This window comes from Paenibacillus sp. Lou8.1, assembly GCF_024213565.1.
In the GTDB taxonomy this organism is placed as follows: domain Bacteria; phylum Bacillota; class Bacilli; order Paenibacillales; family Paenibacillaceae; genus Paenibacillus; species Paenibacillus polymyxa_B.
In genome coordinates this window covers 173015-230685 of record NZ_JANAVN010000007.1, presented here as the reverse complement: position 1 = coordinate 230685, position 57671 = coordinate 173015, and the positions used below count along the sequence as shown (strand labels likewise).

59 protein-coding genes, 2 pseudogenes and 1 riboswitch (1 of these 62 cut by a window edge) are annotated in these 57671 nt (G+C 47.5%); of the genes and pseudogenes, 43 read left to right on the top strand and 18 right to left on the bottom strand.

Annotated features, from left to right (window positions below):
- Positions 1 to 161: 161 nt before the first annotated feature.
- On the top strand, positions 162 to 1799 hold the full coding sequence (locus tag NLX78_RS12350) for a DUF6138 family protein (RefSeq protein WP_254350544.1): 1638 nt from the start codon (positions 162 to 164) through the stop codon (positions 1797 to 1799).
- Here NLX78_RS12350 and NLX78_RS12345 read toward each other — a convergent pair.
- Together NLX78_RS12345 and NLX78_RS12340 are read right to left on the bottom strand one after the other, a co-directional pair.
- Positions 1789 to 2148, bottom strand: a complete 360-nt coding sequence (locus NLX78_RS12345; protein ID WP_254350543.1) for a DUF7716 domain-containing protein — start codon at positions 2146 to 2148, stop codon at positions 1789 to 1791. The genes NLX78_RS12350 and NLX78_RS12345 overlap by 11 nt on opposite strands.
- Entirely contained in the window at positions 2129 to 2788 is a 660-nt protein-coding gene (locus NLX78_RS12340; protein ID WP_254350542.1) for a hypothetical protein, read from the bottom strand. The genes NLX78_RS12345 and NLX78_RS12340 overlap by 20 nt, the downstream gene beginning before the upstream one ends.
- A 109-nt stretch (positions 2789 to 2897) precedes the next feature.
- Here NLX78_RS12340 and NLX78_RS26730 point away from each other — a divergent pair, with 109 nt between their 5' ends.
- Complete coding sequence (locus NLX78_RS26730) at positions 2898 to 2999, top strand: putative holin-like toxin (RefSeq protein WP_219728090.1); 102 nt, start codon at positions 2898 to 2900, stop codon at positions 2997 to 2999.
- 213 nt (positions 3000 to 3212) lie between these two features.
- Positions 3213 to 3752, top strand: a complete 540-nt coding sequence (locus tag NLX78_RS12335; RefSeq protein WP_254350541.1) for an SMI1/KNR4 family protein — start codon at positions 3213 to 3215, stop codon at positions 3750 to 3752.
- A 122-nt stretch (positions 3753 to 3874) separates the two neighbouring features.
- Here NLX78_RS12335 and NLX78_RS12325 read toward each other — a convergent pair whose 3' ends face one another.
- The 6 genes from NLX78_RS12325 to NLX78_RS12300 all read right to left on the bottom strand — a co-directional run bounded on the left by NLX78_RS12325 (position 3875) and on the right by NLX78_RS12300 (position 6729).
- Entirely contained in the window at positions 3875 to 4435 is a 561-nt protein-coding gene (locus tag NLX78_RS12325; RefSeq protein ID WP_254350585.1) for a hypothetical protein, read from the bottom strand.
- Entirely contained in the window at positions 4419 to 4664 is a 246-nt protein-coding gene (locus NLX78_RS12320; RefSeq protein ID WP_254350539.1) for a hypothetical protein, read from the bottom strand. Before NLX78_RS12320 ends, NLX78_RS12325 begins: the two co-directional genes overlap by 17 nt.
- A 73-nt stretch (positions 4665 to 4737) precedes the next feature.
- Positions 4738 to 5367: a hypothetical protein gene (locus NLX78_RS12315; protein ID WP_254350538.1), complete on the bottom strand. Its 630-nt coding sequence runs from the start codon at positions 5365 to 5367 to the stop codon at positions 4738 to 4740.
- Positions 5358 to 5501, bottom strand: a complete 144-nt coding sequence (locus NLX78_RS12310; protein ID WP_254350537.1) for a hypothetical protein — start codon at positions 5499 to 5501, stop codon at positions 5358 to 5360. The genes NLX78_RS12315 and NLX78_RS12310 overlap by 10 nt, the downstream gene beginning before the upstream one ends.
- Positions 5502 to 5607: 106 nt before the next feature.
- Entirely contained in the window at positions 5608 to 6252 is a 645-nt protein-coding gene (locus NLX78_RS12305) for an immunity 50 family protein (protein ID WP_254350536.1), read from the bottom strand.
- Between the two features lie 39 nt (positions 6253 to 6291).
- Positions 6292 to 6729 (bottom strand): hypothetical protein, encoded by a 438-nt coding sequence (locus NLX78_RS12300; RefSeq protein WP_235306547.1) that lies wholly within the window; start codon positions 6727 to 6729, stop codon positions 6292 to 6294.
- A 335-nt stretch (positions 6730 to 7064) separates the two neighbouring features.
- Between NLX78_RS12300 and NLX78_RS12295 the strand changes: the two genes are divergently transcribed.
- The 13 genes from NLX78_RS12295 to NLX78_RS12235 all read left to right on the top strand — a co-directional run bounded on the left by NLX78_RS12295 (position 7065) and on the right by NLX78_RS12235 (position 23250).
- Complete coding sequence (locus NLX78_RS12295; protein WP_254350535.1) at positions 7065 to 8714, top strand: DEAD/DEAH box helicase; 1650 nt, start codon at positions 7065 to 7067, stop codon at positions 8712 to 8714.
- 208 nt (positions 8715 to 8922) lie between these two features.
- Complete coding sequence (locus NLX78_RS12290; RefSeq protein ID WP_013312377.1) at positions 8923 to 9825, top strand: cation diffusion facilitator family transporter; 903 nt, start codon at positions 8923 to 8925, stop codon at positions 9823 to 9825.
- Between the two features lie 91 nt (positions 9826 to 9916).
- Positions 9917 to 10930 carry an LCP family protein gene (locus tag NLX78_RS12285; protein ID WP_254350534.1) on the top strand — a complete coding sequence of 338 codons (1014 nt, stop codon included), beginning with the start codon at positions 9917 to 9919 and terminating at the stop codon, positions 10928 to 10930.
- Positions 10931 to 11080: 150 nt separating this feature from the next.
- Positions 11081 to 12244 carry an AI-2E family transporter gene (locus NLX78_RS12280; RefSeq protein ID WP_061832023.1) on the top strand — a complete coding sequence of 388 codons (1164 nt, stop codon included), beginning with the start codon at positions 11081 to 11083 and terminating at the stop codon, positions 12242 to 12244.
- A gap of 104 nt (positions 12245 to 12348) precedes the next feature.
- A complete protein-coding gene (locus tag NLX78_RS12275) occupies positions 12349 to 13368 on the top strand; it encodes an LLM class flavin-dependent oxidoreductase (protein WP_254350533.1) in 1020 nt (339 codons plus the stop codon).
- Between the two features lie 234 nt (positions 13369 to 13602).
- A complete protein-coding gene (locus NLX78_RS12270; protein ID WP_061832022.1) occupies positions 13603 to 14496 on the top strand; it encodes an ABC transporter ATP-binding protein in 894 nt (297 codons plus the stop codon).
- 12 nt (positions 14497 to 14508) lie between these two features.
- Entirely contained in the window at positions 14509 to 15312 is an 804-nt protein-coding gene (locus tag NLX78_RS12265; protein WP_061832021.1) for a hypothetical protein, read from the top strand.
- A gap of 87 nt (positions 15313 to 15399) precedes the next feature.
- Positions 15400 to 15876: a glutathione peroxidase gene (locus NLX78_RS12260; protein ID WP_039271605.1), complete on the top strand. Its 477-nt coding sequence runs from the start codon at positions 15400 to 15402 to the stop codon at positions 15874 to 15876.
- A gap of 390 nt (positions 15877 to 16266) precedes the next feature.
- Complete coding sequence (locus tag NLX78_RS12255) at positions 16267 to 17628, top strand: FAD-dependent oxidoreductase (RefSeq protein ID WP_235306541.1); 1362 nt, start codon at positions 16267 to 16269, stop codon at positions 17626 to 17628.
- A 387-nt stretch (positions 17629 to 18015) separates the two neighbouring features.
- Complete coding sequence (locus NLX78_RS12250; protein ID WP_155765235.1) at positions 18016 to 18849, top strand: formate/nitrite transporter family protein; 834 nt, start codon at positions 18016 to 18018, stop codon at positions 18847 to 18849.
- 373 nt (positions 18850 to 19222) lie between these two features.
- Positions 19223 to 21355: a molybdopterin-containing oxidoreductase family protein gene (locus tag NLX78_RS12245; protein WP_254350532.1), complete on the top strand. Its 2133-nt coding sequence runs from the start codon at positions 19223 to 19225 to the stop codon at positions 21353 to 21355.
- Positions 21356 to 21401: 46 nt separating this feature from the next.
- Entirely contained in the window at positions 21402 to 22652 is a 1251-nt protein-coding gene (locus NLX78_RS12240) for an MFS transporter (RefSeq protein WP_254350531.1), read from the top strand.
- Positions 22653 to 22755: 103 nt separating this feature from the next.
- Positions 22756 to 23250: a GNAT family N-acetyltransferase gene (locus NLX78_RS12235; RefSeq protein WP_039271600.1), complete on the top strand. Its 495-nt coding sequence runs from the start codon at positions 22756 to 22758 to the stop codon at positions 23248 to 23250.
- Positions 23251 to 23348: 98 nt separating this feature from the next.
- On the opposite strand, the gene NLX78_RS12230 is transcribed toward NLX78_RS12235, so the two are convergent.
- A complete protein-coding gene (locus NLX78_RS12230) occupies positions 23349 to 23897 on the bottom strand; it encodes a GNAT family N-acetyltransferase (RefSeq protein ID WP_028540721.1) in 549 nt (182 codons plus the stop codon).
- An 84-nt stretch (positions 23898 to 23981) separates the two neighbouring features.
- Positions 23982 to 24707, bottom strand: a complete 726-nt coding sequence (locus NLX78_RS12225; RefSeq protein ID WP_254350530.1) for a copper amine oxidase — start codon at positions 24705 to 24707, stop codon at positions 23982 to 23984.
- A gap of 207 nt (positions 24708 to 24914) precedes the next feature.
- Here NLX78_RS12225 and NLX78_RS12220 point away from each other — a divergent pair, with 207 nt between their 5' ends.
- The gene (locus NLX78_RS12220; RefSeq protein ID WP_254350529.1) at positions 24915 to 26594 is read left to right on the top strand and encodes a glutamine--tRNA ligase/YqeY domain fusion protein; all 1680 of its coding nucleotides are present in this window, start codon (positions 24915 to 24917) and stop codon (positions 26592 to 26594) included.
- Between the two features lie 185 nt (positions 26595 to 26779).
- Here the strand turns inward: NLX78_RS12220 and NLX78_RS12215 are convergent.
- Positions 26780 to 28002, bottom strand: a pseudogene (locus NLX78_RS12215) (MFS transporter).
- A gap of 198 nt (positions 28003 to 28200) precedes the next feature.
- Between NLX78_RS12215 and mobA the strand changes: the two are divergent.
- Both mobA and NLX78_RS12205 read left to right on the top strand, forming a co-directional pair.
- The gene (gene mobA / locus NLX78_RS12210; RefSeq protein ID WP_254350528.1) at positions 28201 to 28881 is read left to right on the top strand and encodes a molybdenum cofactor guanylyltransferase; all 681 of its coding nucleotides are present in this window, start codon (positions 28201 to 28203) and stop codon (positions 28879 to 28881) included.
- An 85-nt stretch (positions 28882 to 28966) separates the two neighbouring features.
- On the top strand, positions 28967 to 29581 hold the full coding sequence (locus tag NLX78_RS12205; protein WP_039271593.1) for a LysE/ArgO family amino acid transporter: 615 nt from the start codon (positions 28967 to 28969) through the stop codon (positions 29579 to 29581).
- An 11-nt stretch (positions 29582 to 29592) separates the two neighbouring features.
- Here NLX78_RS12205 and NLX78_RS12200 read toward each other — a convergent pair whose 3' ends face one another.
- The 6 genes and pseudogenes from NLX78_RS12200 to NLX78_RS12175 all read right to left on the bottom strand — a co-directional run bounded on the left by NLX78_RS12200 (position 29593) and on the right by NLX78_RS12175 (position 32768).
- Complete coding sequence (locus tag NLX78_RS12200; protein WP_254350584.1) at positions 29593 to 30024, bottom strand: DUF3592 domain-containing protein; 432 nt, start codon at positions 30022 to 30024, stop codon at positions 29593 to 29595.
- 127 nt (positions 30025 to 30151) lie between these two features.
- Positions 30152 to 30337: pseudogene (locus tag NLX78_RS12195) on the bottom strand (VOC family protein); the annotation flags it as partial.
- Between the two features lie 148 nt (positions 30338 to 30485).
- The gene (locus tag NLX78_RS12190) at positions 30486 to 31418 is read right to left on the bottom strand and encodes a 1-phosphofructokinase family hexose kinase (RefSeq protein WP_254350527.1); all 933 of its coding nucleotides are present in this window, start codon (positions 31416 to 31418) and stop codon (positions 30486 to 30488) included.
- A 56-nt stretch (positions 31419 to 31474) separates the two neighbouring features.
- Positions 31475 to 31789 (bottom strand): DMT family transporter, encoded by a 315-nt coding sequence (locus tag NLX78_RS12185; RefSeq protein ID WP_013312355.1) that lies wholly within the window; start codon positions 31787 to 31789, stop codon positions 31475 to 31477.
- Positions 31789 to 32130, bottom strand: a complete 342-nt coding sequence (locus NLX78_RS12180; RefSeq protein ID WP_039271586.1) for a DMT family transporter — start codon at positions 32128 to 32130, stop codon at positions 31789 to 31791. Before NLX78_RS12180 ends, NLX78_RS12185 begins: the two co-directional genes overlap by 1 nt.
- Before the next feature lie 44 nt (positions 32131 to 32174).
- A complete protein-coding gene (locus NLX78_RS12175) occupies positions 32175 to 32768 on the bottom strand; it encodes a TetR/AcrR family transcriptional regulator (protein WP_348623754.1) in 594 nt (197 codons plus the stop codon).
- A 205-nt stretch (positions 32769 to 32973) separates the two neighbouring features.
- On the opposite strand from NLX78_RS12175, the gene cls reads away from it, so the two are divergent.
- Complete coding sequence (cls, locus tag NLX78_RS12170) at positions 32974 to 34485, top strand: cardiolipin synthase (RefSeq protein WP_039271582.1); 1512 nt, start codon at positions 32974 to 32976, stop codon at positions 34483 to 34485.
- A 34-nt stretch (positions 34486 to 34519) separates the two neighbouring features.
- Here cls and NLX78_RS12165 read toward each other — a convergent pair whose 3' ends face one another.
- Complete coding sequence (locus tag NLX78_RS12165) at positions 34520 to 36016, bottom strand: phospholipase D family protein (protein ID WP_254350526.1); 1497 nt, start codon at positions 36014 to 36016, stop codon at positions 34520 to 34522.
- A gap of 235 nt (positions 36017 to 36251) precedes the next feature.
- On the opposite strand from NLX78_RS12165, the gene NLX78_RS12160 reads away from it, so the two are divergent.
- From NLX78_RS12160 to atpB, 23 genes are all read left to right on the top strand, one after another.
- The gene (locus NLX78_RS12160; RefSeq protein ID WP_039271579.1) at positions 36252 to 36677 is read left to right on the top strand and encodes a DMT family transporter; all 426 of its coding nucleotides are present in this window, start codon (positions 36252 to 36254) and stop codon (positions 36675 to 36677) included.
- A gap of 59 nt (positions 36678 to 36736) precedes the next feature.
- Complete coding sequence (locus NLX78_RS12155; protein WP_165177763.1) at positions 36737 to 37441, top strand: Crp/Fnr family transcriptional regulator; 705 nt, start codon at positions 36737 to 36739, stop codon at positions 37439 to 37441.
- Between the two features lie 56 nt (positions 37442 to 37497).
- Entirely contained in the window at positions 37498 to 37989 is a 492-nt protein-coding gene (locus NLX78_RS12150; protein WP_254350525.1) for a DMT family transporter, read from the top strand.
- A gap of 350 nt (positions 37990 to 38339) precedes the next feature.
- Positions 38340 to 39440, top strand: coding sequence for a type 2 isopentenyl-diphosphate Delta-isomerase (gene fni / locus NLX78_RS12145; protein ID WP_254350524.1), 1101 nt, complete (start codon positions 38340 to 38342; stop codon positions 39438 to 39440).
- Positions 39437 to 39928 (top strand): GNAT family N-acetyltransferase, encoded by a 492-nt coding sequence (locus tag NLX78_RS12140; protein ID WP_039271574.1) that lies wholly within the window; start codon positions 39437 to 39439, stop codon positions 39926 to 39928. Before fni ends, NLX78_RS12140 begins: the two co-directional genes overlap by 4 nt.
- A 133-nt stretch (positions 39929 to 40061) precedes the next feature.
- The gene (ychF, locus tag NLX78_RS12135) at positions 40062 to 41162 is read left to right on the top strand and encodes a redox-regulated ATPase YchF (protein ID WP_254350523.1); all 1101 of its coding nucleotides are present in this window, start codon (positions 40062 to 40064) and stop codon (positions 41160 to 41162) included.
- Between the two features lie 273 nt (positions 41163 to 41435).
- Positions 41436 to 42503, top strand: a complete 1068-nt coding sequence (gene prfA / locus NLX78_RS12130; RefSeq protein ID WP_013312344.1) for a peptide chain release factor 1 — start codon at positions 41436 to 41438, stop codon at positions 42501 to 42503.
- Between the two features lie 3 nt (positions 42504 to 42506).
- Positions 42507 to 43406: a peptide chain release factor N(5)-glutamine methyltransferase gene (gene prmC, locus NLX78_RS12125; RefSeq protein ID WP_254350522.1), complete on the top strand. Its 900-nt coding sequence runs from the start codon at positions 42507 to 42509 to the stop codon at positions 43404 to 43406.
- A 75-nt stretch (positions 43407 to 43481) separates the two neighbouring features.
- Positions 43482 to 44675: an FtsW/RodA/SpoVE family cell cycle protein gene (locus NLX78_RS12120; RefSeq protein ID WP_254350521.1), complete on the top strand. Its 1194-nt coding sequence runs from the start codon at positions 43482 to 43484 to the stop codon at positions 44673 to 44675.
- A 255-nt stretch (positions 44676 to 44930) separates the two neighbouring features.
- Positions 44931 to 45623, top strand: a complete 693-nt coding sequence (gene spoIIR, locus NLX78_RS12115) for a stage II sporulation protein R (RefSeq protein WP_254326149.1) — start codon at positions 44931 to 44933, stop codon at positions 45621 to 45623.
- A gap of 155 nt (positions 45624 to 45778) precedes the next feature.
- On the top strand, positions 45779 to 47026 hold the full coding sequence (locus tag NLX78_RS12110) for an L-threonylcarbamoyladenylate synthase (RefSeq protein ID WP_254350520.1): 1248 nt from the start codon (positions 45779 to 45781) through the stop codon (positions 47024 to 47026).
- Positions 47027 to 47168: 142 nt separating this feature from the next.
- Entirely contained in the window at positions 47169 to 47729 is a 561-nt protein-coding gene (locus tag NLX78_RS12105) for a manganese efflux pump MntP (RefSeq protein WP_254350519.1), read from the top strand.
- A gap of 104 nt (positions 47730 to 47833) precedes the next feature.
- A complete protein-coding gene (locus NLX78_RS12100) occupies positions 47834 to 48418 on the top strand; it encodes a low molecular weight protein arginine phosphatase (protein WP_254350518.1) in 585 nt (194 codons plus the stop codon).
- A 78-nt stretch (positions 48419 to 48496) separates the two neighbouring features.
- Positions 48497 to 48578: riboswitch (ZMP/ZTP riboswitch) on the top strand.
- Positions 48579 to 48798: 220 nt separating this feature from the next.
- Positions 48799 to 49386 carry a TIGR01440 family protein gene (locus NLX78_RS12095; protein ID WP_069290546.1) on the top strand — a complete coding sequence of 196 codons (588 nt, stop codon included), beginning with the start codon at positions 48799 to 48801 and terminating at the stop codon, positions 49384 to 49386.
- A gap of 120 nt (positions 49387 to 49506) precedes the next feature.
- The gene (locus tag NLX78_RS12090) at positions 49507 to 50757 is read left to right on the top strand and encodes a serine hydroxymethyltransferase (RefSeq protein ID WP_013312336.1); all 1251 of its coding nucleotides are present in this window, start codon (positions 49507 to 49509) and stop codon (positions 50755 to 50757) included.
- Between the two features lie 176 nt (positions 50758 to 50933).
- A complete protein-coding gene (locus NLX78_RS12085; RefSeq protein ID WP_254350517.1) occupies positions 50934 to 51815 on the top strand; it encodes a carbohydrate ABC transporter permease in 882 nt (293 codons plus the stop codon).
- Positions 51815 to 52651: a carbohydrate ABC transporter permease gene (locus tag NLX78_RS12080; protein ID WP_254350516.1), complete on the top strand. Its 837-nt coding sequence runs from the start codon at positions 51815 to 51817 to the stop codon at positions 52649 to 52651. Before NLX78_RS12085 ends, NLX78_RS12080 begins: the two co-directional genes overlap by 1 nt.
- A gap of 14 nt (positions 52652 to 52665) precedes the next feature.
- The gene (locus NLX78_RS12075; protein ID WP_254350515.1) at positions 52666 to 53931 is read left to right on the top strand and encodes an ABC transporter substrate-binding protein; all 1266 of its coding nucleotides are present in this window, start codon (positions 52666 to 52668) and stop codon (positions 53929 to 53931) included.
- Positions 53932 to 54287: 356 nt separating this feature from the next.
- Positions 54288 to 54917: a uracil phosphoribosyltransferase gene (gene upp, locus NLX78_RS12070; protein WP_013312332.1), complete on the top strand. Its 630-nt coding sequence runs from the start codon at positions 54288 to 54290 to the stop codon at positions 54915 to 54917.
- Positions 54918 to 55027: 110 nt separating this feature from the next.
- On the top strand, positions 55028 to 56197 hold the full coding sequence (wecB, locus tag NLX78_RS12065) for a non-hydrolyzing UDP-N-acetylglucosamine 2-epimerase (protein ID WP_254350514.1): 1170 nt from the start codon (positions 55028 to 55030) through the stop codon (positions 56195 to 56197).
- A 171-nt stretch (positions 56198 to 56368) separates the two neighbouring features.
- Positions 56369 to 56623, top strand: a complete 255-nt coding sequence (locus tag NLX78_RS12060; RefSeq protein WP_254350513.1) for an AtpZ/AtpI family protein — start codon at positions 56369 to 56371, stop codon at positions 56621 to 56623.
- Positions 56616 to 56996 (top strand): ATP synthase subunit I, encoded by a 381-nt coding sequence (locus NLX78_RS12055; RefSeq protein WP_013312329.1) that lies wholly within the window; start codon positions 56616 to 56618, stop codon positions 56994 to 56996. Before NLX78_RS12060 ends, NLX78_RS12055 begins: the two co-directional genes overlap by 8 nt.
- A gap of 29 nt (positions 56997 to 57025) precedes the next feature.
- Positions 57026 to 57671, top strand: partial view of a F0F1 ATP synthase subunit A gene (gene atpB / locus NLX78_RS12050; RefSeq protein WP_069290543.1) — the 5' portion only. The gene runs 179 nt beyond the window's last position; only the first 646 of its 825 coding nucleotides appear in the window; it begins with the start codon at positions 57026 to 57028; its stop codon lies beyond the right edge, outside the window.

Sequence of the window (57671 nt, the reverse complement as noted above, 5' to 3'; positions counted from 1 at the left end):
ACATATAGGATGCACCTGCTTTCCGGCACTCTATCTATAGGGATAGAGATCAAAAGTAAATGAGAGATATGCTATAATTAGGAAATAAAATAGTTATAGATTAGTCTATCTTAATTCCATAGGAACTACAATTTGTGAGGGACGAAGGAGGAACACATCTTATGACAACATCAGGGGTACAAGCCTACATAGATCCAATTTTTGAGGCGATTGATGAGGCGTACGCTTCTGAGCAAAAGCGCATCGCCGAATTCCAAATCAAAAGTGTCCTTCACGAAGGGATTCATGAATACTTAAAAGTTACCTGTAAGAAGGATGGGCTGTGGGTGGATACCTACGAACCGTTTGATTGGGATCATCGTAGACCGGACATGGAAGTTTCTGGTTTTACGGAGGGGGTAACACTGCAGCAGATTCAGGACGAATGGATGCCTGTGTTTAGGGAACGGATAGAGGCGCTATTTAATTCGGAAGAATTCAGTTCCATGTTCTTTCGTTATCGGCTGGATTTTCATCTGGAAGTGTTCTTGGAGAATAAGGCCAATTATTTTACATTCTCACTCCTAAATGAAGATAAACGGCAGCAACTGTTAGCCACTATCCAGCAGTTTGTGGAGCAGAAGCTCAACCCCTCTAGTAAAGCTATCCCGAAGGAAGAGGACGATTTCTTCTTAGTGAGGCACTTGCTTGATCCTCATTTGTACGCTATAGATGCCCAGCGGGTGGATGAGTTGCTCCATATAATGGATGCCAAAGTGAAGGTCAGCCGCAAGCGTGAGGAAGCATGGAGGTATCAGCTCAGCAGTGGCTTAAAGCATTGGGCTGAAGATGAATTTTTGCTGAAGTATGCGGATCGGGAAAAAAGCTATGGGTTGGTTTATAAAGTGAAGCCCGATATTCTCCCTTCGGAAATTCCCGCGCCAGCCATGGAGATGTTCCTGCTTACCGCGATGCGGGTGGGTTCGACCGATGCCGATGCACGGCAGAAATATTTGGAGATTGCTGCACAGCTAGGCTCGGAGCAGGCTTCCGTGTGGCTTGAGAGCGGATCAGGAAGCATCCCAGCGCTACATACAAGCGAGCGAGTCATCTGCCAAGCCAATGATATTTTGCAAACATTGGAGGTTCAGATTCGTTCAGAGGAAGAAGAAAGCTATAGACAAGCACTTGTATATTTATGCGATATTTTAAAGAAGGGCTTTACCAAGGAATATCGGATGAAGTTCAAAAGCAAGGTGAAAAACTACCTGCCTATACCCAAGTTGGCTAAATCTACGTTACATCGTTTCTTCGCCAATGCACTTGAGTATCCGTCGCTGCATCCGTTGCTGGCTGAATATGCCGAAACCGTGATGGAAGAATTCAAATGGTATAACGATGTAGAGCCCGGTGAAAAGTCGGCGATGCCGGGAACCTATGCGGTAATGGGATTAGGACTGAAAGGAACGAACTATTTCCCATTAGTGAATCGTTATATGAAGCTGGTGGACAGTGAGCATCAGTCCGTACAGGATGGTTACGCGGCTGCTTTTGCCGAAGCGCATGGGCTAACACCTGACACGATCCCCGTTTGGACGAGGATTCTACTGGCAAGCAACGAGTCTGCCAAACCCCTGAAGTCATCCGGAATCGAAACTGTAGAGCAGGCACAGGTACTGGTGGAGGAGCTTGAGAAGCTGGAGGACTATGAACAAGAGGTGCTTGTTTATCGTATATGGGGTGGCGCGAAGAAACTAAAAAACAGCCTGAAGCAGGCTGTCCCTGAGGTGAAAGAGTTGCTGGAGACGCTTATTCCATAAAAGCATCATATTCATGATAATATCGCAGTCCCTGCGCAATGCGTTCAATATCCGGCTCGCTTCCGCTGTGGCGTAACACTTCAATGACATCCTGTACAGTCGCCACCTCCAGCCAAGATTGCACGTGATGGTCTGGCAGAGATGCAGGGATACTTTCATCACGATGATTGGTGACGGTGAGACCGGCATCCTCCAGCTCCCACAATTCTTCCTCGGGAATGATGCAGTAGGTAGAATTGAGCGGATTACTTTGAACACGTTCCAGATTGGCAAATACCCATTCATTGATTTCTGTTTGGTCAACGGCATGGACCAGTGCTTCAAGGCTGTCAAAAGTTTGTATGCTCATGTATGGAGGCTCCTCTCTTAGCCGGTGGCTTATGCTGTAGCTTTTGTAATATCTTTAAGATGGCCTGGCGATTCTTCGCATCCTTAATGTACTTGGGAATGGAATGGGAAGCCGTACGCATCATACCGGATGTAGGCTTTTCCCGCAACTCGGCAGAGATATAGGAGAGCAGGTAATTCAGGTGTATCCGGTTAAGAGCCCAGACAGGTTTACCCCGATAGTAATCAAGGAAGTACAGCTGGAGCTGGAAAATAGGGTCTTTTCCGTTTTGGATCACGTCCGTATGCCATTCGCGTGATTGAACACGATGCACCGGAACCTGATTGCGTGTCTCACAGTGCGGACAGTTTATATTCGTATTTTTATGGAGTTTCGTTCGGTCATCATGGATTTCGATATTAAAATACCGCTCGCAATGGTTGCATACGCCGCGTGCATAGAATGTATAAGATTCTGGCTGCTGATACGTGTAATAACAATGAGAGCATCGAACAACGTAATAACATTCTTTTTTGGATTTGGAAATAAAAGCTTGGCCCTGACAACGGGGACAGTGAACAGCTACTTGTTCTCCTCTCCGGATCACGGCGGCAAAGTCATATTTATATCCATGTTCATCTTTGAAGCGCTTTTGCTCCATATTCGTTCCTCCTTTTCGGAAAGAGCGTAAAAACGTACATTTTATGATTCATATGTTATAATATTCCTCAACAACAGAATGGCTTAGATGGGCGGTCGGCTAGTCTCCTGTGAGGGAGGTGAGGCCTGTGGAGGTTAAAGACACCTTAATGTTGATGATTCAATTCGCAACGTTGGTGATTCTGATTCTTTCCTTCCATAAAAAGAAATAGACCGCCCGTGGTAGGAACCGGTCTATTTCGAATACCGTGAACTTGCAGCCACCGCCCTTAAAAGCGGCTGTTGCCAAAGAGTGAGGATGTTGACGCATCTTCACTCTTTTTTAGAATATACATCTTATTCCCATTTTAACACTTGAAAAAGACCTTTTCAATGTGCCTAAGAGCGAAAAGGTGAATAAAGATGCGCGAAAGGAGAGGGCGAGCATGAGCATTTTTACAGGACTACAGCGTCCGCAATTCCAGGCCTACTATGATGAGGAATTTCTTATAGAGCATTGTTTTGAAAATGGTATGGGCTTTCCGCCTTCTTATATAGATTATGTCAAAACTCTTGGTTACGGGCGACTATGCGGCTTATGGAACATTCATATTCCTCTTGGTGATCACCCGGATTCATGGCTCCATCGTTATCATGATTGGCGGGCTTGGTTTTATGATTTGCTGGAGTCAGAAGAGGTTTTACAAGAAGCGGTGCTGGAGCCAGATGGTTTTCCGGAGCTTTTGGAGCATGCGGTCCCTTTCGCTTCCAGTGGAGAGGATGACTTGCTGATCTGGGATATTCAATCGCCTGATGAACGGGGGGAATTCCCAATCTATGCTTTGAATCTACGCACATGGGGCAATTTTCGGTATGCAGCCTCGGATTTGTATAGCTTCATCGAAGCGTTGGTGGATGAAGAGCGCGTGAAGTCGGTATTAGGGACAGAGCGTACACTATTCCCTTATACATTCGAGCCTTTTTAACAACGCTTTTTTGAATCTACCATACAGTGCGCAGATCACCTGACATACCGCAAATCGGCCGTCATGCGTGGGAATAACAAAAATATCGCCTTCCCGATGCTTGATTCTCTTGAACACCATCGTCAGACCAGCTCTTCCTGAATGATCTCTGTTTTTAGACCTTTAGCGCTGGTAATCGTAATGCTGTTCGCATCATAGCCGTTCCGCTTCGCATCTTCAAAATCGCATCGTTCGCCGTTGATCAGCTCTAACTGTCCATTCTCATCCACATCGTCTGCAAACTCGTCATCCCAATCCACATTATAAAAAACGGTCAAGCTTACCTTGAAAGTATCTTCACCATCTTCGTCCAGATAGGGCAGCAGGGGAGTGCGATTGTTCTGTTGTTCCTTGGTATAAACTTCGCATAGCAGAGCATCGTAACCATGGCGGGTTCCATCAAAAATCACGATTTGTTCACCTGTGACTGCATCTTCTGCAATAATGAGCTGGGGTGCAAATTCAGTTACAGCGATTAGCTCGTCCATAAGCTCTCCATAATAAAAAATGTGGAATTTCGTATGTCCGGCCTGTGAACGGAGCTTACCTGTCCACTCCTGCTCAACCCATGTCTCCGGGTTTTCGGGTACAACCCAACCTTCCAAATAAGCCGGTCCCCATTTAGGATTATGTATTTCTGTAATCAGTAGGCCTCCCTTTCTGCTCGTTGAGTCGTTCAATTACCTGGTTAAAAAACGTTGTGAAGTCTGTTGCCACCAGATACAAATGTCCACATTGGTCCTGCTCTGCAATATCATAGTTCAGTTTGTCATCATAAGCATGAAGATGTGTGCGGTCCCAGTAGTACACATACGGGGTGTATTCATTACATATCAGAACGTAGAAATTGTCGCCCGCATCTGCACCAATCAACAAAGCGTTCTCGACATGATTGATTTCATCCAGAAATTCATCATTAATCGCTAGTGGGGCATCATTTGTGAGATCATGTCATAGATAAGGTGACGATTTTGTTGTTCTCATCCACATCGACCTTCACATTCACTCCCAGCTTGTCCTTAAACAGCTTGCTGATATTGATATATTCATCCTTTACCGCACGGCTTGATCTACCGGTTGTGCGAGTCATCCCAGCGGTGATGATGGAACGGACGTATGTTTTATCGAGCTTGGCTTCGGGATTATAGGTATAAATGATCTGTTCCTGCTGATTGTAATAATGGGTTAATTCCGTGTAGTCGTTAGCATTCTCATACTGCTTTTCCTCACGCACATACTCAGGATGGTCCATAGTGTAGTGGACTCCCCCGTCGAGGAAAGGATTTTCCTTGGAGGGTCGGAGTTCATATTGTCCGTAGGCTAGTTGAAACAGATACTCTATGCCTGAGCCCTTCGCCTGATAGTAGAGCTGACGATTGTCCCCTTTTTTATCTATAGCGGTATAGCTGCTGATTAAAGGCCAGGCATCATACTTTTTATCCTTTACCTCAATGGCAAGCTTGTAATGTACAAGCACCTTTTCATTTTGAAATAATCCAAAGCTGCTCATAATAAAATAGGCAGGCACACATATAATTCCGATAATCAATATGAATATAAATATTCTTACACGCATAAGTAGAGTGATTCTCCTTTGGTTGTCGATGATGTGGAAAGCTCCCGTTTGGCAGATGCACCGAATTCCTCATGCTCTACTAATTGTTTCAGAGCATGTTGTGCGAAAGGCATGCTTTTATGTGCGCGAAGCAATGCAAAAGCGGCCTCCTTGACTAAGATATATGTATCACTGCGGATCAACTCTCATGTCTGTAGCTCGATAAAGCTTCTTCCGGTCCGCCACCCTCCAGCTTCCTGTTTATTCATTCAGTTCCTTAATCTCTGCGCGGATACCTCTGCACAGAAAGCTACCTGACAGTCCCGACAAGGCATCGATATCAACGACCATGTCTGCTTCTTCATAGCGGAAATCAAGCTGCAAGATGATGTTTTCTGTTTCTACAGGAGTTAATACATGTTCTTTGGTTTCCATAAATGTAAAAGTCACTGCATAGCGTGGGACGTCTTTTGCTGGAGCTTCAGGGATTACAGGTGCCTCAGCCGAAGGCTCCAGATCCGGTGATTTAGGGACAAGAACGCTAGCGTAGGATAGCTCAATCGTCAGCGTAATCTGGTCTTTCGTCATATTAGCAGCCGTAATTCGGTCATAATGAAAGGGAGGAAAATAGCCGAGCTTTTCAACAATGCTGTCTGCTCCTTGAATAGAAACGGTTGGAGAGAAAGCCAGTTCCAGTCCGATGGACCCTGCCAGTTGGTCTTCATATTCTGGATTGATACGTACAAGGGCTTGTTCCGGCTCTGCTTTCAAAATCGTGCCTATAAAATACTGTTTGCCATGGATCAGAACAATATCATGCGGAACGAACGGCAACGCTCCCCCGGCTTGATAATGAATGAGATATTCGTTCTCTTTTTTTTCAACCTTTTGAACTTGAATTTGCATAAATTGCAGCCTCCTAGGGTTAATGGTATGGCGGATTGTTTAAGTGTGTGGTAAAGGGAACGGAGTCCACGATTGAAAAACATACTTCATATCCGGGGTATCCTGTTCGAGCATAAATGGAACAATATCCATAATAGCGCGTGCTTTACTGCCAGCATAAAAGTTACGCGGGCTGTGTAGCAGCTTGTGTGCCTTTAACCACTGGCTCAGCTTCATCATAACGTCTTCGACGATTGCTTGGTCGATATTTTCATAAACGTCCTGACGGATTGAAACGAGCATGCCGCAATGATTAGAAGATTGGCACATGGGGTCATTGGACAAAAGAATGTACACTTCCGGCGTTGTCCCTTTGTTATAGGATGATTTGATACTGGGAGCCTCGATAGCTAGCATCAGCGGAATCAATTCATCATCGGTTACAATGCGGAGCAGCTCTTGCAGGTTGTTAACCACAAGCATCCATCCTTTATTCATGAATTACCAATTCTTATACCATAATATATGACATGAAGATCGAATTCACCTTTTACATTGACTGTGGTACTGTTCATTAAAATCGTTTGGAAACCAGTTCAACTTCGCGTATACTAGGAAAGTCATACATGGAACGGGCCTGAGCCGCATGGCGGCCGTATGTTGGTTACATGAACAGATTCAACGATAACGGATAAGCTCCCTTCCTGAAAAGGGTAGAATGAGAACCGATACAAAAATGGGAATTCTGAACTATGGAACGATAGATGTCATATGGCACATGAACCTATTTTACGTGACACATATTGAATACAGATAAGGGAAGTGAATACCACTTGAAGAATTTTGCAGCATTAGGCGTAGAGCAGCATTGGGTAGAAGCCTTGAAAGAACAGGGAATTTCATCCCCAACTCCTGTACAGCAGGAGTCGATTCCACTGTTGATGGAAGGTCAGGATGTTATCGCCGAGGCACATACGGGAACCGGGAAGACGCTTGCGTTTTTACTGCCGATTCTACAAAAGCTGAATTTGGATAAGCGACACCCACAGGCGCTCGTGATTGCACCTACGCGTGAACTGGCGCTCCAGATTACGGAGGAAGCAAAATGCTTGGCTGCTACGGAGCCGAACCTGTCATTACTGGCTGTATATGGAGGACAGGACGTAGAGCGTCAGCTTCGTAAACTGAAAGGCGGCGCACAACTGATTATTGGTACACCTGGGCGACTGCTGGATCACCTGAGACGTGGCACGCTTGATCTGGGTGGCATTAAAATGCTGGTCCTGGACGAAGCCGACCAAATGTTACACATGGGCTTTTTGAACGATGTGGAGACGATTCTTCAGGAGGTTCCTTACCGGAGACAAACGATGCTGTTTTCCGCTACGATGCCAGCCGGTATTCGCAAGCTGGCTCGTGTATATATGAACGAACCCGTAGATGTCAAAGTGAAATCCGCTTCTTCCGTTCCGGTGAGCCAAATCCGTCAGGTCGTTGTGCAAACAACAGACCGTGGTAAGCAACAGGCATTGGTGGATATGCTGAATACAGATCGTCCGTACTTGGCTGTTATTTTCTGCCGTACGAAGCGACGGGCTGCCAAACTGAACGAAGAGCTGCAAGAGATGGGCTTCGAGAGCGGTGAGCTTCACGGAGATTTGTCCCAGAACAAGCGGGAGCAAGTGATGAAGGCATTCCGGGAAGCGAAACTCCAATTGCTCGTAGCGACTGATGTAGCTGCACGCGGCTTGGATGTAGAAGGCGTCACGCATGTCTTTAACTATGACATGCCGCAGGATGCCGAAAGCTACATCCACCGCATCGGGCGTACCGGCCGTGCCGGAGGCAAAGGCGTGGCGGTGACGCTCGCTACACCAAGGGATGTTCCAGAGCTTCGGAACATCCAAAGAGTTGCTGGTGTCACATTCACCAGCAGTGAGGGCGGCGGACAGCGTAGACCTGCTTCCGATACGGCTGATCGGCAGGGTCGAGAACGCCGCTCGGGCAGAAACGACCGCCGTTCCTACGGCGGCAACGACTCCGGCGGTGGGCGCCGGGGCAGCGGCCGCGAACAGGCGGGCCGTCGTGATGCCACAGGCGGCGAACGTCGTTCTAGCCGCGGCAGTAGCGAGCGTGGCGGGTATGACCGCAGTAGTGACGGTTCTGCACGCGGAGGCCAAGGCCGCTCGGCAGGACAAAGCAGCGAGCGTGGCGGGTATGACCGCAGTAGTGGCGGTTCCGCACGCGGAGGTCAGGGCCGCTCGGCAGGACAAAGCAGCGAGCGCAGCGGATATGACCGCAGCAGCGGCGGTTCTGCACGCGGAGGCCAAGGCCGCACGGCAGGACAAAGCAGCGAGCGTGGCGGATATGACCGCAGTAGCAGCGGTTCCGCGCGCGGAGGCCAAGGTGGCCGCGGTGGACAAGCCAAAGGCGGCCCGCGTGGTGGTCAAGGACAAGGAGGCCGTCGCGGACGGTCCAGATAGTTAAAACAGGAGTATTCTCATAGAATACTCCACTATGGTTATTACAATAGCCCCGGGGAGGCTCATCTTCCGGGGCTATTGTAATCTTCATCCATACCGCTGAAGGAGCGGCACCATAAGATGACATGAGTAGCGGAGCTACCTTGAAATATACGATTAGCGTTTAGGTTACATTTTTCAAAAGATAAATTTGGAGGGGTTATACATCATGCAGGAACAGGATATGGGCAAGCGCGCCATGGTCTCAGCATGGATCAGCCTGATTAGCAACATCCTATTAACCGGCATTAAGATTATTACAGGACTTATGTTCAACAGTAAGGTGCTGGTAGCCGATGGTGTGCATAATGCCGGAGATGTGATTGCCTCTGCGACGGCACTGGGAGCGATGCGCATATCCAGCCAGCCGCCAGATGAGGATCATCCTTATGGTCACGGCAAAGCAGAAGTGATCGGTGCAAGCGTGGTGGCGGTCATATTGTTTGGAGCGGGCATATTTATCGGCTATCATTCCATTGCAGCACTGTTCGAACCGATGCCACAGGAGCATATACTGGCATTGGTGGCCGCCATTATTTCCTTGCTCTGGAAACAGTGGCTGTATATTTACACGATTCGTATCGGGAGAGCGGCCAATAGTCAGGGTCTTATTGCAACGGCAAAAGATCATCTCGCTGATGTGTACGCCTCTGGGGCTGCTGTACTGGGTATCGGCTTAGGGCTAATTGGGGAGCACTGGAGCATTTCAATCTTATCTTACGGCGACCCTATTGCGGGATTCGTAGTGGCATTGCTAGTTCTGAAATTGGCGTGGGAAATGGGCCGTGAATCCATAGATGTGCTTATGGAAAAAGCGATTGCAACGGAGGAAATTGAAAGCTACGCCGCAGCCGCGCTGAGTGTAGCCGAGGTTCAACGTATTGACCGTATCCGTGCCCGTGAGCACGGCCATTATATCATCGTGGATATCCGCGCTTCAGTGGATGCCTCTTTGACGATTCAGCAGGGACACGATATTATCCGACTGATTAAGGGGGCTGTTATGAAGCGGGAACCGCGGGTTTATGAGGTGCTTGTCCATTTGAATCCATGGTATGCGGACGACCACTAGAACAGACGACACAAATTGACAGATAACTTGCAGGAAGGGTATGCTTTTAAAAGCCGAACGATGATGAATAAAAGCGAGGTTACCCGAAAATATGCGAAAATTTTTAAAATGGTTAGGCATTTCTGTGACTGCAGCGGTTCTTTTAGTGGGCGGTTATTATACGTATTCTATTTATCATTTTACGAATCAAATTTCGGTTGCTTCCGGACAGGATTCGAAATTCAAACCCCAGGCACAAACTCAAACCAATGTACAACCTGTAGAGGTATCGCTCCCACCGGAATGGGATGGGACAGAAAGAGTGAATATTCTGCTGCTAGGCGGCGACTCCCGTGGAGAGGATTCAGGGCGTTCTGACTCCGTTATGGTTGCTTCTATTGATCCGGTTACGAAAAAGGCTACACTTATGTCGATTCTTCGTGATACGTACGTCAATATCCCAGGTCATGGGCAAAGTCGATTAAATGCTGCTTTTTCCTACGGTGGACCGGACTTGACCAGACAGACCGTGAGCGACCTGCTGGGCATACCGATTCAATATTATGTATATACTGATTTTAATGGCTTTATTGCGCTGGTTGATTCTGTGGATGGTATTGACCTGGATGTCGAAAAAGATATGCACTATACCTCCAAGGCAGATAAACACCAGTTTGATATTGATTTGAAAAAGGGAATGCAGCACATGGACGGTAAAACAGCCTTGCAATATGTACGCTTCCGTCATGATGCAACTTCCGATTTTACGCGTACGGAGCGGCAACGCAAATTCATTACCGAGCTTGGCGGTAAAATTCAGTCAACTTCATCTCTAATTAAACTGCCGAGTATTTTAAATAGCATTTCTCCTTATATTGAAACGAATCTCAGTACTACGGAAATGCTGCAATTGGCTTCATTGGGCTTTAATATCGATGCAACAACAGTAGCGAAGCAGCAAATCCCGCCGAATGAATTGGTGCGCGGGGAAACCATTAAGGGTGCGCAGGTGTTGGGTGTAGACGAAAGAAAGCTCAAGCGCTTCATACAGAATCTTTTTGAACAGGAGAACAAACCTGTGACCACGACGGTGGATGCTGCAACCACGATAAATGATACTCCATAACCCTCGAAAGCAAGCGAAGTTCGTACGATGACGTACAACTTTGTTTGCTTTTGTGTTTATTTGGGTATAACCTTGTATATTTTGTTCCAAAAATATATCGTATCTATGAAGAACGTCTACTCATTTGTATAAAGAGAAGGGGAATGTGGTGTGGAAATAACTCCGGCATGGAAAGACCGATTCAAGAAGTTTTTTCTGAACAACAAGTTTGTGTTATTCCTGCTGGTACTGCTGCTGATCGGCTTGAATATCTTGGTGCTTACCAAAATTTCATACATATTCACACCTGTCATGGTGCTGTTAAAAACGATAATTCTCCCTGTCATTTTATCCGGCGTGTTGTACTATCTGTTCAACCCGTTGGTTGATGTACTGGAGCGTAACAAGGTGAAACGAGTATACTCCATTGTTGTACTGTTTTTGCTCATTATAGGGGTTATTGCGATTGTGGTTACATCGGTGGTACCTGTAATCCGCGATCAAATACAGGGACTTATCCAGAATTTTCCTGGCTATAGCGAGCAAGTACAACGACAATTCGAGAAACTGATCGGCAGCGATTTTGTAAACCAGTTCCAGAACACCATTCAAATTAATCCATCTGAGCTGGCCTCCAAAGCTTCTGAAAAGTTATCTAGCTTTATTAATAATGCATGGACGGGTGTGGGCAGCTTTTTGGGCGTGGTTACAGAAACGGTACTTGCGATTGCCACGGTTCCATTTATTCTGTTCTACTTGCTAAAAGATGGACACAAGCTGCCACAGTTTATCCTGAAAGTGCTGCCGCCTATGTTTCGTAAAGAAACAGATCGCATTATGACCGAGATGAATCATCAGGTCAGTTCCTATATTCGTGGGCAGATTATTGTCAGCTTTTGTATTGGGGCGCTGTTGTATATTGGTTACCTAATCATTGGATTAGACTACTCTCTGACGCTTGCAGTCATTGCATCCTTTACGAGCGTTGTCCCCTACTTAGGTCCCGTCATTGCCATTACACCTGCGTTAATTGTAGCCTTGGTCACCTCACCGATTATGCTGCTCAAGATGGTTATCGTGTGGACAGTCGTACAGCTCATTGAGGGTAAATTAATTTCTCCACAAATTATGGGCAAATCTCTTCGGGTACATCCGATCACGATTATCTTCGTTATTCTGACCGCAGGCAATTTGTTTGGTGTGGTGGGAATTGTACTGGCGGTTCCGGGGTATGCTGTCTTGAAAGTAATCGTTACACATCTGTACAGTTTCTTTAAAAAGCGTTCGCATCTCTATGAGGCGGATAAAGGGAACGCAAGTCTTTACGAAAAATAAAATTTTCGACTATAAAATGGATATGGGCCCCTCTTGGGTAACTGTGGCTACGCGTGCTATAATTAATGCCTATCCTTATTCCCAAATAGAAAGGTCAGACTTTTATGATAAAACTCAGCATTCTTGACCAATCTCCGGTATCGGAAGGCATGACGCATGCGCAGGCATTACAAAAGACCGCTGAGCTTGCTATAGAGGCGGAACGCTTGGGTTATCATCGCTTTTGGGTATCAGAGCATCATTCTGCCGCAAATCTCGCAGGCTCCAGTCCGGAGGTACTGATTTCACATCTGGCCGCACGTACCCGGGCCATTCGAGTGGGGTCGGGTGGTGTGATGCTGCCCCATTACAGCGCTTATAAAGTAGCGGAAAACTTCCGTGTGCTGGAGGGATTGTATCCGGGACGCATTGATTTAGGCCTGGGACGAGCGCCCGGAGGCATGCCCATTGCTACCAGAGCCCTGCAAGAAGGCAAAATGCGAGGTGGTGTAGATCTATACCCTGAGCAGTTAGATGACCTGTTAGCTTATTTACATGACAGCACGGGCAATAATCACCGTTTCGGTTCGCTACAGGCGATGCCGCTTATAGAAACTGTACCGGAAATGTGGTTGCTCGGCTCCAGTGGTGATAGCGCAGGTTTGGCAGCCGAGCGTGGCGTGGGCTTTGCGTTTGCGCAGTTCATTAATGGTGAAGGCGGCACAGGGGCTATGAAGGAATACCAGGAAAGCTTCCAGCCTTCCCAGCATAGTGACCAACCACGTTCGCTTGTTGCCGTATTTGCGATCTGTGCGGATACCGAAGAGGAGGCGAATCGGTTGGCTTCCAGTATGGACTTGTCTCTTGTTCTATTAGAGCAGGGAATGCGCTCCGCTGGAACACCTTCCGTCGAAAAGGCACTGGCGTATCCGTATACGCCGTTTGACCGGATGCGGATTCGTGAGAATCGCAAACGTATGGTGGTCGGTTCGCCCGAACAGGTGAAGCGTCAGATTGAGCAGTTAAGTAAGGACTATAATGCACAGGAGATCATGGTTGCGAGCATTATTCACGACTTTGATGCCAAAATAAAATCTATACGTCTCATGGCTGAAGCATTTGGACTGTCTTCTATACAGTCATAATGCGATTCGCCGGATTTAAAAAAAGATCACAGCTTCGAGGAGCGGTGATCTTTTTTTGAATTTTTTGAGGGAATATTGGATGATATGCACTGTATGATATAGGAAATAAACCAGTTAACACTTGATAATGATTATCAATATCTTTATTATATAAAGATAGAATGAAGTTTTGATGAAAGTCGTGCGTTAAGCCCGTGACTATATATATTGGATAAGGGAAAGGGATGATTCCAAATGTTTCGTCTGAAAACGGCAAATCTGGATATTGCTTATGAAGATCGATTGATTGTAGAAGATCTAAACGTAGAAATACCGCAAGGGAAAATCACAGCCTTGGTGGGCGCAAATGGTTCTGGTAAGTCCACCATTCTGAAGACGATGGCTCGCATCATGAATCCTAAGGGCGGCAGTGTTCTGCTTGACGGTAAATCCATTCATAAGCAATCCACCCGGGAAGTAGCTAAGCAGTTGGCTATTTTGCCACAAAATCCGACTGCACCGGAAGGATTAACCGTGACGGAACTGGTATCTTACGGACGTTTTCCCTATCAAAAAGGTTTTGGTTCCATGAAAGCGGAAGATCGCAAAATGGTGGAGTGGGCCATTCAAGTAACGGGAATGAGCGAGTTCCACGATCGTCCGATTGATCAGCTTTCTGGCGGTCAGCGTCAGCGTGCCTGGATTGCTATGGCGCTTGCGCAGGATACGGATATTTTGTTTCTGGATGAGCCGACGACATTTTTAGATATGGCACATCAACTGGAAGTGCTGCATTTGCTAGAGTATCTAAATACTTCGGAGAAGCGCACCATTGTTATGGTCGTGCATGATTTAAACCATGCCGCCCGATATGCTCAGCATATGATTGCAATCAAAAAAGGGAAGGCCGAGGCGGTAGGAACTCCAACAGAGGTTATGTCCCCTGATGTGCTGCGTGAGGTGTTCGGGATCGAGGCGGATATTGTAACAGATCCTCGTACGGGTGTACCGCTCTGTCTTCCGTATGCTTTGGCTGGACAGCCTGCGGTGAGCCAAGCAGTAAAAGAAATGAATATGGAAGATAAGAAACTCGTAGGTTCTGTTGCTGAGCGGCGTGATGCTAGAGCACAAGTAGCGGCAAGAGGTTAAAGAGGACATACCATGAAACCACTGGATTACGATCAGCTTGAGCAACTAGGGAAAATAGTGAGAGTCACGCCGGAAGATGCAGTATATTCCGGACCAGTGGCCGAATGGCTTGAACCAGAGAAGATCCGTTCTGTGATGGAGTATTACGGCGATCTTCTGCGTGCTGAAGACGATTTAACCGCAGCCGTTTATTTTGTGAACCAGTTGCGTGGTCTCGTGTTTGCACAGCATTTTATGGTGTCACTGTGTGAACGCCGTTTGGATCTGTCCGTATCTAATCTCAGATTTCATATTTGTTATGAAGGTCAATATCCCTCTATTAGCCTCCAGGTCATCGACCTCACAGAGCTGGACAATACGCGGAACAATGGGGATGACCATTCTTCCGAACAGGCTCAGCAAGTGTTACGTGACTTTTACAGTTTGCAGATGCGGCCCATAATGGAGGCAATAGCTGCAGTGGGAAGCGCATCTATTGGGCAAATGTGGGGACAGTTTCCGTTGACATTGCTGTATTTTAAGGATAGAGTACAGCCATCGTTGACTGATCCTCAGGATGTGGAGCGCTTTGAACAAGATTATATTTATGTGACACGTGAGCTGAAGGGAGCGGTATTCGGGCGTAAAAGAAATCCGTTTACGGTTCGTCTCATTGAATTGGACAATCCTTACCGCCCCGGTGAAAATACCTACATGAAACCGTCCTGTTGCCAATATTACAAGACAGGTGGAGGCCAGCGGTATTGTTATGCTTGCCCAAAAATGTCCGCTTCCGAACGTGAACAACGCAGACTCGAAGTGATGGCATCACGGTAAAGGATCTGCGGATGTTGGCATGTCCGTCACGTTTTGGTTAAAATAGGTTATGTAACCTAAACCAAGCGACACGAAGGAGGATGCTGTATGTCTGTTTATTCACATAATGCCGTAACACCAGCGAATCAGGAGGTTTCTCTGGATACTTACACCGGTAAGGTGCTGGTTATTGCGAATACCGCCAGTAAATGTGGACTTACCCCGCAATATGGGGATTTGCAAAAGCTTTATGATGAATATAAGGATCGGGGATTAGTTGTATTAGGCTTTCCTTGCAACCAATTTGGCGGTCAGGAGCCGGGCAGCAGCGAGGAAGCGGCTGAATTTTGCCAACTGAATTACGGGGTTAGTTTCCCGGTATTCGCCAAAGTGGACGTCAACGGACCGGATACAGCGCCTCTGTTTGAATATTTGAAAAAGCAACAGCCTGGAGAACAGGAAGATGGAACAATTCAGTGGAATTTCACGAAATTCATTGTGAATCGTGAAGGTGTACCTGTGGGTCGTTTTGAACCGAAGGAGTCACCAGAAGCGATGAAAGCAGCCATTGAGCAATTGTTATAGTAGCTTTGCCTTAACTCCAAAGTATATGTTTAAAAAGGTCTGATTTCCTGCGTGTCTCCGGGAAACGGACCTTTTTTTGTTCTCTACATGTGCATTTGTTTAAGGGGGGCGCATCATGTGAAAGTCGATTCCAAGGGCATAATCAGGGGGCTTACAGGGAAAACTGAATGGAGCAAAAAAATATTTCAGCAAACCGTTGATTTTGTATATCCTTTCTTTTTTAAATGTGGACAAATTGTGAATATCACGAAAAGCTATTGTAATGTGAAAAATATCACACTATAATAAGCGCATGAAGTGAAATAAATCACAAACGCAAACGAGCTGTTTACGTGAAACTATTCACAATTATTATACATTTTATGCCCACACACCAAGGAGGAATTTTACATGAAAGTAGCAGTTATCGGATGTACACACGCAGGCACGGCAGCTATCGTCAACACAGCTAAATGTTATCCAGATGCAGAAATTACCGTTTACGAGCGTAATGATAATATTTCATTTTTATCTTGTGGTATTGCCCTGTATGTAGGTGGTGTCGTTAAAGATCCACACGGCCTGTTTTATTCGTCTCCAGATCAACTGTCTGACTTGGGTGTAGTGACCAAGATGCTTCACGAGGTAACGAGTGTGGATACGGCAGGCAAGACGCTGCATGCACGTAATCTCCAAACAGGTGAAGAATTTACAGACACATTTGATAAATTGATTGTGACCACAGGATCATGGCCCATTATTCCAAAGCTGGAGGGCATTGAACTTGATCATATTTTGCTCTGTAAAAACTATAATCATTCCAATGATATCATTGAGAAAGCCCAGCACGTACAGAACATTACAGTCGTCGGGGCTGGATACATTGGTGTTGAACTGGTAGAAGCTTTCCAAATGAACGGTAAAAACGTAACGCTGATTGACAGTGCTGATCGTATATTGAATAAGTATTTGGACCATGAGTATACAGACCGGATTGAAAGTTCCCTGAGGGAACATGGCATTAAGCTGGTACTTGGCGAGACGGTGAGTCGTTTTGAGGGTACGAACGGTAAGGTGAGTAAAGTCGTGACCTCTAAAGGAGAATATGAAACAGAGCTTGTTATTCTCTGCATCGGTTTCCGACCTCAAACGGATCTGCTCAAAGGTCAGGTAGATATGTTGCCTAACGGTGCGATCATTGTGGATAACTATATGCAAAGTAGCTGCCCGGACGTGTTTGCAGCAGGTGACAGTTGTGCAATTCGCTATAATCCGACAGGTAAAACGGCTTATATCCCTTTGGCAACCAACGCAGTTCGTATGGGTACACTGGTAGCACGTAATCTGGTACAACCAACGATTGCCTACATGGGAACCCAAGGAACTTCGGGTATCAAAATTTACGAAGACAATATCGCAGGAACAGGCTTGACGGAAGCGGCGGCAACGGACGAAGGCATGACTGTAGAAGCTGTAACCATTGAGGACAGCTACCGGCCTGAATTTATGCCAACCTCCGAAAAGGTATTACTGAAAGTGGTATATGAGCAGGAGACACGAAGAATTTTGGGGGCTCAAATTATGTCGAAGGTGGATTTGACTCAATCCATTAACACACTATCCGTAGCCATTCAAAATCATATGACCATTGACCAGTTGGCCTTTGTCGATTTCTTCTTCCAGCCGCATTATAACAAGCCTTGGAATTTCCTGAATGCAGCAGGCTTGCAAGCATTGCCTACAATATCCGAACGGAACCCAGTTACTGTATAATTAGATTTGTCTGTGACATTGTTCATAAGTTTGTCAACAATCTGAGACGTACGGACGAATCCTTATAGTACAATATAGAGTAGCATAAGGATTAGGGGGTAAGTAGCTTATGGATTTGTTTTATATCCTTTTTCTTGTAGTCGTGGCCCTGGTAGGCCTCGGTGGAGTTATTTGGTTCTTGAGAGCAGTTGAAAAGGAAGAATACAACTAAATGTAAAGCGCGTAGTAGCGCAGTAGATGTAATAATACAGAAAGACAGTCCTTTTTCCAAGGGCTGTTTTTTTTATAGTTGAGAAAGTGATTTTTTTCACAAACATAATCACTGATTTTAAATAAAATATGAAAGAAGAATATTTTAGTAAAAAGATATTAAAGGAGCGGGGACATATGGCGAGCTATAAACCGGGGCAAATTGCTGAAAAGACGGTGGAAACAGGAGTGGCCAAGGCGAACAACCCGTGGACTGTGGCGGTGGTACTGGGATTTTTGGCAGGTGCATTTATTGCACTCGGTTTTTTGCTGGATATACGTGTTATTGCAAGTGCGCCTAAAGAATGGGGAAGCATTGCCACCTTTATTGGAGCTGCGGTGTTCCCCGTAGGTCTGGTATTAGTTTTGATCGCCGGCGGAGAATTGCTGACCGGCAATATGATGGCGGTCCCTTTGGCGAGATGGGCAGGACGGATTAAGACAGGAGCCTTGCTTCGTAACTTGGCGATTATTACGCTCAGTAATTTTGCAGGTGCGTTATTCGTTGCATTTTTCTTTGGGCATGTGCTGGGTTTGACAGAAACGGGCCCTTATCTGGACAAAGTGGTGGATATGGCAGGACATAAGCTACATGAAAGCTTTTTGCAGTCTTTTATATCGGGTATAGGATGTAACTGGCTCGTAGCACTGGCTGTATGGCTGGCATATAGCACAGACTCTATCGGTGGCAAAATTATGGGCATTTGGTTTCCAACAATGGCCTTTGTCGCTATTGGATTTCAGCACGTTGTTGCCAATATGTTTCTCATTCCGGCGGCTATTTTTGCAGGCCACTTTTCGTGGGCAGATTATGTTATGAACTTCATTCCGGTCTGGCTGGGGAATTTAGTAGGAGGTAGCCTGTTTGTGGCTGGAGCCTACTGGTTGGCCTATTTGAAAAAGCCTCAAACCAACGCACTTCCAGCGAATGAATCTCCAACTACTTCTTCGGTTGCACATCAAATCCGTTGAGTGGTCCTGCTTAATTACGGTACTTTAAACAGCAATGAACAAAGCAAATCCGCCATGACAGGCCCGGGGGAACGAAACCTGTCATGGCGGATTTTTTTGGGAGTGGTCCATGATTTGGCATGGAGGATGAGTGTGCTCTCGTCCCATAATGCCTTGATCTCTTTTACCCTCGGTAAGATATGATGAAACAGGATGTCGAAAAAAATTATGATTCTAAAAAAAATCCGTTTTGCTCTATGCAGCAGACGGATTTTTTTAATATTTTGGAGAGCGGCTGTGTGGGGAAATCCTTCTCTTGCCATAGGCCAAAGCTGTGGATATGATAAGATCAGTGTAATTTTTGGAAACGGTAACGGAAAGGAGCATCAACACTATGGATCATCGTAATAGCGCGCCTCCTGAGGCCACGCTTCAACAAGACTTACAAATGGGGCAGCGGATGACGGAGCAGCAGGACGGTATTTTTCCAGCTGTATGCCCGTTAGATTGCCCGGATACGTGTGGGCTCCTACTTCACAAGGAAAATGGAAAGATAGTCAAGGTGACTGGGAACCCGGATCATCCTATTACCAAAGGGGCTATTTGTAACAAAGTTCGCAATATGACGGAGCGGGTATATGATCCTGATCGGGTGCTCTATCCGTTGAAACGTATAGGCCCCAAAGGAGAAGGGAAATTTGAACGTATTAGCTGGGAGGAGGCAGTCGATACCATTACAGGTCGGTTCAAGGAGCTGATACGTATGGACGGACCGGAATCTATTCTCCCCTACAGCTTTTATGGCAATATGGGCGTATTGAGTGTGGATGGAATGGACCGCCGATTTTTTAATGCGCTGGGTTCAAGCCAACTGGATCAGACGATATGTAGCGTGGCAGGGAATGAAGGCTGGGCGTCCGTTATGGGTTTTAAGGGCGGCACCAGCCCGGAGGACACGGAGGATGCAGACCTCATTATTGTGTGGGGTGGAAATGTCATTAGCACGAACATGCATCAGGTCGTTTTGGCTGAGAAAGCACGTAAAAAAGGTGCTAAGGTGGTCGTTATTGACGTTCATCGCAACCGGACGGCGCAATGGGCGGATTGGTTCATTCCGTTATATCCGGGGACGGATACGGCGCTCGCGCTGGGTGTTATGAATGTGCTGTTCGCTCAGGGACTGACGGACGACGAGTTTTTACATCGCTACACGGTAGGCCATGAGGAACTGCGCGAGCATGTTAAGACATATACACCAGAGCGAGTTTCGCGGATTACCGGCGTACCGGAAGCGGATATCATCCGTTTGGCGAAAATGTACGGAACTGCGCGAGCAGCGTATATCAATATCGGCAATGGGCTTCAGCATCATGATAATGGCGGTATGAACGTACGTGCGGTTACATGCTTGCCTGCGCTCACTGGACAATGGCTGAAGCACGGCGGGGGAGCGTCACGCTCTAATGGCGCTTATGGCAAGTTTAACGGCGCCAATCTGGCGCGTCCTGATCTGCGACAGAATCCGGATGCCCGGGTGATCAACATGAACCGGATCGGAGAAGCGCTGCTACAGAAGGGACAGCCGATTAAGGCGTTATTCGTATACTGCAGTAACCCCGTAGTTGTAGCCCCCGATTCGGAACGGGTGACTGAAGGATTTGGACGAGAGGATTTGTTCACAGTCGTTCATGACCTGTTTCTTACGGATACGGCCCGTTATGCCGATATTGTGCTGCCTGCAGCGTCTTCCTTTGAAGGTACAGACCTATATAAATCCTACTGGCATCACTATGTTCAGATGCAGGAACCCGTCATTGCTCCACTCGGGGAAAGCAAAAGCAATTATGAGCTGTTTAGCCTGCTCGGACGGGCTATGGGCTTTGACGAAGCTGCCTTTACGGAAAGTGAAGAGGACATGATTGCAGGTGCGCTTGATAATCCAACGAACCCTTATCTCAACGGTGTAACCTTGGAAGCCTTAAAGAGGTCACCTTTTGTAAAGCTCGATATGACGCCAAAGGCTACTTATTTGGATCGTTTAACCACGCCTTCAGGCAAGATTGAGTTGTATTCGGAAAAAATGAAACAGGCAGGTCTGCCCGCGATGCCTTCTTATGTGCCGCTGATTGAAGGGTACGACGGAGAGCATCGACCGCAAGCGGACGAGCGGTATCCATTAATGTTTATTTCACCGCCAAACCATAATTTTCTGAATTCTACTTTTGCTAACTTGCCCAAGCATCAGCGACTGGAGCGGGAGCCCTTGCTACAAATTCACCCGGAGGATGCTCAGACAAGGGACATCGCGGATGGGGACCCGGTTACCGTATGGAATGATCGGGGGACGTATGAGCTGAAAGCGAAAGTCACCGATCTAATGCTGCCCGGTACAGTGATTAGTCAGGGATTATGGTGGGAAGGCAAAGGACGCAGACAGCGTGCCAATGTGTTAACCTCTGATCGGCTGTCGGATATGGGACAGGGGGCTACTTTCTTCTCAACGGTGGTGAATGTGAAGCGCCAATGAGATAATGCCTTTTATGGCGTCAGATGCAAAAGGAGAAACAAAAGATATGAAATGGTTGGAGTCTTATCCGAAAGAAGTGAAAGTGTTTCTCGTTGCTAGTCTGATTAATTCCGCTGGAAGTTCCCTGATGTGGCCGTTGGTTAGCATGTATGTGTTTGACGAGCTAAACCGTAGTATGGGAGATGCAGGGATTGCGATTTTAGTGCAATCTCTGGGCGGAATTTTTGGTCAAGTGCTGGGCGGAGCCCTCTATCACCGTATTGGAGCCAAGAAACTGATTGTTGGCTCACTCGCGATGAACGCGCTGGGACTTCTCGCGCTTCCATTTACCAGTGGTCATTGGGTAGCGTTTGTCATCATGATGGGCTTTATCGATTTTTTTAATGTCGTATCTGTGCCTGCGATTCAGGCCTTTGTAGGTTTTCGTTTTGCTGACCGTCGTGGTGAGCTGTTTAATATTATTTATGTCGCTAACAATATTGGGGTTGCAGTGGGTACGGGATTGAGTGGCGTTCTGGCTGACCTTTCCTATCAGCTCAGCTTTGTGATGAACGGAGTGACCTCTGCGGTATTTGCCGGGTTCTTCTGGTCTTATCTAAGCAGGGTGGATCGGGAAGAGGGAGAAGTGCAGCTCAGTAAGTCCGTGAAAAAAAGAGAGGAAATACCAGCTCGATTGCTGTTTCGTGATACCAGACTGTATCTCTTTGTGGGGTTAGGTTCGCTTTTTTTATGGTTCGGGAATTCGATCTGGAATACAGGAGTGTCTCCCCATATTATTGAGCAGGGCTTGCCTAAAACGATGTATGGATTACTATGGACACTGAATGGTATCCTTATTTTTGCCGCACAACCCATTATTTTTTGGATAAAACGACTGTACGCTCATCACGCTTCAGCGCAAATGACATGGGCCGGAGGATTTTATTTGGCGGCTTATATTGTCATGCTGGGCACACAGAACTATACTGGAATGATATTCGCTATGGTTCTGGCGACCCTGGGAGAAATGCTGATTGCACCTGCGGTTCCAGCATTCCTGTCTGATCATGGAGGTCGGGGTGCACCCTTTTACATTGGGCTTGTGGGGGGCATTGGCGCAGCCGGACGGGTAATGGGGCCTTATATTATGGGGAAGTTGTATGATGGCGGTGGGTTACCGCCTACACTTTGGCTGGCATCAGGCGTAGCGGTGTTGTCGATCCTGTTTTTCGTCCTGCATAGCTGGTTGAACCGTTTCCGGCATCATTCGGATACTTTGGATCCTACGACGTCCAAGGTGGATGCTTCCAGTTCTTAAGTCCTAATAAAAGTGCAGTAATATGCTGTGATTATGGTACAATAGTGACGGATGGTTGTAGTTATTGCTTCAGGAAAGCCTTCACAGGAAGGATTGAAAGGAATTGTTTACAAGTCAACCCTTGACGATACGTCATTCGGAGATGAAGGATGCTCCTGATCTGATTGCGCTGGATGAATTGGTATGGAATGAACGCACGGCTCCCGCTTCATTGTCTTGGAAGTCGCGTGGAGAGTTTCTGCGCAATACGCCTCCAGGCTCTCAACTGGTTGCCATCGAACAGGAAGTACTCTGCGGGTATATTGGATTTCGTCCTCCAACGCTGTTGGCTAGTAACTGTCATGTACTCGAAATAAATATAGCTGTACATCCAGCTTATCATCGCAAAGGTATTGGGACGGCCCTCATGAACTCCATGAAGGACATTGCAGCTGCGGAGGGCATACGTAAGTTGAGTTTGCGTGTACTCTCATGCAACACGGAAGCCCTTATGTTTTATGAAAAAAGCGGTTTCGCGATTGAAGGACGTTTGCATGAGGAGTTTTACATAGCAGGTCAATTCGTAGATGATGTGTTAATGGCCTATTTCTTAAAATAGGCGGAAGGCTACAGACAGCAATTCGGTTGTATGCCCGGGCCTAAACCAACAACGCCGCAGACCTGATCAGGTCTGCGGCGTTGTTGTACAATACAATATTACCGAAGCTGCTTCCATTCATTTTGGAGCATACCGTACACTGCGTGGTTCATGTAGCCGTCGGGCAGCAATTCCGCTTCGCGTACAATGCCTTCGAGCACAAAGCCCAAACGTTCCGGAATACCGCGGCTGCGGCGGTTCGTAGTTGCGCAACGGATTTCGACCCGATGCAAGTCCAGCTCCATCAAAGCATATTCAACGAATACGCGGCAAGCGCTGGTCATTAGACCTTGTCCTTCGTACCCGTGTCCAAGCCAGTATCCGATGCTAACGGAGCGGTGAGTCCAATTGATCTCATGGTAGCTGATGATGCCAGCAAGCTCGTTGTCTATCCAAATTCCGGCGGTCAGACTACCGTTCTCTGCGGCTTGTTTCAAGGCGCCCTGCACGAACTGCTCTGTGTGGCTGATTTCCGTGGTAGAGTCTACCCATGGAAGCCATTGACGCAGGCGGTCACGGGACATTTCGATCAGCTCAAACAGAGGCTGCACATGCTCCTTGGTGAGCGGCCGAAGGACTGTGCGTTCGTCCAACGCATATGTAAACATGATTGATCCCCTCTTTCACTCGGAAAATCGCTAAACCAGCCAGTCTAGCATTTAATCCCATGCTACCTTATTCTGCGAGAGTCGTCAAAAGGGAGAGGAAGCTTCAAATTCAATAGATCCCACCCGGAACCGTTCATGCTCGTATACATATTTCAGATCCAAATCCCCTACAAATTCGGTTGGGGATACACTGCCAGATACAGTGGCTTGCAGAGGAAGCTGTTCAGCATCATACATTACGACAGAGCTAAAATCGAGATACTTTGTAAATTGGGCTGGATCATCGTAAAATACGGATGCTTTAGGGTTTATCGTGTGTGTAACACCGTCAATCGTGACAGCAATATGAACCTGGCGGTTGTGGTCACGTAGCTCCACTGAGCTATGTACGCGCTGGGACACAGCATCTACTGCCGATTCGACCGCATATTCTTCCATCGTGCGTGCGTTAACAATATGCAATTCCTGCAATTCGACACCCGTTCCTGAGGCACGCGTGAGGATCACGACGGCTTCACGGACACCATCCCCGTTCACATCCCTATAAAATAATTGTGGTGCGGTGGAGATATCCGCCGAGCCTGACCATCGGAATGTGCGGCGTTGCTGGCCGATTTCCAGTACAGCTGATTGGAATAATCCCTGTGACGGATTAACGGCATATAAGCGGACGGATGAGTCTTCTGGAGCGCTGGCTAGCGGCTGAGATTGTACAGTTTCGTTCACTGGGTCCGATGAAGGATGGCCGGAAGTCATGACGGAAGAGGACGAAAGCATAGACAGCAGGATCACAATGAGCAGCTTAAACACGGGTGGGTCTCCTTTTCCGGGCAAAATAAAAGATATATACACTATAACGAATTTATTTGCCGAAAATGTTAACTCTTTTTCATAACTTGTCACTTTTTTTGCTGAAGAGAGCATAAGGATTTTCATTTTATTGAGTTATGCGGTGTGAAAGGGTATATTTAAGGGAACAGGTTTTACACAGATTATACGGAAGAAAGGTTGATTAGCGTGGAGAAGCCGATCACTCCCCCCAATTTTATTAAAAATGTTATTGAAGAGGATCTACGTACGGGTAAGGTAAAGGAGGTCGTTACACGATTTCCGCCTGAACCAAACGGATATTTGCATATTGGACATGCCAAAGCTATCTGGATCAATTTCTCGCTGGGAGATGAATTCGGAGGACGCACCAACCTGCGTTTTGACGACACCAATCCGGCGAAGGAAGACACGGAATACGTGAACTCCATTCAGGAGGACGTGAAGTGGCTCGGTTATGAATGGGAGGAAAAACATTTTGCCTCCAACTATTTCGAAGAAATGTACAAGCGTGCCATCCTGCTGATCCAAAAGGGTAAAGCCTACGTGGATGATCAAAGCGCGGACCAAATCCGTCAAACTCGTGGCACATTGACCGAACCGGGGCAAAATAGCCCTTATCGGGATCGCAGTGTGGAAGACAATCTGAAGCTGTTTGAAGAGATGCGTGCAGGCAAATACCAAAATGGTGAAAAGGTGCTGCGTGCCAAAATTGATATGGCTTCAGGAAACATTAATTTACGTGATCCAGTTATTTACCGCATTTCACACACAGCACATCACAATACAGGCGACACATGGTGTATCTATCCAATGTACTCCTATGCTCATCCGCTGGAAGATGCGATTGAGGGAGTAACGCACTCGCTCTGTTCGCTGGAATTCGAAGATCAGCGCCCGCTGTATGATTGGGTTGTAGCTGAATGTGAGATGGAAAAGGTACCGCACCAATACGAATTTGGACGGCTGAACCTGGCTCAAACCGTAACCAGCAAGCGTAAGCTCAAGCTTCTGGTCGATGAAAAGCACGTAGATGGTTGGGATGATCCGCGTATGCCGACGATTTCCGGTTTACGTCGTCGCGGCTACACGCCGGAAGCCATCCGCAACTTCGTATATGAGACAGGCATTTCCAAAGCCTACGGAGTCATCGATTTGCAGGTACTGGAGCATTTTGTACGTGAGGATTTGAAGCTTAAGGCACCCCGCACCATGGCAGTCATAGATCCGTTGAAGGTAGTTATCACAAACTATCCTGAAGGACAAGTTGAAATGCTGGAGGCGGAAAACAATACTGAAAATCCGGAACTCGGTACACGTCAAATTCCGTTTTCCCGTGAGATTTATATCGAGCGTGAGGACTTCATGGAAAATCCGCCGAGCAAATACTTCCGTTTGTTCCCTGGTAATGAAGTACGTCTCAAGCATGCTTACTTCATTAAATGTAACGATGTGATTAAGGACGCAGACGGAAATGTAACGGAAATCCACTGTACCTATGATGTAGAAACCAAGAGCGGATCAGGCTTTACTGGACGTAAAGTGAAAGGCACGATCCACTGGGTAGAGGCTACTCAGGCTGTACCTGCCGAATTCCGTTTGTATGAGCCTTTGATTAACGCAGAGGACACGGAAGAGATTGAAGAGGATGCATCGGAAAAAACATTCCTTGACCAATTGAACCCGAACTCTTTGGAAATTGCTCATGGCTATGTCGAGCCGAACATGAAAGAAGCTCAATCGCAGGACAAGTTCCAATTTTTCCGTCATGGTTATTTCAGTGTCGATCCGAAGCTTTCCCAACCGGGTCAGCCTGTATTTAACCGTGTTGTATCGTTGAAAAGCTCTTTCCAATTGCCTAAGCAATAGGCTGGTGGAAAGTGTGGGAGAGATGGTAGCTTCGTGCGACCAAGTTGAAAAGGAGTCTGCCGTCGGCAGACTCCTTTATTTTACGCATGCACACTCTTTATACATGATCATTGACTTGACGATACTCTATTGTCTTTGCTAACAAGCCAGAAGGGAAGAGGGGATAGCTCATTCCTCTAGTGTTGTTAAGGGGCTTCTTCTATTCGTTTGTGCCCGCTGGCAGTCCTGGCTGATAACCGTTCTTGTACAGCATATACCACATGATAGCGAATCCCGCAGATCCAAGTAGGGCGAAGAACACCCCTGCATGGTACATCATTTCTCCACCAAAGTTCTGGAATAGCCATCCTCCCGCAAAACCTGCTACGATACCGGATATACCACTCCAGGTCAAGGTATATACAGCCTGTCCGGATGATCGGTATGCTGCAGGGGTAAATAGGACGGTCAACTGGGTGCCTACATAGAAGTATCCACCGAAGGTGACGCAATGAAGTGCCTGAATGAACACAATCTGAATCGGGTCTGTGGCCAGAGCCATCAGTTCCCAACGTAAGGCAAACAGCAAACTGACGAGTGCCAAACAGCCGACCATCACGGTCATTCTTTTCTTCAAGAAGCGATCAAACAGCAAAAATACAATAATTTCGAATACCGATGACATAAAAACAGCAAAACCAAGCATCTGTTTGGACCCACCCAGCTCGGTGATGTACAGGGACATAAAGGCGCTGTTGATCGAATTCGGGATGGATACAAGGATGCCCAATAAAATAAAGGATATAAAGTATCCGTTCATTAAAACACTGCCAAAGCCGCGCAAATGGATGGTCGCTGTCTCCACAGTGCTTTTCAGTGGTGGAATCGACAAGGTGCAGATCAATGCAGCCAGAAGAAGTACCGTAAAGATGGTGGATATGCTGGATATCCCCGTTTGGTCAATAACTATGCCGGCAACTGCTGCTGTCACAGCCCAACCGAAGGAGCCCCATATACGGAATGCACCAAATTTCCGGTCTGTGCCCTCAATATAGCTGAGAATTAGGCTGTTGCTTTGCGCAAATAAAGGGCTTTGGAAAAAATAAAAACCAATCATCGACACATAAATCATGATATACGTATGGACATGAAACAAAGCTTGTAGCAATAACAAGGTACCTATAATCATAAATAGCAGAATACGTCGGAGGTTACGGCTCCGGTCGCTTGTATAGCCCCAAAAAGGGTTCGCGAATACGGATACAAAAGGCCCGATGGCCATCAGACTCCCGATCTCCAGCTTGTCCATGCCGATATCTTGCAGATACAACGGGAAGAAGCTGGAGAAAATGACCATAGCTCCATATAGAAAAAAATTATACAGTTTTAAGGAATATAGAGGAGTCTCTTGAATTTCTCTCTTTTGCAAGACAAGCCATTCCTTTCTTAGCCCGATAGAGAACTGCGCATCGATGCCGATCTGTGGGGAGGTTCTTTATTCCAATGTATCATGTGTTGAAAGGGTTAACAAACCAATAAATTAACAATTATGTAATAATTAAATTTTGTTCAAAAATTCATATGCATATTTGCAATTGTTTTACTAAAAAAAAAGGAGGATTTATTTGTGAAAGTGACTGGTATTATCGTCGCAGGAGGACGTTCCAGCCGAATGGGACAGGATAAGGCTTTGCTTGAGATCAATGGAGCCACTATGCTTGAACGGACGTATACTACATTGCAGCAGGCTGCCCAGCGGGTTGTCGTAGTCACTCGTGACAACCAAGGATATGGTCTGAGTGGTATGGAAACTGTGTCTGATGTTTTTCCAGGTATGGGACCTCTAAGCGGTATCCATGCGGGATTATCTGCATCTACTACGGAGTGGGGAATGGTTGTCGCTTGTGATATGCCTTTTATACAGCTAGAGGTGCTGCAAGACCTGCTCGTTGTAACTGAGAAATGGACGGAGTTGCATGGAACGACGGAACCAACATTGCAAGCAGTAATACCTTCTATGGATGGACGTATACATCCGTTGCTGGCTGTGTACCATCGGAGCGTGCTGCCGTCTGCCGAGGAATGTTTGCGCAATAGACAGCTTCGTCTCACCGATTGGTTGAACAAGCTGAACGTTCGTTATGCGACGGTAGAGGATTTGCCGCGGGTGAGTGAAGACATGTGGTATAAGGCCGCGTTCAATATGAATAATCCGCGGGACTACGAGCTTGCGTTAGAGCAGTTGAAGCATAGTGTACAACAGAACACGCAGAACGTGAAGAATTTAAAGGAAATACGAGAGGATTAGAAACGTACAAGCTTCCTGCGCGAGGACTATTTAGGAGAGCAAATACTAGAGAAATATGATGGACTAAATTTGGGGGAATATAATTATGCTGGAAGCTATTATACATGCCGTTTTATTGGCATTGGGATTGATTTTGCCTTTGGGGGTACAAAATGTATTTGTGTTTAATCAGGGGGCGTCCCAGTCGCGGTTTCGCAATGCACTGCCTGCTGTCATTACAGCGGGTGTCTGTGATACAATCCTGATCACGCTTGCGGTTGGGGGTGTGTCTCTTATTTTGCAGCAATTTCTATGGCTCACGAACGTACTCTATGCGGCGGGCTGTTTGTTTCTGCTGTATATGGCCTGGACTTTATGGAGATCGAAGGCAGCTTCCTCGGGAGAAAGTCAGGCGATGCGGCCGAAACGCCAGATGATTTTTGCCGCTTCGGTATCGCTATTGAATCCACATGCCATACTCGACACGGTTGGCGTAATTGGAACCAGCTCCCTCCAATATGACGGCGGGGAACGCTGGGCCTTTGGTCTGGCTGCCGTGTCCGTATCTTGGATATGGTTTATCGGTCTGGCAACGGCAGGGCGTCTCGTGGGACGTATGGATTCAGAAGGGAAGTTTGGGACTGTGCTCAACAAAATATCGGCACTGATTATTTTAGGCCTGGCAATGTATATGGCGATAAATTTTATTACCAGTATGTGATCCAAACCTGGTTAGAAGAAAAATTTCAATACAGCGAATACCCCGCTCAAAGCAAAGGGAACACCGATCAAAAACAGCATAAAGGCCAGACAGCCTGCACCATTTACACCGCCTGCAATTCGGGCGTCCCGAGGGTTAGATGGATTGTATAATACCTTAATCTTGCTGCCAACCCGGTTGAGGCTTAGGTTGGTGCTATAAGGATTCCAGAATTCTACGGCTTCACCTGAAGCTGTATAGAAGCGCACCTTTAATCGGCGGGTGTAGCTAGTATCTACCGGATCATCTCGGTCAAAGGGAACGACATCAATGTCTACTTCGATATGCGCATCAACGATTTGCCCCTTGGTACGGACCCAGTGGCGTTTGCGATAACGATGACGACGGATCGTTCTGAATCCAAAATAGATGAGTAGCAGTCCAATCAAGCTGAACAATGGCATCAGCAAATCGGAACTAAAATGAAACCAATATACATTGAAATCAATTGAGATGATAATCCACTCCTTTAAACAAAGCGATAATCAATATATCGGATGTTTTTTAGGAACCGTTTAATAGCTATGAGAATTACTTATTGCTAGATAAGGACATATCAAAATCAACATCCTCGATAAATTCGATAACCTCACCATTGGGGCTGTGGACTAATGCATTTGTTACAACTAGAGGAGGTTCACCAAGTGTAAGCTGATTGGGTTCCACAAAGGTTCTTGCTCCGTGGGCAAGGGCTTTTTGATATATTTCATCCACATTAAGAGTTGGTTGAATTTTGTAGAGAGGCGAAGGAAGTCACCGATTTATTTCGCATCAGTGGGGAATTTAATTATCTCATTCGGAATAACTGTATTTGTGAAATGAAGATAAACGAATGCTTGGATGAAATAAAAAAAGTGACGCTGAATTACAACAGCGTCACCGTAATGCCCTGCTCCAGACGCTTCACGTCCTGGAGCTCGATCTTCCCGGCCATGGCGTGCAGAGCTGCCGCTGTGCCGCAGGCCGCTCCCTGCCGTAGCATGGCAGGGAGATCCAGCCCCGTCGCTGCGCCGGTGACCAGCCCGGCGACCATAGCGTCACCGCTGCCGAGCGCGCTGACAATGTCCGCGTCTGGCAGGCTCACGCGGTAGCGCGCATCGTGCGTTACCGCCAGCGCCCCGCGCGCTCCGAGCGAGATGACGGCCAGCTGCGCTCCGGCTTCCAGCAGCTTTGCTGCCGCTGCTTCAGCGGCATCCGGGCGCGCGGCGTCAATTCCCGCGAAGCGAGCAGCCTCGTCCTCGTTAGGCTTCACGAGGTCGGGCTTTCCGCGCAGCCCCAAGCGCAGCGCCTCACCGCTCGCGTCCAGCGCCACCCGCGCGCCGCGTGCCTTCGCCAGTGTGCACAGCTCGGCGTACAGATCGGGCGGGCAGCCGGGTGGCAGGCTGCCGGAGAATACGACCCAAGCCGAATCCTCGGCAAGGGTCTCGATTTTGCGCCGCAGTGCGGCTAATTCAAGTGGCCCAATGGTCGGTCCGCTCTCAATCAGCTCGGTCTGCGTGCGCGCGGACGGGTCGAGCACGGTAATGGCGAGACGGGTTTCCCCATGTGCCGTTTCAATGAAATCGGCACTTACGCCTTCTGCGCTCAACCCGTCAATGAGCAGCCGTCCCGTGTGTCCGGCAGCAAACCCGGTCGCTCGTACAGGCTCACCTAGCGTGCGAATGACGCGGGCGGCATTCACGCCCTTGCCGCCCGGCACCGTCAGGCCGCCTTCCATGCGGTGGACGGCATTCAAACCGAAGCCTGCAACCGTGTAGATTTTATCCACAGCCGCGTTAAGCGTTACGGTGGTAATCACAAGGCATCACTCCTTTAAGATCAGCAATTTGCAACATTTGATGCCATTCGCTCATGCTAAGATATTAGCTTTAATCCCAATGCTGCGGCAAGAATCATGGCGATGAATAAAACACGCAGTACGCTTTTTTGTTCACCGTACAAGAACATGCCTGTAATTGTGCTGCCAACCGTTCCGATGCCTGTCCATACGGCATAGGAGGTGCCCATAGGCAAACTTTTCATGGCATAGCTGAGTAGAGAGAAGCTAAGAACAAAGGATAGGACCATAAGCACTAAGGACTTCCAGCCTTTGCCCACCGTAACTCCCTTCATACCAATGACTCCTAACACTTCCGAGCACCCCGCGATAACCAATGCAATCCAAGCCATTATGCGCCACTCCCTTCCTGAACATCACGGTCGGTAACTAACTTCAGGCCGACCACACCTGCCAGCAAAAGGGCGATTAATAGCGTTTTGGACCATTGAAACGGTTCTCCGAATAGCAGCATTTCGCCTACGACTGTTCCCCCCGTCCCTAGTCCGGTGAATACAGCATACACTGTGCCTACAGGCAGTCGGTTCGCAGCCTTCATGATTAAATAAAAGCTGGCCACCACGGCCAGCACGGTTACAATCCAGGCGAGTATAGAGTCCGCATGCTTCAAACCCGATACCCATACAACCTCAATCAGACCTCCAACAAAAACGTAAATCCAACTGCGATTCATGATGAATGTTCTCCTTAAAAATAAATTTTATAAGTTCGACGGCTTCACGCTTCATGAGGTGAGGTTAACGTAATCCCACGCCAAAAAATAGGCCATGCAGCGTTCAGCCTTCGGTGGTAGTTGATGCTTCCACTGTACAGGAGCTCCACCATGATCCCGTCCACCAGGGTCATGTAAGCCAAAGCCACATCCACTGGCTCCATATGCCCAAAGGGTTCCCGATCCCGTGTATTCCGGAGGCGGCGAGTTAATTTTCGCTCCATTTTATCCAGAAAAGGATTAACAATATCCAGCACCTCGTGATACAACGATACAGGCGGAAAGAAGGAAAAGCGAAGCATAAACTTGGCTGAGTCGTTGCTCTCATATTCCTGTCCCATCCAAAACAAGAAGTCATGCAGGGTATGCTTAAGCGGCTGATCTTTACGTTCCGTAAAGTATTCGAAAATACGTAAATTCTGCTCTTGAAAAGCGTACCTAGCCACCTGTAGAAACAGATCCTCCTTGCCTTGGAAATGCGCGTATATAGACGGTTTTCGGATACCAACCTCAGCGGCAATACAGCTCAAGGAGGCTCCCTCATACCCATTGGTGGCAAATTGAAAAAGAGCGGCCTTTCGAATCTCTTCCATTCCCATTATTTTCACCTACCTAACGTTCGTTAGTTTATTCTTGCACGAAAAAAAGTAAGTGTCAACCCAGCATCCTTGCGTTTTGTATAAAGCTTTTCTTTGGATTTTTTTTATCAACATTTTAATAAAAAAGTGGGAAGAAATAAGGGGCTCATGTACAATATAATGAAGAATACTTGTCAAATGCAGTCCACTGGAAGTGAGGTTAGTTATGAGGCGAAGCTTACTGGCCGTATTGATCGCGGCTATGGTGTTTATTATTTATTATTTTGGCTTGTTTAATTACATCGGCAAAAATGAAGGAACTGTCATCAGTATTTTTTCCACCCTGACAGTGATCTCCATCAGTCTGATTATTTTTACGGAGAATCGTAATCCCTCCACTACGATGTCCTGGATTTTGCTGCTGGCATTGCTGCCAGTCGTTGGACTTCCTCTTTATTTTCTGTTTGGGCAAAATGTATTCAAGCGTCGCAAGTATGATAAAAAGGCATTGCGTGACCAACAGGCTTACGACCGCATAGAAAAGGATGCTTTGCGAGTCAAACGAGATCTGACCTGCTTTACAGGTGAGCAGCAGCAGTTAATGCGTTTGGCCCGCAGACTGGCCCGCTCCCCGATTTATTTTGCGACAGAAACTCAAATTCTGAACAATGGAGATGAAACCTTCTCCACTTTGCTGGAAGAACTGCGCAAGGCGCAGCATCATATCCATATGGAATATTACATTTTCCGGTCGGATGATATCGGTACCAGCATTCAAAAAATTCTGATCGAAAAGGCTAAAGCGGGTGTTAAGGTTCGGTTTATGTACGATGCGGTGGGCAGTATTCAGTTGTCGAAGTCATTTTTGAAGGAAATGAGAGATGCAGGAGTAGAGGTTGTTGCGTACGGCGGCGCTCGGATATTGTTCTTCTCCAGCCGGGTAAACTATCGTAATCACCGTAAAATTGTAGTCATCGACGGTAATATTGGATTAATTGGCGGTCTAAATGTGGGAGATGAGTATCTCAGCCGCAACAAAGCCTATGGCTTTTGGCGTGATACGCATATGATTGTGAAGGGCGAAGCTGTACGGACGTTGCAGCTTATATTTCTACAAGATTGGCTTCACATGACGGGTGAGTCAGTGCTCGATAGCGAATATCTGTCTCCCAATATTGAACCAATTACGGACGGAGGCGTGCAGATTATTGCCAGTGGCCCGGATAATGAGCGGAGAGTGCTCAAAAATCTCTTTTTCTCCATGATCACGTCCGCCCGAAAATCAGTCTGGATTGCCACTCCTTATTTTATCCCGGATGAAGATATCCTGACTGCCTTACGGATGGCTGCCTTGTCCGGGTTGGACGTGCGTATTCTGTTTCCCGCAAAACCGGATAAATGGCTACCGTTTCTCGCGTCTCATTCGTACTTCCAGTCGTTACTGGAGGTTGGAGTCAAGGTATATGAATATGAAAAGGGGTTCCTCCACTCCAAGCTCCTCATCATTGACGGGGAAGTTGCGACGATCGGGACAGCCAATATGGATATGCGTAGCTTTCATTTGAATTTTGAAGTTAACGCTCTGTTAATTCAAACGCACAGTGTGCAGCAGATGGTAACAGACTACGAACGAGATTTGCACTCAGCCAGTCTGATCGTACGCGAAGAATTCATGAAAAAACGTCTGTTCAAACGTTTGATGGAATCGCTCGCGCGGCTGCTTTCACCGCTGCTGTAAGCATAAACGAATTCACTACAGCAGTATCCCGTAGTTAAAATGTAGTAAAGCCTAATATATCCTGTAGACGGTATATAATATCTTTCCAAAATGTTGAATGATCCTCGTAAGCTGCTAGGTCCAAACTGTATTCAGCCCCCTGATTATTCCATAGCTTATCAAAATAGGCCGCAACCTGTCGGGTCAGCTTGCTGTCCGCCGGAGCGGCCACCCACAATTCATTTTCCAGATTCAAATCATCCAGATTACGGGGGGTCAGATTGGTAGAGCCACCCCAAATGATATGCTCTCCTTGCGCCTTGGCGATATAAATCAGTTTGGTATGGAACTGCTCATGGGTGGTATGATACCAGCGAATTTGAATGTTCCCGCCCGATTTATCGGACAACTCCTGGGCAACCGGACGATTGGGGATGCCGATTTTTTCCTGACCAAACGCGTTTTCATTGGGGTCCAGCAGCAATTGGATGTTTACACCGCGCGCAGAGGCATCCAGCAGGCTGTTCAATACTTTACGGTCAGCCAAATAAAACATGCCCATATGAATGCTGTCACCTTTCTTCGTCTGCGCAATGCCATCCAGAACTGAGGTGTACACCTTGGCCTCAGTTAGATATTTGATCCGATAGCTGTCCTTACTCGATGGAACTTTGGGTTCCGCCTGTGGTGTATAGGCAGGAAGCTGTCCACCGCCAGAAAAGTCCAATACCGCCTGCTCTGTTTGTAAAATGTCTCCGATGATAGGCCCCTTCACCTCCAGCGCTACATTGGAGTGATAGGCGCTCGCGTCGTGCACGTTGCCTGTAGAAATGAGCGCTGTCTGTTCGTTGGCAACCAATTTTCGGTGATTGGCCTTGACGTTCAACAGCTTAAGATAGGAGCGAGCCGTAACATCAGGTCCGTCACTGGCCATCAGGTTGGGAATCCAACCTGTGCCCTGCTGCCCGAACCATTGGAAAAAGGTACGCCACACTGCCGAATAGATGGGGGTGGAGTCCCGCAACGGGTCTACATCGGTCTGCACGACTTGAATCCCTGCTCGCTTCATATTCTCCAACAAAGGATTGGGGGCAGAATTGTAGTTGGTATTGACTTCATCTGTAATGAAAAAGATAGGCATATCCGGATGAGCTTTCTTTTTGGCAATAAGATAATCGGTCATTTGTGCGCTGACTTGGGGGAAGTGCTGACCTTTATGCTTATAGTCATTGAACAGAAATAGGTCGATGACAATAAATTGTTGGGCTTCATCAATGATCCCGAGCATACGATTCAAAATTTGACCTTCATGCTGTGCAGTGCTTCCATCCCCGGTGGGATAGGTCAAATCTGTCCAGAAGTTTACCTCATGGGTCGAATACTCCTGACTCTCATAAGAGACGAACGGAGGCAATGGTTTATGGGTCTGATACAGCATGACGGCAATCAGCCAGAGGATAAGTACCAGAATGGCGATTTTAAAAGCCCGACCCTTTTTCTCAGTTCTTCTTTGATATTCCGGCACAGAATGCAGCGGATCACGTGTAGTCATATGACGATCAACTCCTCAATTGAATGCTGCATTCCATTTTATCGTGCCGGAACATGCAGTTTTATGATGGGATACTGTCAAGTTATTAACGCAAGTGTGCAGGATTGACGCGGATACTAAATGGAATGAAATGGAAGATGTTTTACTATTCGTTGAGGACATATGTCCTTTATAGAAAGTCTGCCCTATAATTTAATATATAGAAAAGTCATTTACATGGGGAGAATAACGATTTATGAGAGGAATCTTGTTTGCTTTTCTGGGAGGAGCGTGTATTACGCTACAGGGGGTAGCGAATACACGGATTAGTCAGGATATCGGTACATGGCAGGCGGCCACTGTTACTCAGCTAATAGGCTTTATTTTGGCAGCATTAGTCTGGATGTTTACAAGGGATGGCAATGTGGCTGAACTGAAACAGGTAAAGCCGATGTATCTTTGGGGCGGTGCCTTTGCAGCAATTATTATATTTAGTGAAGTCACGGCAATCCAACATATTGGGGTTACGTTCACGATCTCGGCGTTGTTGATTGCGCAGTTGTGTTTAACCTTCCTGGTAGATATTAAGGGATGGTTCGGTATAGTAAAGCAAAAGATGAAGCTGCCACAATTTATAGGTATTGGTATGATGATCGCGGGTGTAATTATTCTGAAGCTCTAAAATAAAACTTTAATTTGTAAAGAAAGCTTAGAATGTAGAAATTGAAGGTGAGCTTAGGAATGAGAGAAATTCAGGATCAAGAGCAGCTAAAATATTTTTTGCAGCTGCATGAGTTGGAATCCATACTCTACGAGCCACTACATCCTTATTTGTCGTTGCATCGTTTGGAGCAAGGGGAAAAGCTCTGTTTACAGGGGGACCCCATCGAGCATCTATATATACTGGTGCAGGGCAAGGTCAAGATTTATACCAGCTCTACAGAAGGGAAAACCCTGATCCTTTGCTTCAAAACACCGATCGAGGTTATAGGAGATGTTGAATATATTCGGAGTAGTCACGTCATCAACACAGTAGAGGCAGTGTCTCCGATCTATGTGATCGGTATTCACCACCAATGGATGAACAAATACGGCAGAGACTATGCTCCTTTGCTGCAATTTCTATTGGATATTGTCACGCGAAAGTTTTGCCTGGACTCCGACTTTTCCAGTTTCAATCTCATGTATCCGGTGGAAGTCAGGCTGGCGAGCTACCTGCTATCGGTTTCTTTTGACGAATCGAATACGGCTTTTCATGAGGAATTACGTGCATCCAGTCTGGTAGATGTGGCGAATTTGATCGGAACCAGCTACAGACATCTCAACCGTGTTATTCGCAAAATGATTGAAGATGGATGGGTTGAACGGACAAAAGGCTACATTGTCATTCGGGACAGAAAAGGTTTGAGTGAACTGGCAGGACATAATATTTATGAATCATTGTAATATGGGCTTTTATAAAAGCAGAAGAATATCAAGGATCATCAAGGGAGAGTTAACATATGTTATTAGGAATTGTATTGGCGATTATCGCAGGTGCCTTGGTCAGTCTGCAAACGATATTCAATAACAAGGTGAATGAACGGACAGGATCGTGGGCTACAACAACATTGGTGCTGGGAACAGGGTTCGTGGCTTCCTTACTCGGAAGTCTTATTTTTGAAGGGAAAAATACTTTTACTTTACAGCATATGCAGCCGTGGTACTGGTTCAGTGGCATGATTGGTGTCGGTGTTGTGTTCTGTCTGGTGCAAGGAATGAAGCGACTTGGCCCGACCTATGCGATCTCCATTGTATTGACGGCGCAATTAGGTACGGCCCTGTTGTGGGATTCGTTAGGATGGCTGGGATTAGAAAAGATTCCGTTTACCTTTAACAAGTTGATCGGAGTATTGGTCATTATCGGTGGTATTCTGGTATTCAAATTTGGACATGGGCGTACGAAGGAGCAAGCGGAAAACATTTCATCTGTACCTGATTCGATGAAGGGATGAAGGAGATTGTAATGACCTTTATCTTGCTGGGATAGGGATCGTCCTTTCGAGTAGGCATTTTGCAGAAAAGCCGCTGCTCAATTAGGAGCGGTTTTTCTGTAGAGTTTTCGAAATAACTGGTTTATTGCGAATTTTGAACGTGGCCATGGGTAAGAAAAAATGTTCACGATCGTGTATATATTTTTCCATCCATGATACAATGAAAGTATCTTAAAACAGCCACTTTAAGGGATACGATATTGAATATAAGAGACGATAAATAGATCGGTTACCGTGTTCGGGAACGGTCTTATTTGTGCTTCTTGAACTTGATGCAATAACATAGTGACTTTGGATGAGGTGGGACATAGATGAGTAGTACGGAGAATGGAAAAGGAGCATCTGACGGTTTTAACAGATCTGGCTCTTTGTTGCCTGCCGCGCGGACAGGCGAACGGAAGATTGAGCACGTCCGCCTTTGTTTGCAAGAAGATGTGGTCGGACAAGGCATCACCAGCGGGCTGGAACGGTATGCCTTTAAGCACTGCGCTCTGCCGGAGTTGCATTTTGACGAGGTTCGTCTGGATACTACTTTTTTAGGACGAGTTGTACGAACGCCGCTACTTATTAGCTCCATGACAGGCGGCAGCGCCGAGACAGGAGCGATTAATGAGCGATTAGCAGAGACAGCGGAGAGACGCGGCTGGGCGCTGGGCGTCGGTTCGGTACGGGCTGCGGTGGAAAGGGAAGAACTGGCTTCAACCTTTGCGGTTCGCCGTCTGGCACCCAGTATCCCGATCCTTGCCAATCTGGGTGCGGTGCAGCTGAACTACGGATTTGGCGTGGACGATTGTCGCCGTGCAGTGGAAATTGCCGGAGCAGATATGTTGGTGCTGCATTTGAACGGATTGCAGGAGATTTTTCAACCCGAAGGGAATTTGGATTTTAGCGGCCTGCTTAAGCGCATTGAGGAGTTGTGTCGTCAGCTTTCAGTGCCTGTAGGAGTGAAGGAAGTAGGTTGGGGCATAGATGGCGAGACGGCATCGAGACTGTATGATGCGGGTGCAGCCTTTATTGATGTTGCTGGTGCAGGCGGGACAAGCTGGAGCCAAGTGGAGAAATTTCGCAATCCTGATCCCGTGCGTCGTGCGGCGGCAGAGGCGTTTGCGGATTGGGGCAACTCGACCGCTGATTGCATCGTGGAAGTCAGAGCCGCTCAGCCACATGGTGCTCTGATCGGCAGCGGTGGACTGAGAGACGGTGTCGATGCAGCGAAGGCGCTCGCTTTGGGAGCTGACATGGCAGGCTTCGGGCGTTCTTTGCTCGGTTCTGCGGTTGCCTCTAGTGAAGCGCTGGAGGCACGTTTGGAGCAGGTCGAACTGGAACTCCGCACAGTTATGTTTGGTATTGGGGTAGAAGGAATAGAAGGACTCAAAGATACGACTCGACTAAGAAAGAAGGTAAACGGATGAGCGGACTTATTACATTGGTTCCGATGAATGCGGAGCAATATGATCGATTTGAACAACGCTCGCTTGCCGACTATGCGGATGAGAAGATCCAAGCAGGTACATGGACGGTAGAAGAAGCACCAGAACGTGCGGCAGAAAGTTTTGCTCGATACCTGCCACAGAGACTAGACACACCTCATGCTCACCTGTATATGTTGATGTTTTCCGATGCCGGGGGGCAGAGTCAGGAGGAAGCTGGCTACATCTGGTTCAATATTACGGACGGCGTGCAAGGAAAAGAAGCTTTTCTACTGGATATTCTTGTATACGATTCATACCAGGGGAGGGGTCTAGGCACGCTTGCGATGGAGGCTTTGGAACAGGAGGCTCGCAGGCTGGGAGCTGTACGCATCGGTTTGCATGTATTTGGGCATAATGAGCGAGCTTTGCATGTATATCGCAAGTCGGGCTATCGGATTACGGATATCCAGATGAGCAAAGAAATCTAAATAGGGATATAGCAATATCCTGAATTTCATAACCGTATGCTTGCCGCGTGTATAGGTTCTCATATATAATGTGGGTTGGTAAACTAACGGATGGCATAACGCATATTTTATATAAACGGGAGTTGTTCTGATTATGGCTTTAAAAGCGGGGATTGTGGGCTTGCCGAACGTGGGCAAATCAACACTTTTTAACGCAATAACGCAGGCGGGTGCGGAATCCGCAAACTATCCATTTTGTACGATTGACCCCAATGTAGGCGTCGTTGAAGTACCAGACGAGCGGCTGGATAAGCTGACCGAACTGGTTGTGCCGAACAAAACGGTGCCAACGGCATTTGAATTTGTTGATATTGCAGGACTTGTGCGCGGTGCGAGCAAGGGCGAGGGTCTGGGTAACAAATTTCTGGCTCATATTCGTGAAGTGGATGCGATTGTACATGTGGTACGTTGCTTTGAAGATGAGAACATTACCCATGTGGACGGCAAAATTGACCCGATCAGCGACATTCAGACCATTAATCTGGAACTGATTCTGGCGGATATCGAAAGTGTAGACAAGCGTATTGAACGTTCCCGCAAAAACATGAAGGGTGGCAACAAACAGTACACCCAAGAGGTTGAAGTGCTGGAGCGGATCAAGGAATCGCTGTATGCTGATAAACCTGCGCGTAGCTTAGAACTGTCGGATGAAGAACGGTTGATTGTACGCGATCTTCATTTGCTTACGATGAAGCCTGTACTCTACGCAGCTAATGTTAGCGAAGATGGCGTAACGGAAGCGGATAGCAATCCATATGTGCAAAAGGTACGCGATTTTGCCGTGGAGGAAAATGCAGAAGTGGTGCCGATCAGCGCCAAGGTAGAATCTGAGATTGCTGAGCTTGAAGGCGAAGACAAGGCGATGTTCCTCGAGGAGCTAGGATTAGCTGAATCCGGATTGAACCGTCTGATTAAAGCAGCTTATCGCTTGCTGGGCCTGTATACGTATTTCACAGCAGGCGTGCAGGAAGTACGCGCTTGGACGATTCACAAAGGAACGAAAGCACCGGGTGCTGCGGGCGTAATTCATACGGATTTTGAACGCGGATTTATTCGTGCAGAGGTTGTATCCTACAACGATTTGGTCGCTGCTGGTTCGATGAACGGGGCTAAGGAACGTGGTCAGCTTCGTCTGGAAGGTAAGGAATATGTAGTGCAGGACGGAGACGTTATGCATTTCCGTTTTAATGTTTAATATATAATCTCGAGAGTACAATACTCGATTCGGATATATAAAAGACGATGACTAATGTATGTGTGTTCTGAAAGGTGCTAGATTACGTGGTCGCTGCCTATATTAGGGCGGCGACTTTTTTTATTGTATTGCATGTTGTGTGGATTTTTGCAAAATCCTAAATTAGGTCAGTATTTCTTGTAGCTAATTCATGAATTAGTTGGTATAATAAAGAGCTGTAGCCAGTGAAATTGAAGCTGGTTTCATATTAATTTAACTGAAGAGGTGAATCGCTTGTTGGACCGATTGCAATCATTGGCGGACCGCTACGATAAACTGAGCGAACTGCTCTGCGATCCGGATGTAGCGAACGATAGCAAAAAACTTAGAGATTATTCCAAAGAACAGTCTGATTTACAGCCTGCTTATGAAGCATATACCGAATATAAAAATGTCGTTGAAGAGCTGGAAGCTGCAAAAACCATGCAGGGTGAAAAGCTGGACGACGAGATGCGTGAAATGGTTAAAATGGAGATTGAAGAACTGAGTGTTCGCAAGCGGGAGCTGGATGAAAAAATCCGTATTTTGCTGCTGCCAAAGGACCCGAATGATGATAAGAACGTTATTATTGAGATTCGTGGTGCAGCGGGTGGTGACGAAGCGGCACTGTTCGCAGCTGACTTGTATCGGATGTATACTCGTTATGCCGATACCCAAGGCTGGCGTGTAGAGCTGATGGACGCGAACATGAATGATCTCGGGGGCTTTAAAGAGGTTATTTTCATGATTAACGGTCGTGGTGCATACAGCAAAATGAAATTCGAAAGCGGCGCACACCGCGTACAGCGGATTCCGACGACGGAATCAGGTGGGCGTATTCATACGTCGACATCTACAGTATCCGTTATGCCTGAGGCAGAAGAAGTGGATATTGAAATTTCCGATAAGGATATTCGCGTGGATACGTTCTGTTCCAGCGGTGCGGGCGGACAGTCCGTTAATACGACCAAGTCGGCGGTGCGTGTAACGCATATGCCAACAGGTATTATGGCAACCTGTCAGGACGGAAAATCCCAGAACTCCAATAAGGAGAAGGCGCTGCAAGTTTTGCGTGCCCGTATTTCGGATATGCTGCGTCAGGAAGAGGAAGCCAAATATGCAGGCGAGCGTAAGAGCAAAGTAGGTACTGGAGACCGCAGTGAGCGTATACGTACCTACAATTTCCCGCAAAGCCGTGTAACGGATCATCGTATTGGCCTAACTATGCATAAGCTGGATCAGGTGATGAACGGGGAGATCGAAGAAATCGTATCGGCGCTCACGATTGCAGAGCAGGCTGATTTGATGGAACAAGAGGTTTAAGTTTTGGGGAACGAACGCGATTGTGTGTATCGGATGTCGCCGGAACGGAACATGAGTGTCAGAGAAGCCTTAGTTGAGGCTTCTTCTTTTTTAGGAAGCTGTGGCGTTCTGGAGCCGCAGCATAATGCCCGTTTGCTGCTGGAGCATGTGCTTGGGTTGGAAGGTACGGCGTTTTACGCCGCTCTGGGTGATCCGTTCCCTTCCTCCGCCAAGGAGGCGTGGGAACGGATCATAGCCCGCAAAGCTGCGGGTGAACCGGCGCAGTATATTATCGGACGGCAGGAATTTTATGGCCGCCCGTTCATGGTTTCGCCGTCGGTGCTGATCCCACGTCCCGAGACAGAACTGCTCGTCGAGGCGATACTCCAGCACGGCGATCGTCTGTGGCCAAGCGGCGCTCCGCAGGCGCTCGACATCGGCGCGGGCAGCGGTGCGATTGCCGTGACGCTGGCGGCTGAGCGACCGAGCTGGCGCGTTGCGGCAGGGGATATTTCGGCTGCCGCGTTAAAAGTAGCGGCTCATAACGCCGCTGCGAACGGCGCAGCCGTAGAATTCCGCGAGGGCGATCTGCTGGCGCCGTTCGCGGGAACGGCGATGGACATTCTCGTGTCCAACCCGCCGTACATCCCGGCTGCTGACATCGCTGGCTTACAGCCGGAGGTCCGCGACCATGAGCCGCGGATGGCGTTGGATGGTGGTCCTGACGGGCTCGGCCCGTATCGGGCAATGCTGGAGCAGCTCGGACTCCTTCAGGCTCCGCCCCGGCTAATCGGGTTTGAATTGGGGATGGGACAGGCCAGAGACGTGGCTGACCTGCTGGAACAGGCGGGTCATTGGAAGAACATTATAATCGTTCCTGACCTTGCTGGGATCGAACGACATGTCCTAGGCGTCTCGGAGTAGTGCTGCATTTTCTTTTTGCGAGTCTTTCCTTTAGAATAAGAGGGGTATGACCGAGAAACGGCTCAGGGGGAAATCATGCTTCAGAAATTGAAAAAAATTGACGGTCCGGTTATCTTTATTCTGGTTTTGCTCATGGCGATTAGTATCATAACGGTATACAGCGCAGGTAGGGGCCCTACGAACTTGGCAGAGCACGGCAATGACTATCAAAAGATGATCGGGTATTATATATTGGGTTTTTTGGCGATCTTGGGTTTAGCGATAGTCGATTTTCGGATATTCATTAAAAAGGCCCTGTACGTATATGGAGGCGGAATATTCCTGTTGGGTCTCGGATTTTTTGGCGGGACGGTTAACAACTCTCAGGGCTTTCTGAAAGTTGGTGGCTTGAATCTTCAGCCTGCTGAGGTATTCAAGCTGGTCCTTATCATTTTTCTGACTTATATGCTGATCAAAAAGCGCAAGAGCAAGCTGTATTTCATTCAGGATGTTCTTCCAGTCGCTCTGGTGAGCTTTGTCCCGTTTGCCATGGTTATGGCACAAAATGACTTGGGTAATGCGCTCGGTTACATTGTCATCGTCATTGGTATGCTATGGATTGGTAATGTGAAGGCATCCCATGCGTTAATCGGATTCATCGTATTTGCAGTCGCCGTTGGTGGCGGGATCAAAGCTTATATTTCGTTTCACGATGAGATTGATTCCTTTATGAAGGGGATTGGCCGTAGTCACTGGGTTGAGCGTTTGGACCCTTGGTTGGTACCGGAAGAGGCAACCGCGAAGGCGTCTTATCATACCAAAAATGCCAAGCTGGCGATAGCCTCTGGCGGGATGATGGGCAAGGGCTTTTTGCAAGGAACCTCGGTACAGTCCGGGCGTGTTCCTTATACGTACGCAGATTCTATTTTTGTGGTCGTAGCGGAGGAATTTGGCTTTGTAGGCTCTTCAGTGCTGCTATTGTTATATTTTATTTTGATTCACCGAATGATCCTGATTTCGCTGGAATGCCGGGATCGCGCCGGACCGTATATTATTGTCGGGATTGTGTCCATGTTGCTGTACCAGATTTTTGAGAATATTGGTGCGTTTCTGGGCATTATGCCGCTTACGGGGATTACGCTCCCGTTCATAAGTTATGGTGGTACCTCGTTGCTTATTAACATGGCTAGTATCGGCTTGGTTATGAGTATTAAGGTGCACGGCCAAGAGCTGGAGGACGATCTGCCGCAGCCTTCCAGAGTAAGCTTGACGAAGGCGAAAAAAGCCTAGTGCAGGTGGATTTGGCTTGAAACTGATTGGTATTTGTGTGAGTTGAACGGTGCAACGAGAGAGTCCAGATTGTGAAATCTGGGCTTTTTTATATTCCTCGGTGAGGGTCAGAAGCTTGGTGTAGCATGATTTGAGGGTGTATTGAAGAAAATCTGTAAAGTGTTCCTGAATCTTTTACAAGATTCATAGGTTTAGACTCTCCCAAACCGGACAGACTGATAGACATGATAGAGTTTGGGTTTGGGGGAGACGAAGATGAAAAATTGGATCAAGCAAGCTGCAATGATACTATTTTGTATTTCGATATTAATGATGTCTTGGGAAGGTCAAAAGACGGATGCTGCTATGACCACTGGAACAAGAGGAACCTTAGCATCAGGAGTAGCTACAACAGGGCTGAATGTGATTCCACATGACTCCATTCGACTGCGTATTTTGGCCAACTCGGATCGTCCGGAGGATCAGCTGGTTAAACGCGAAATACGGGACGCTATTGTACAGCAGATGAATGCCTGGGTGGGTGAGCTGGAAAACCCGCAAAGCTTAGATCAAGCTAGATCATTGATTGGTGCTCATTTACCTGAAATTGACCGTTTGGTAGGTACGGAACTGGCTCGTCGCGGCATTGCATATGATCATCAGGTGGAACTGGCGAGCGTACCTTTCCCGACGAAAATGTACGGTGGTCTGGTCTACCCAGCAGGGAATTATGAAGCGCTTCGGGTTACGCTGGGGCAAGGAAAAGGGCAAAATTGGTGGTGCGTGCTGTTTCCTCCGCTGTGCTTTATTGATGCAGGCAGCGGGGAAGCAGCGGCACAAACGGTATCAGCAAAAACGGATCACGGAGAAAGTCGGACGAATGCCGCTGACAAGGAGCCGGAAGTACGTTTTTTTCTGTGGGATGCACTTGCGGGACTGTGTAGCTGGGTGAGTGGCTTGTTTGCCTAAACGTTGAGGAGTGTAAGTTTCCCCATATGCTATAATGGAGCTTACGATAGATATACACATGGCAGAGCCAAATAAACTGATCTTTCAAAGTAGCCTTATAGGATCAAGCGAAATCACTGGCCTGTATATGACAATAAGATATGGGATGATCTGATATGAGTGATAAATCGAATCAAATGCAAGACTTGCGCGGAGATTTTGTGCAAAGGGAAAAATCGGAGCAAAAGCTGGACGAACAGGAAAATTGCGAGCTGAAGCAGGCGTTGAGGTCTTCCCATACCCAATGGTGGGATGTAAGATGTTTGGTTCCTGTGAGCAACATTGACGGGGATGTTTCTGACGAAGTTTGGGCTGAACAGACTCGGATCGCGGCGGAAAAGGGCATACGGGAGGCCGGCGTACTCCTCCAAGCTGGAGAGACGGTAGCCTTTCCTACGGAGACCGTGTACGGCCTGGGGGCCGATGCTCGTAGTACAAAAGCGGTGGAGGCGGTATTCGCTGCCAAAGGACGTCCCTCCGATAACCCGCTCATTGTACATATTTCTGATGCTGATCAATTAGAGGGTATGGTAGCAGAAATAAACGATACGGCCCGAGCGCTGATGAATATGTTCTGGCCGGGACCGCTGACTCTCGTATTGCCGGTAGTGCCGCAGGCACTGTCATCGCGTGTGACAGCCGGGCTGGATACAGTCGGAGTGCGCATGCCGGATCATCCGATAGCCCTTCGTTTGATCGCTGAAGCGGGTTGTCCACTGGCTGCGCCAAGCGCCAACCGGTCGGGAAGGCCCAGTCCCACCCTTGCACAGCATGTGCGAGAGGATCTGGAGGGCCGCATCGGCGGCATTTTGGACGGAGGTCCCACTGGGGTGGGGCTGGAGTCCACGGTGGTGCAGGCGGGTGACGACGGAACCGTCACCATCCTGCGCCCCGGCGGCGTGACGGCTGAGCAGCTCGCTGCGGTTGCTCGCGCCGTCGTGCTGGACCCGGCGTTGGCCGCTACGCCCGGGGAAGACGCGGACAGCCCAGCGCCGCGCTCGCCGGGCATGAAGTACACGCACTACGCGCCGCGAGGCCGCTTGAGCGTGGTACAAGGCCCGTCGTCCGTTGAGGTGACGGGCTGGATTCGCGCTTCGCTGGCGGAGGCTTCCGCGCGCGGGGAGCGCACGGCAGTGCTCGCGTTCGACGAGCATGCCGCCGGTTACGCCGGAGAACGCGTCTACACGCTAGGCAAGCTGGACGCGCTCCATGAGGCGGCGCAGCGCCTGTACGGCGTGCTGCGTCGCTGCGACGAGGACGGCGTCACCTACATTTTGGCGGAATCCTGTCCGCCGAAGGGATTGGGAGACGCCGTCATGAACCGCCTGCTTAAAGCGGCAGGTCACCGAATCGTTCGCTTGTAGCTTCTGTCGAATCAGAGCCTCTTATATTAAATTTTCCTCCCTCCTCGTCTCGGTATTGGGTACTTTCAGTACATGCTTGTACTGATTTGCCCCTTGTCCGCATAACGTGTACAAGAACAGACGGATAATGGAGGGATGGAGTATGCTGGCAGCCTCTGCCCATGCCGGGCAGGTTGTAACGATTCTGATCATGGCGGTAGCGCTAGGAATGGATGCGTTATCGCTGGGCGTAGGGATCGGCATGAAGGGGATACGCCTGCGAGACGTGCTGCGCATCAGTACTGTCATTGGCTTTTTTCATATTCTGATGCCATTACTGGGAATGTTCACAGGCCATTATATGAGTTCTTTATTAGGTCATGTGACGGCCTACTTCGCAGGGGGTCTACTCATCCTTTTGGGCGGGCATATGGTGTATAATTCCTTTAAAGGGGACGGCGTAAAGGTATTGGATCATCGTTCGCCTTTAGGCCTTTTGCTGTTTGCACTTGGGGTGAGCGTTGACTCATTTTCTGTAGGAGTGTCACTAGGTATGTTCCAGAGTGATTTGGTGCTGTCCGTTCTGGCGTTTGGTTTTTGCGGGGGGGCAATGGCGATGTTGGGTCTGCTGCTGGGTCGCAAGGTCAGCCGCAATCTAGGAGATTATGGAGAAGCAGTGGGTGGTGCCATTTTGTTGGCATTCGGCTTTATGTTTATGTTTTGATTTTAGCGTAGACAGTGTAAAATAAATGCAGGGTTATCGTAAAGGATTAGGATTATAGTAATCCTCTGTTTATATATTTTTTTAACATACGGGGGGTGAAAACGTTGAAGAATATCTTATTCGTATGCACAGGGAATACCTGTCGCAGTCCAATGGCTGAAGGGATGCTGCGTAAGTTGGCTGCTGAGCAGGGGCTAGAACTGGAAGTGCGTTCTGCGGGAGTAGCCGCGATGGAAGGCACGCCGATATCCCGACATGCAGAGGCGGTTCTACGTGATCACGATATATCCGATCAGATCACTTCAACCCCTTTGAGCGACGGGCTTGCCGGGTGGGCGCATCTGATCTTAACCTTGACGCAAGGACATAAACAGCACGTCATTCAGCGCTTTCCCCAAACGGCGGGCAAAGTATTTACACTTAAGGAATATGTGGAGAACCGGGATGCGGTGTTGAATGATCTACAGGAGTTGGATGGGTTATATGCTTCACAGCAGTTGATGGCTTCACTCGGACAAGAGCTATCGGCGCAGGAGCGTGAACGAATGATTGAATTACACCAACGGATTCCGGGCTTTGATATTTCAGATCCGTTTGGCGGTTCGCGAGAAGACTACGATGTCACAGCTGCAGAAATCCGTACGGCGCTGCATAAGCTGCTGGACAAGGTAAAGGCTTCTTCCGAATAAAATTGGTATTACTCATCTGTTTTGTACGGAATCTGTTGATTTTCGGCGGCTAATCCGTTAAGATAAGGTGGAAAAATGAGAATCCGATGTAACTGGCGACAAAAGTGGGATTAACCACGATGGAGCATCGGATATACGGCCGGTCGCCTGGGCAAAAGAGCAATTCCACATAGGTGTGGACTGCTCTTTTTTTCATATACAAGTTGAGCCAGATTGTTAGCTGAGAGTTGATTCCTTTAAAGGTTCTTCCATTTTTTCTGCTCGAAATCTGAAACATCGGCTATAATATAGTCAGATTGTGATCAGGAGAGAGTGTGTTGAACTTGGGGCATGAGACCGTGCCTAGTCTCTGAGAGGCTGTTCAACCAAAGGAGGTTCCAATAGTGGGACAATTGGATCATGAGATTTCGCTAGAAGCACAGACCACTTCTGTCGTGCGGGAAATCGCAGAAGCAGCCAGTCTCAAGGCTGGCCGCCTGCTGGTTATTGGCGTTAGCACAAGTGAAGTGGCTGGAAGTCGGATTGGTACGGCGGGAGCGCTCGATGTGGCTCAGCAACTGTTGACTGGAGTAGAGTACGTTCGCAGGGAGTATGGCTTTGATGTGGCGTTTCAATGCTGCGAGCATTTGAACCGAGCGCTGGTCGTTGAACGGGCTGTGCTGGAGCGATTGGGACTGATGGAGGTTGCAGCTGTTCCTGTTCGTACAGCAGGAGGCTCTATGGCCACCGTCGCCTATCGTTCTATGAGTGACGCGTGTTTGGCGGCGAACGTGCAGGCCCATGCCGGGATAGACATCGGCGAAACGCTGATTGGCATGCATCTGCGACCCATTGCTGTTCCATTTCGCCCAAGTCTTCGCTGGATTGGCGAAGCACGTGTGACAGCGGCATTCACCCGTCCTCCACTTATTGGTGGACAACGGGCAGTGTATAGTCTGGAGCAAGAAGTCGGCGGAAACTGCGATTAGCATTTGGCATGGCGGCATGTTTGTACTAATCTTTTTTGCATTGATGATGAGGTACCCAACAGAGGAGCAGGCGTTTGCTTGTATACCCAACAATTGACTATGGAGAGGGAGTAATCAATCATGATGGAACACCTACGTAAAAGTGACCCGGCAGTGATGGAAGCAATGGGACTTGAACTGAAACGACAACGCCACAATATCGAGCTAATCGCATCCGAGAACATTGTCAGTGAAGCAGTAATGGAAGCCATGGGCTCCGTGCTGACGAATAAATATGCTGAAGGTTATCCGAACAAACGCTACTATGGTGGCTGTGAACATGTAGATATCGTTGAAGACATCGCACGTGACCGCGCAAAAGAATTGTTCGGCGCCGAGCATGCTAACGTGCAGCCTCACTCTGGAGCACAAGCCAACATGGCGGTGTATCTGGCAGCTCTCAAACCTGGAGATACTGTACTGGGTATGAATCTGGCGCATGGTGGCCATTTAACACACGGAAGTCCGGTTAACGCTTCCGGCTTGTTGTATAACTTTGCTGCTTACGGTGTACGCGAAGACAACTTCCGCATCGACTACGATGAAGTGCGCAAGGCAGCCTTTAAGCACCGTCCTCGTCTGATTGTAGCTGGCGCGAGTGCATATCCGCGTACTATTGATTTTGAAGCTTTTGCTTCCATTGCCAATGATGTAGGCGCTCTGTTCATGGTGGATATGGCACATATCGCAGGTCTCGTGGCAGCGGGAATTCACCCAAGTCCAGTTCCGCATGCCCAATTTGTAACAACAACAACACACAAAACGCTGCGTGGTCCGCGTGGGGGTCTGATTCTGACTCGCAAAGCATGGGCGCAAGCGATTGATAAAGCTATTTTCCCTGGTACTCAAGGGGGGCCACTGATGCATGTGATCGCGTCTAAAGCGGTTGCTTTGGGTGAAGCGCTCCAGCCATCGTTCAAAACCTATGCGCAAAACGTAGTTCGCAACGCACAGGTGCTGGCTGAAACACTGCTGGCTGAGGGGATTAACATTGTATCCGGTGGTACGGATAACCATCTGATGCTGTTGGATACGCGCAATTTGAATATCACAGGTAAAGAAGCGGAGCATGTATTGGATTCGGTGGGCATCACGGTTAATAAAAATGCGATTCCTTTTGACCCGACCAGTCCATTCGTAACAAGCGGAATTCGTATTGGTACACCTGCTGCAACATCTCGTGGTATGGATGAAGAGGCTATGGTCAAAATCGGTAAAATCATTGCTGAAACCCTTAAAAACCCGAAAGATGATACTGTATTGTCCAAAGCAAGCCAAGCGGTTGGCGAGTTGACAGATAAGTTCCCGATTTATCCAGGAACTCAATACTAATTCATCGACATTCATAATATTTATGTTATAGGCTGTTTTCCTTCCGTAAGCCGGAGGAGAACAGTCTTTTTTTTTGCTTCCGAACGACTCGAAACATACATTTTTGGGTAATAAGCGATTACAGTAAGGGTTTATGCGCGCTATCCTTCATGATCGACGACAAAGGAGTGATTGCATTGAGTCAAAGAAAATCCGCGCAATTTTTGCAGCAACTCGTATTTGTAGGACCGATGGTGTTGTTTTTTGTCTTGATTATGGTCATTCCGTTCCTGCTGGGGCTGTATTATTCTATGACCAACTGGGATGGAGTATCTGAAAATATCCGATGGCTCGGACTGGGGAATTACATTCATATTTTTAGGGATGATCCAGATTTTCGTAATGCATTCTGGTTTACGGTCCGGTTTACCGTATGTGGTGTCGTTCTGACGAACCTGATTGGCTTTTTCCTAGCCTATGCACTTACCAAACCGTTGCGTACCCGTAATGCACTGCGAACTGTATTTTTTATGCCCAATATGATTGGCGGCTTGCTGCTCGGCTTTATCTGGCAATTTATATTTGTACGCGGCTTTTCTGCAGTAGGTGAGGCGACAGGGCTTTCTTTTTTTAAACTGCCGTGGCTGGGTGATGGGCCAACTGCTTTTTGGGGAACTGTCATTGTGTTTGTGTGGCAATATGCAGGTTATCTCATGGTTATTTACATATCGTCGTTAAATAATGTCCCGCATGCCCTTATTGAATCGGCACAAATCGACGGTGCGAGCCGAAGACAGATTCTGCGTCATATTGTAGTGCCACTTATTATGCCAGCGGTGACCGTCTGCTTGTTCCTGGCGATATCCTGGTCCTTTAAAGTATTTGAGTTGAATTTGGCTCTCACGAAGGGGGGACCTTTCAAGTCGACGGAGTCTGTAGCGTTGGACATATATAATGAAGCGTTTACAAATAATCGACTTGGATTGGGGACTGCCAAAGCTATGATTTTCTTTGTGGTCGTTGCAATCATAACCAGCATTCAGGTGCGTCTCACGAAGAAAAAGGAGGTCGAAATGTAATGGGAAAAACGTCAAACTATCGTTTGGGCACATGGGCTGCTGAAATAATGCTAATTGTGATCGGGTTAATCTTTCTGGTTCCGTTTTATTTTTTGCTCGTAAACTCCGTTAAATCCTTTGGCGACATTTTGGCCCATTCCGCTTCGTGGCCGACAACCTTCCGTTTTGAAAACTACTCTAACGCCTGGAATAAAATAAACTTTCCCACAGCACTGGGGAATTCACTGATTGTCACGATCGTCAGTAATGCGCTTTTGCTACTAATCAGCTCGATGGCCGCTTACCAGATGGTTCGGCATGACACTCGTTTTAACCGATTCCTGTTCGGTTTGCTTGTGGCTGCGATGGTGGTTCCCTTTCAATCGATTATGTTGCCGCTTATGGAAGTGTCCAACGTATTGAGCTTGAACAACAGTATACCGGGACTGATCTTATGTTATCTGGGTTTTGGAGCGCCTTTATCCGTTTTTCTTTTTCATGGCTTTATTAAAACGGTACCTATTGAGATCGAGCAGGCGGCAAGGGTGGACGGTTCATCCCGGTACGGGGTGTTCTTTCGCATCGTTTGTCCGCTGCTGCTGCCTATGTTCGTAACCGTGCTTATCTTGAATACCTTATGGATCTGGAATGACTATCTGTTGCCTTCGCTCATTTTGAATGATCCTGAGCTGCGTACCATTCCGATTGCAACCTATATGTTGTTTGGTCAGTACACCAAGCAATGGGACTTGGCGCTGCCAGCACTGGTGTTGGGGATCACGCCAATTGTTGTGTTTTTTCTGGTGATGCAAAAATACATCGTTTCTGGCATTGCAGCCGGTGCGGTCAAAGGCTGAAGGGAGAATAATCGATGAAAAAAACAGCGTTACTTGTCATCTCCTTGATGGTGCTGCTCGCATGTACACTTGCAGGTTGTGGAAATACGAAGGCTCAACAGAGTGAGACGAAAACGATACACATTTATCAATTCAAAGTAGAGATATCGGAACCGTTAAACAAGCTGAAGGCTGAATATGAAAAGACCCACCCTGGCATCAAGCTGGATATCCAATCTGTCGGTGGTGGTACGGACTACGGTGCTTCGTTGAAGGCTAAATTCGCATCAGGCGATCAGCCGGACATTTTTACAAATGAGGGCTACCAGGATCGGGATACGTGGTTGGAGTACTTGGAGGATTTGTCGGATCAGCCATGGGTGAAGGATCTGGACGATTTCGCTCGTAAGCCGATGACGGTTAACGGTAAGATTTATGGACAGCCTATGAACCTAGAAGGATTTGGATTTGTTTATAACAAGGATTTGTTTAAGAAAGCGGGCATAACCAAACTGCCTCAGACGATAGATGAACTTGAGGAAGCAGCCAAGCGACTGAAAGCGGCAGGGATTATACCTTTTGCTAACGGGTATGCGGAATGGTGGGTTCTGGGGAACCATTTTATCAATATCCCGTTTGCCAGACAGCCGAACCCGGAAAGTTATGTTGAGGATTTAAACAAAGGAACGGCTCGCATCCCCGGTAACCCCGTGTTCGATCAGTGGGTGAAGTTGCTTGACCTGACTATAAAATATGGGAACCGCAACCCACTCACGACGGATTACAATACACAAGTGACACTGTTTTCGACAGGTAAGGCTGCTATGATGCACCAGGGGAACTGGACGCAACCGCAAATGGATGGAATTAATCCTAACTTGAATTTGGGTATTCTGCCTACGCCTATAGACAATGATCCCTCCACAGGAGGTAGACTCGCGGTGGGAGTGGCCTCGAACTGGGTGATCAATAAAAATTCGCCTGTGAAGCAGGAGGCAAAAGAATTCCTCAATTGGTTGGTCACATCAGAAACAGGCAAGCATTATATTACCAAGGAGTTTAAGTTTGTTCCTGCCTTCAAAAGTATCACGTCCAGTGACGAGACGACAGGTGATCTAGGTGCAGAAATATCTCGACATGTGAGGGAAGGCAAGATATGGAGTTGGAACTTTCAACGCTTTCCGAAAGGGCTAAATCAGGATTTAAGCAGTAGTATGCAAGCCTATATTGCAGGGGTTATCACGAAGGACGAAATGCTTCAGCAATTTCAGGGAGCGTGGGATAATTTGAAGTATAGATAAAAGAATACCGCTGCATGAGGAAGCAAAGGCTATAGCATGGGCAGGAAGTTTAAAGCCAGCAGGCTTTGACGGTCAAGTGCCGTCAGGGCCTTTTTGATGTGGTTTTATGTGATGAAAGTCACACGTGAAGCGGTCCTATTAAGTATTTTACATGTCATATCTTTCCCTTGACAAAAGGTTACGGTGGCAGGTGTTAAATCAATCAAGGGAATGTTATAATAAACAGGATTTACAGGCACGCATTGCATCTGTGCTTATTTGGTTTGTGCAAATAGGTTACATAGATCCTTTCGACTCAGGATAGTTCGATATACTGGCGCGAAAGAACGTGACGATAATACCGGAGGGAATATATTATGGCGAAACTGGTGGTTTGCGATCACCCTTTGATCCAACACAAGCTTACATTTATCCGCGATGTGCGGACCAACACCAAGGATTTCCGCGAGCTGGTGGATGAAGTAGCAACATTGATGGCTTATGAAATTACACGGGATATCCCGCTGGAAAGCATTACGGTGCAGACACCGGTTGCTGAGACAGAAGGAAAAGTGATTTCAGGACGTATGCTGGGTCTTATTCCGATTCTGCGTGCAGGCTTGGGTATGCTGGATGGCGTAGTAAAGCTGCTGCCTGCAGCAAAGGTAGGCCATGTGGGACTGTTCCGCGATCCTGAGACGCTGCAACCCGTAGAATACTATACGAAGCTGCCTACAGATGTAACTGAGCGCGAATTGATCGTGATTGATCCGATGCTTGCAACGGGTGGCTCGGCAATTGCGGCGATTGATGTATTGAAAAAGAGAGGCTGTACTCAAATTAAAATGATGAATCTGATTGCTGCTCCTGAAGGAGTCAAAGCTGTGCAGGATGCGCATCCTGATGTAGACATCTATGTCGCTGCATTGGACGAGCGTCTGGATGATCATGGATACATCATTCCGGGTCTTGGCGACGCGGGAGACCGCTTGTACGGAACCAAGTAGACTGCCCATGGCGGTTCGGCAAAATCTATGGACGTTATGACAGGTCGTTTTTCTGAATAATGGAAGACCTGTGAAGCGGACATTTATTATGAAAAGGAGTTCAACAGAAAATGTCCAAAATCAAAGTGATGACAATTTTTGGTGTGCGTCCGGAGGCGATTAAGATGGCTCCTCTTATTTTGGAGCTTCAGCGTCACCCGGAGCATATCGAGTCCGTGGTATGCGTTACGGCTCAACATCGCCAGATGCTTGATCAGGTTCTGGAAGTTTTCAATATTCACCCCGACTATGATCTGGACGTAATGAAGGATCGCCAGACACTAAATGAAATCTCGATGCGGGTACTTCAAGGTCTGGAGCCTGTATTGCGTGAGGCCAAGCCCGATATCGTGTTAGTTCACGGTGATACGCTGACGACTTTCCTGGCCAGCTATGCAGCCTTTATGCAGCAGATTGAAGTAGGGCATGTGGAAGCGGGTTTGCGGACGTGGAACAAGCTTTCTCCATATCCTGAAGAAATGAACCGTCAGCTCACAGGCGTGCTGTCTGATCTGCATTTCTCGCCTACTTCTTTATCGGCTGGAAATTTGCGGAAGGAAAACAAGCCTGAATCGCGAATATATGTTACAGGCAATACAGTAACTGATGTATTTCAGTATACGGTTCGCCAGGATTACGAGCACCCTGTACTGGATTGGGCTCAGGGCAAACGCCTGATTCTCATGACAGCACATCGCCGGGAATCCCAAGGGGAACCGCATCGTCAGATTTTTAATGCGGTTAAGCGAATTGCGGATGAGTTTGAGGATATCGCTATTGTTTATCCGGTTCATCCGAGTCCCGCTGTGAAGGAACCTGCATTTGAGATTTTAGGCAATCATCCGCGTATTAAGCTGATTGATCCGCTGGATGTCGTGGATCTTCACAATTTTTATCCACATACACATCTGATCCTTACGGATTCCGGTGGGCTTCAGGAAGAAGCACCTTCGTTCGGAGTACCTGTTCTGGTGCTGCGTGATACGACTGAAAGACCGGAAGGAATTGAAGCGGGCACCTTGGAACTGGTGGGTACGAGTGAAGAGAACGTGTACAATCGGACCAAGGCACTTTTGACAGATTCCGCGTTGTACGAATCTATGAGCCAGGCAGCGAATCCTTACGGCGATGGACAAGCATCAGTAAGAATTGTCAATGCGATTTTGCACCATTATGGTGTTCAAACCGCACGTCCCGAAGAATTTCACACAATGTTCACAAAAGGTGTTCGTCCGATATAATTATTCTTTACAAGGCAAGCATACAGTTAAACTGTACGGTTACCAAGGGATACAGCAATTTAAGATGCTTTGTCGTTTGATTTTATACTTTAGGACGCTAAAATATCTCAATTGACAAAGCATCTTATATTTAAGTAAAATGGACTGGAATTGCAGGGGTGACATGGAAAAGTGGTCAAACCTTCCAAGCAAAACAACAACCGAAACAACACCGGAAATGCCTTTAAGGCTATAGGACTGGTGAGCGCGATCGGCATTGATTTGACGATATGCACACTGGGTGGTTTTTATGCCGGAAAATGGCTTGATGCCAAACTTGGTGGCTCCGGAATTTGGATTGGCGTAAGCGTTCTCGCAGGCTTGGTTGTAGGCGCATTAAGTATTGCCCTTGTGATCGGAAAGGTATTGAGGGATAACCATGAATGAGATGACCCGTATGCAAAAAATGTTATGGATCGTAGCGCTTGGTATTATGGCTCTGTGTTTCCTGGTCTCCGCCTTCATGCCCCAACATCGTGACATTGCTCACGGAATCATTCTGGGAACGGGAGTAAGCTGTCTAAATGTGCTGTATATGGCCTACAAAATTCGACAGGTTGCGAGTGCGGCCGCCGGTGAAAGAAAGAAGAGAGTGTTTGGTATTGGCTTTGGCGTTCGATTAGGGACCTCAATTTTGGCAGTGGTGCTGGCGATAGAATTTCCGGCCTATTTCCATGAGATCGCTGTAATGGCAAGCCTGGTGACTGGGCAATTTCTTCTGTTAATTATAGGCATCATATTCGCGCTTCAGGAAAAATGATGGCTCAACTGAGAAAGGGGTGAGAAAACATGTTGCATGAATCACCGATTATCCAATTGGGCGGGTTTAACATTGACTTGTCCGTCATTATTATGCTTATTGTGACTTGTGCGATTGTATTTGGACTGGCATTTGCTGCAACGCGCAATTTGTCTGTGGACAATCCAAGCAAGCTGCAAAATTTTATGGAATGGGTCGTAGAATTCGTTCAAGGACTGATTACCAGCACGATGGATTTGAAAAAAGGGAAGCCATTCCTCTCCTTGGGGATGACGCTGATCATGTTCATTTTCGTGGGGAATATGCTGGGCTTACCGTTCGGGATTGTGACCGAATTCGATAATGTGCAAAGTGCCCAAGTATTTGGACATGAAATCATTCCAGTCAAAGAAGCATTAGAACAAGCACAGGCGTCTCACCCGGGCGAAGCTGCCCATGTAGGCATCAGCTGGTGGAAATCACCTACGGCAGATGCAGGGGTATCTATTGGACTCGCTTTGATGATCTTTGTCCTGGTTCATTTCCTGGGGATCTTCCGCAATACCAAAGCTTACTTCAAGCATTACGTTCAGCCATTTCCATTCTTTTTGCCAATTAACTTGATTGAGCAGTTCTCAAAACTGTTGACACATGGTATGCGTCTGTTCGGTAATATTTTTGCCGGCGAAGTTTTGA

Excerpts from the sequence above, each read along its gene's own strand:
- NLX78_RS12080 (WP_254350516.1), top strand. The coding sequence starts at position 51,815 with ATGGGAAAAACGTCAAACTATCGTTTGGGCACATGGGCTGCTGAAATA.
- NLX78_RS12105 (WP_254350519.1), top strand. The coding sequence starts at position 47,169 with ATGCTGGCAGCCTCTGCCCATGCCGGGCAGGTTGTAACGATTCTGATC.
- NLX78_RS12205 (WP_039271593.1), top strand. The coding sequence starts at position 28,967 with ATGCTGGAAGCTATTATACATGCCGTTTTATTGGCATTGGGATTGATT.
- NLX78_RS12180 (WP_039271586.1), bottom strand. The coding sequence starts at position 32,130 with ATGAATCGCAGTTGGATTTACGTTTTTGTTGGAGGTCTGATTGAGGTT.
- NLX78_RS12075 (WP_254350515.1), top strand. The coding sequence starts at position 52,666 with ATGAAAAAAACAGCGTTACTTGTCATCTCCTTGATGGTGCTGCTCGCA.
- NLX78_RS12270 (WP_061832022.1), top strand. The coding sequence starts at position 13,603 with ATGTTTCGTCTGAAAACGGCAAATCTGGATATTGCTTATGAAGATCGA.
- fni (WP_254350524.1), top strand. The coding sequence starts at position 38,340 with ATGAGTAGTACGGAGAATGGAAAAGGAGCATCTGACGGTTTTAACAGA.
- NLX78_RS12245 (WP_254350532.1), top strand. The coding sequence starts at position 19,223 with ATGGATCATCGTAATAGCGCGCCTCCTGAGGCCACGCTTCAACAAGAC.
- NLX78_RS12175 (WP_348623754.1), bottom strand. The coding sequence starts at position 32,768 with ATGGGAATGGAAGAGATTCGAAAGGCCGCTCTTTTTCAATTTGCCACC.
- NLX78_RS12055 (WP_013312329.1), top strand. The coding sequence starts at position 56,616 with ATGAATGAGATGACCCGTATGCAAAAAATGTTATGGATCGTAGCGCTT.
- NLX78_RS12350 (WP_254350544.1), top strand. The coding sequence starts at position 162 with ATGACAACATCAGGGGTACAAGCCTACATAGATCCAATTTTTGAGGCG.
- spoIIR (WP_254326149.1), top strand. The coding sequence starts at position 44,931 with ATGAAAAATTGGATCAAGCAAGCTGCAATGATACTATTTTGTATTTCG.
- NLX78_RS12230 (WP_028540721.1), bottom strand. The coding sequence starts at position 23,897 with ATGTTTACATATGCGTTGGACGAACGCACAGTCCTTCGGCCGCTCACC.
- NLX78_RS12315 (WP_254350538.1), bottom strand. The coding sequence starts at position 5,367 with ATGCGTGTAAGAATATTTATATTCATATTGATTATCGGAATTATATGT.
- NLX78_RS12090 (WP_013312336.1), top strand. The coding sequence starts at position 49,507 with ATGATGGAACACCTACGTAAAAGTGACCCGGCAGTGATGGAAGCAATG.
- NLX78_RS12150 (WP_254350525.1), top strand. The coding sequence starts at position 37,498 with ATGTTATTAGGAATTGTATTGGCGATTATCGCAGGTGCCTTGGTCAGT.
- NLX78_RS12265 (WP_061832021.1), top strand. The coding sequence starts at position 14,509 with ATGAAACCACTGGATTACGATCAGCTTGAGCAACTAGGGAAAATAGTG.
- NLX78_RS12200 (WP_254350584.1), bottom strand. The coding sequence starts at position 30,024 with ATGCCATTGTTCAGCTTGATTGGACTGCTACTCATCTATTTTGGATTC.
- cls (WP_039271582.1), top strand. The coding sequence starts at position 32,974 with ATGAGGCGAAGCTTACTGGCCGTATTGATCGCGGCTATGGTGTTTATT.
- NLX78_RS12185 (WP_013312355.1), bottom strand. The coding sequence starts at position 31,789 with ATGGCTTGGATTGCATTGGTTATCGCGGGGTGCTCGGAAGTGTTAGGA.
- NLX78_RS12305 (WP_254350536.1), bottom strand. The coding sequence starts at position 6,252 with ATGCAAATTCAAGTTCAAAAGGTTGAAAAAAAAGAGAACGAATATCTC.
- NLX78_RS12275 (WP_254350533.1), top strand. The coding sequence starts at position 12,349 with ATGATAAAACTCAGCATTCTTGACCAATCTCCGGTATCGGAAGGCATG.
- upp (WP_013312332.1), top strand. The coding sequence starts at position 54,288 with ATGGCGAAACTGGTGGTTTGCGATCACCCTTTGATCCAACACAAGCTT.
- NLX78_RS12340 (WP_254350542.1), bottom strand. The coding sequence starts at position 2,788 with ATGGAGCAAAAGCGCTTCAAAGATGAACATGGATATAAATATGACTTT.
- ychF (WP_254350523.1), top strand. The coding sequence starts at position 40,062 with ATGGCTTTAAAAGCGGGGATTGTGGGCTTGCCGAACGTGGGCAAATCA.
- NLX78_RS12260 (WP_039271605.1), top strand. The coding sequence starts at position 15,400 with ATGTCTGTTTATTCACATAATGCCGTAACACCAGCGAATCAGGAGGTT.
- NLX78_RS12160 (WP_039271579.1), top strand. The coding sequence starts at position 36,252 with ATGAGAGGAATCTTGTTTGCTTTTCTGGGAGGAGCGTGTATTACGCTA.
- NLX78_RS12250 (WP_155765235.1), top strand. The coding sequence starts at position 18,016 with ATGGCGAGCTATAAACCGGGGCAAATTGCTGAAAAGACGGTGGAAACA.
- NLX78_RS12240 (WP_254350531.1), top strand. The coding sequence starts at position 21,402 with ATGAAATGGTTGGAGTCTTATCCGAAAGAAGTGAAAGTGTTTCTCGTT.
- NLX78_RS12345 (WP_254350543.1), bottom strand. The coding sequence starts at position 2,148 with ATGAGCATACAAACTTTTGACAGCCTTGAAGCACTGGTCCATGCCGTT.
- NLX78_RS12120 (WP_254350521.1), top strand. The coding sequence starts at position 43,482 with ATGCTTCAGAAATTGAAAAAAATTGACGGTCCGGTTATCTTTATTCTG.
- wecB (WP_254350514.1), top strand. The coding sequence starts at position 55,028 with ATGTCCAAAATCAAAGTGATGACAATTTTTGGTGTGCGTCCGGAGGCG.
- NLX78_RS12110 (WP_254350520.1), top strand. The coding sequence starts at position 45,779 with ATGAGTGATAAATCGAATCAAATGCAAGACTTGCGCGGAGATTTTGTG.
- NLX78_RS12155 (WP_165177763.1), top strand. The coding sequence starts at position 36,737 with ATGAGAGAAATTCAGGATCAAGAGCAGCTAAAATATTTTTTGCAGCTG.
- NLX78_RS12255 (WP_235306541.1), top strand. The coding sequence starts at position 16,267 with ATGAAAGTAGCAGTTATCGGATGTACACACGCAGGCACGGCAGCTATC.
- NLX78_RS12140 (WP_039271574.1), top strand. The coding sequence starts at position 39,437 with ATGAGCGGACTTATTACATTGGTTCCGATGAATGCGGAGCAATATGAT.
- NLX78_RS12335 (WP_254350541.1), top strand. The coding sequence starts at position 3,213 with ATGAGCATTTTTACAGGACTACAGCGTCCGCAATTCCAGGCCTACTAT.
- NLX78_RS12165 (WP_254350526.1), bottom strand. The coding sequence starts at position 36,016 with ATGACTACACGTGATCCGCTGCATTCTGTGCCGGAATATCAAAGAAGA.
- NLX78_RS12285 (WP_254350534.1), top strand. The coding sequence starts at position 9,917 with ATGCGAAAATTTTTAAAATGGTTAGGCATTTCTGTGACTGCAGCGGTT.
- NLX78_RS12300 (WP_235306547.1), bottom strand. The coding sequence starts at position 6,729 with ATGAATAAAGGATGGATGCTTGTGGTTAACAACCTGCAAGAGCTGCTC.
- NLX78_RS12290 (WP_013312377.1), top strand. The coding sequence starts at position 8,923 with ATGCAGGAACAGGATATGGGCAAGCGCGCCATGGTCTCAGCATGGATC.